The sequence below is a fragment of the Sinorhizobium sp. 22678 genome (assembly GCF_052044265.1).
GTDB classification, from domain to species: domain Bacteria; phylum Pseudomonadota; class Alphaproteobacteria; order Rhizobiales; family Rhizobiaceae; genus Sinorhizobium; species Sinorhizobium meliloti_A.
The window spans coordinates 1-56775 of sequence record NZ_JBQEMS010000028.1 but is presented as its reverse complement, the minus strand read 5'-3'; the positions used below and the strand labels follow the sequence as shown (position 1 = coordinate 56775).

General features: G+C 61.6%; 51 protein-coding genes (1 of these 51 only partly in view). 19 read left to right on the top strand and 32 right to left on the bottom strand.

Annotation, left to right across the window (positions count from 1 at the left end):
• Together ACTJKL_RS27900 and ACTJKL_RS27895 are read left to right on the top strand one after the other, a co-directional pair.
• Nucleotides 1-5: the end of an NADH-quinone oxidoreductase subunit I gene (locus ACTJKL_RS27900; RefSeq protein WP_440854344.1), read on the top strand. The gene continues 562 nt to the left of window position 1, outside the view; only the last 5 of its 567 coding nucleotides appear in the window; its start codon lies off the left edge, out of view; its stop codon occupies nt 3-5.
• Between the two features lie 42 nt (nt 6-47).
• Nucleotides 48-488: a CBS domain-containing protein gene (locus ACTJKL_RS27895; RefSeq protein WP_440854343.1), complete on the top strand. Its 441-nt coding sequence runs from the start codon at nt 48-50 to the stop codon at nt 486-488.
• 91 nt (nt 489-579) lie between these two features.
• Here ACTJKL_RS27895 and nuoG read toward each other — a convergent pair whose 3' ends face one another.
• The 14 genes from nuoG to ACTJKL_RS27825 form a co-directional block, all read right to left on the bottom strand.
• Nucleotides 580-3141: an NADH-quinone oxidoreductase subunit NuoG gene (gene nuoG, locus ACTJKL_RS27890; RefSeq protein WP_440854342.1), complete on the bottom strand. Its 2562-nt coding sequence runs from the start codon at nt 3139-3141 to the stop codon at nt 580-582.
• Nucleotides 3142-3171: 30 nt separating this feature from the next.
• Nucleotides 3172-4437 carry an NADH-quinone oxidoreductase subunit NuoF gene (gene nuoF, locus ACTJKL_RS27885; protein WP_440854341.1) on the bottom strand — a complete coding sequence of 422 codons (1266 nt, stop codon included), beginning with the start codon at nt 4435-4437 and terminating at the stop codon, nt 3172-3174.
• Between the two features lie 3 nt (nt 4438-4440).
• Nucleotides 4441-4950, bottom strand: coding sequence for an NADH-quinone oxidoreductase subunit NuoE (nuoE, locus tag ACTJKL_RS27880; protein WP_440854340.1), 510 nt, complete (start codon nt 4948-4950; stop codon nt 4441-4443).
• Nucleotides 4951-4968: 18 nt separating this feature from the next.
• A complete protein-coding gene (gene nuoD, locus ACTJKL_RS27875) occupies nt 4969-6183 on the bottom strand; it encodes an NADH dehydrogenase (quinone) subunit D (protein WP_440854339.1) in 1215 nt (404 codons plus the stop codon).
• 1 nt (nt 6184) lies between these two features.
• The gene (locus ACTJKL_RS27870; protein WP_440854338.1) at nt 6185-6748 is read right to left on the bottom strand and encodes an NADH-quinone oxidoreductase subunit C; all 564 of its coding nucleotides are present in this window, start codon (nt 6746-6748) and stop codon (nt 6185-6187) included.
• The gene (locus tag ACTJKL_RS27865; protein WP_102763235.1) at nt 6745-7248 is read right to left on the bottom strand and encodes a NuoB/complex I 20 kDa subunit family protein; all 504 of its coding nucleotides are present in this window, start codon (nt 7246-7248) and stop codon (nt 6745-6747) included. Before ACTJKL_RS27865 ends, ACTJKL_RS27870 begins: the two co-directional genes overlap by 4 nt.
• Complete coding sequence (locus ACTJKL_RS27860) at nt 7236-7601, bottom strand: NADH-quinone oxidoreductase subunit A (protein WP_026168746.1); 366 nt, start codon at nt 7599-7601, stop codon at nt 7236-7238. The genes ACTJKL_RS27865 and ACTJKL_RS27860 overlap by 13 nt, the downstream gene beginning before the upstream one ends.
• Before the next feature lie 196 nt (nt 7602-7797).
• Entirely contained in the window at nt 7798-9237 is a 1440-nt protein-coding gene (locus tag ACTJKL_RS27855) for an NADH-quinone oxidoreductase subunit N (protein WP_440854337.1), read from the bottom strand.
• Nucleotides 9234-10709: an NADH-quinone oxidoreductase subunit M gene (locus tag ACTJKL_RS27850; RefSeq protein WP_440854336.1), complete on the bottom strand. Its 1476-nt coding sequence runs from the start codon at nt 10707-10709 to the stop codon at nt 9234-9236. The genes ACTJKL_RS27855 and ACTJKL_RS27850 overlap by 4 nt, the downstream gene beginning before the upstream one ends.
• A 5-nt stretch (nt 10710-10714) precedes the next feature.
• The gene (locus ACTJKL_RS27845) at nt 10715-12475 is read right to left on the bottom strand and encodes a Na(+)/H(+) antiporter subunit D (protein WP_440854335.1); all 1761 of its coding nucleotides are present in this window, start codon (nt 12473-12475) and stop codon (nt 10715-10717) included.
• Nucleotides 12468-12722, bottom strand: a complete 255-nt coding sequence (locus ACTJKL_RS27840; RefSeq protein ID WP_440854334.1) for a hypothetical protein — start codon at nt 12720-12722, stop codon at nt 12468-12470. The genes ACTJKL_RS27845 and ACTJKL_RS27840 overlap by 8 nt, the downstream gene beginning before the upstream one ends.
• Complete coding sequence (locus ACTJKL_RS27835) at nt 12719-14182, bottom strand: monovalent cation/H+ antiporter subunit D family protein (RefSeq protein ID WP_440854333.1); 1464 nt, start codon at nt 14180-14182, stop codon at nt 12719-12721. Before ACTJKL_RS27835 ends, ACTJKL_RS27840 begins: the two co-directional genes overlap by 4 nt.
• A gap of 4 nt (nt 14183-14186) precedes the next feature.
• Nucleotides 14187-14489: an NADH-quinone oxidoreductase subunit NuoK gene (nuoK, locus tag ACTJKL_RS27830; RefSeq protein ID WP_100673253.1), complete on the bottom strand. Its 303-nt coding sequence runs from the start codon at nt 14487-14489 to the stop codon at nt 14187-14189.
• Nucleotides 14489-14989 carry an NADH-quinone oxidoreductase subunit J family protein gene (locus tag ACTJKL_RS27825; RefSeq protein WP_411927015.1) on the bottom strand — a complete coding sequence of 167 codons (501 nt, stop codon included), beginning with the start codon at nt 14987-14989 and terminating at the stop codon, nt 14489-14491. Before ACTJKL_RS27825 ends, nuoK begins: the two co-directional genes overlap by 1 nt.
• A gap of 295 nt (nt 14990-15284) precedes the next feature.
• Here ACTJKL_RS27825 and ACTJKL_RS27820 point away from each other — a divergent pair, with 295 nt between their 5' ends.
• From ACTJKL_RS27820 to ACTJKL_RS27785, 8 genes are all read left to right on the top strand, one after another.
• Entirely contained in the window at nt 15285-15956 is a 672-nt protein-coding gene (locus tag ACTJKL_RS27820; RefSeq protein ID WP_100673251.1) for a protein-L-isoaspartate(D-aspartate) O-methyltransferase, read from the top strand.
• A 145-nt stretch (nt 15957-16101) separates the two neighbouring features.
• Entirely contained in the window at nt 16102-19317 is a 3216-nt protein-coding gene (locus ACTJKL_RS27815; RefSeq protein WP_440854332.1) for a sensor domain-containing protein, read from the top strand.
• Between the two features lie 188 nt (nt 19318-19505).
• Entirely contained in the window at nt 19506-20189 is a 684-nt protein-coding gene (locus ACTJKL_RS27810; protein WP_018096365.1) for a LuxR C-terminal-related transcriptional regulator, read from the top strand.
• Nucleotides 20190-20366: 177 nt separating this feature from the next.
• The gene (locus ACTJKL_RS27805; protein ID WP_338279739.1) at nt 20367-21728 is read left to right on the top strand and encodes a CheR family methyltransferase; all 1362 of its coding nucleotides are present in this window, start codon (nt 20367-20369) and stop codon (nt 21726-21728) included.
• Complete coding sequence (locus tag ACTJKL_RS27800; RefSeq protein ID WP_411927012.1) at nt 21725-22393, top strand: chemotaxis protein CheW; 669 nt, start codon at nt 21725-21727, stop codon at nt 22391-22393. Before ACTJKL_RS27805 ends, ACTJKL_RS27800 begins: the two co-directional genes overlap by 4 nt.
• Nucleotides 22371-24011 (top strand): methyl-accepting chemotaxis protein, encoded by a 1641-nt coding sequence (locus tag ACTJKL_RS27795; RefSeq protein ID WP_411927011.1) that lies wholly within the window; start codon nt 22371-22373, stop codon nt 24009-24011. Before ACTJKL_RS27800 ends, ACTJKL_RS27795 begins: the two co-directional genes overlap by 23 nt.
• Nucleotides 23998-26124 carry a hybrid sensor histidine kinase/response regulator gene (locus tag ACTJKL_RS27790; protein ID WP_440854331.1) on the top strand — a complete coding sequence of 709 codons (2127 nt, stop codon included), beginning with the start codon at nt 23998-24000 and terminating at the stop codon, nt 26122-26124. Before ACTJKL_RS27795 ends, ACTJKL_RS27790 begins: the two co-directional genes overlap by 14 nt.
• A gap of 9 nt (nt 26125-26133) precedes the next feature.
• Nucleotides 26134-27174, top strand: a complete 1041-nt coding sequence (locus ACTJKL_RS27785; RefSeq protein WP_411927009.1) for a chemotaxis protein CheB — start codon at nt 26134-26136, stop codon at nt 27172-27174.
• A 79-nt stretch (nt 27175-27253) separates the two neighbouring features.
• On the opposite strand, the gene ACTJKL_RS27780 is transcribed toward ACTJKL_RS27785, so the two are convergent.
• From ACTJKL_RS27780 to ACTJKL_RS27745, 8 genes are all read right to left on the bottom strand, one after another.
• The gene (locus tag ACTJKL_RS27780) at nt 27254-28219 is read right to left on the bottom strand and encodes a type II secretion system F family protein (RefSeq protein ID WP_102763988.1); all 966 of its coding nucleotides are present in this window, start codon (nt 28217-28219) and stop codon (nt 27254-27256) included.
• Nucleotides 28220-28228: 9 nt separating this feature from the next.
• Nucleotides 28229-29230: a type II secretion system F family protein gene (locus ACTJKL_RS27775; protein ID WP_411927008.1), complete on the bottom strand. Its 1002-nt coding sequence runs from the start codon at nt 29228-29230 to the stop codon at nt 28229-28231.
• A gap of 28 nt (nt 29231-29258) precedes the next feature.
• A complete protein-coding gene (locus tag ACTJKL_RS27770; RefSeq protein WP_411927007.1) occupies nt 29259-30692 on the bottom strand; it encodes a TadA family conjugal transfer-associated ATPase in 1434 nt (477 codons plus the stop codon).
• Between the two features lie 106 nt (nt 30693-30798).
• Nucleotides 30799-30960, bottom strand: a complete 162-nt coding sequence (locus ACTJKL_RS27765) for a Flp family type IVb pilin (RefSeq protein WP_411921364.1) — start codon at nt 30958-30960, stop codon at nt 30799-30801.
• 253 nt (nt 30961-31213) lie between these two features.
• Entirely contained in the window at nt 31214-31639 is a 426-nt protein-coding gene (locus ACTJKL_RS27760) for a TadE/TadG family type IV pilus assembly protein (RefSeq protein WP_411921363.1), read from the bottom strand.
• A complete protein-coding gene (locus ACTJKL_RS27755) occupies nt 31636-33378 on the bottom strand; it encodes an AAA family ATPase (protein WP_440854330.1) in 1743 nt (580 codons plus the stop codon). The genes ACTJKL_RS27760 and ACTJKL_RS27755 overlap by 4 nt, the downstream gene beginning before the upstream one ends.
• Before the next feature lie 22 nt (nt 33379-33400).
• Entirely contained in the window at nt 33401-34192 is a 792-nt protein-coding gene (cpaB, locus tag ACTJKL_RS27750; RefSeq protein WP_338279762.1) for a Flp pilus assembly protein CpaB, read from the bottom strand.
• Nucleotides 34193-34235: 43 nt separating this feature from the next.
• Nucleotides 34236-34748 (bottom strand): A24 family peptidase, encoded by a 513-nt coding sequence (locus tag ACTJKL_RS27745; protein WP_100673453.1) that lies wholly within the window; start codon nt 34746-34748, stop codon nt 34236-34238.
• Nucleotides 34749-35005: 257 nt separating this feature from the next.
• Between ACTJKL_RS27745 and ACTJKL_RS27740 the strand changes: the two genes are divergently transcribed.
• Both ACTJKL_RS27740 and ACTJKL_RS27735 read left to right on the top strand, forming a co-directional pair.
• Nucleotides 35006-36301: a pilus assembly protein TadG-related protein gene (locus tag ACTJKL_RS27740; protein ID WP_440854329.1), complete on the top strand. Its 1296-nt coding sequence runs from the start codon at nt 35006-35008 to the stop codon at nt 36299-36301.
• Between the two features lie 87 nt (nt 36302-36388).
• Complete coding sequence (locus ACTJKL_RS27735) at nt 36389-36901, top strand: pilus assembly protein N-terminal domain-containing protein (RefSeq protein ID WP_100673455.1); 513 nt, start codon at nt 36389-36391, stop codon at nt 36899-36901.
• A gap of 38 nt (nt 36902-36939) precedes the next feature.
• Here ACTJKL_RS27735 and ACTJKL_RS27730 read toward each other — a convergent pair whose 3' ends face one another.
• From ACTJKL_RS27730 to ACTJKL_RS27715, 4 genes are all read right to left on the bottom strand, one after another.
• Nucleotides 36940-38223: a mechanosensitive ion channel family protein gene (locus tag ACTJKL_RS27730; RefSeq protein WP_379937602.1), complete on the bottom strand. Its 1284-nt coding sequence runs from the start codon at nt 38221-38223 to the stop codon at nt 36940-36942.
• Nucleotides 38224-38322: 99 nt separating this feature from the next.
• Nucleotides 38323-40086, bottom strand: coding sequence for a tetratricopeptide repeat protein (locus tag ACTJKL_RS27725; protein ID WP_440854328.1), 1764 nt, complete (start codon nt 40084-40086; stop codon nt 38323-38325).
• 116 nt (nt 40087-40202) lie between these two features.
• Nucleotides 40203-40505, bottom strand: a complete 303-nt coding sequence (locus ACTJKL_RS27720) for a hypothetical protein (protein WP_018096383.1) — start codon at nt 40503-40505, stop codon at nt 40203-40205.
• Between the two features lie 470 nt (nt 40506-40975).
• Nucleotides 40976-41428, bottom strand: a complete 453-nt coding sequence (locus ACTJKL_RS27715; protein ID WP_100673459.1) for a transposase — start codon at nt 41426-41428, stop codon at nt 40976-40978.
• Between the two features lie 304 nt (nt 41429-41732).
• Here ACTJKL_RS27715 and eglC point away from each other — a divergent pair, with 304 nt between their 5' ends.
• Together eglC and ACTJKL_RS27705 are read left to right on the top strand one after the other, a co-directional pair.
• On the top strand, nt 41733-43130 hold the full coding sequence (gene eglC, locus ACTJKL_RS27710) for an endo-1,3-1,4-beta-glycanase EglC (RefSeq protein ID WP_440854327.1): 1398 nt from the start codon (nt 41733-41735) through the stop codon (nt 43128-43130).
• 288 nt (nt 43131-43418) lie between these two features.
• Nucleotides 43419-43628, top strand: a complete 210-nt coding sequence (locus ACTJKL_RS27705) for a hypothetical protein (RefSeq protein WP_100673572.1) — start codon at nt 43419-43421, stop codon at nt 43626-43628.
• A gap of 344 nt (nt 43629-43972) precedes the next feature.
• Here ACTJKL_RS27705 and ACTJKL_RS27700 read toward each other — a convergent pair whose 3' ends face one another.
• Genes ACTJKL_RS27700 through ACTJKL_RS27680 form a run of 5 tightly spaced genes read right to left on the bottom strand, consistent with a single transcriptional unit; the run spans nt 43973 to nt 48954 of the window.
• Nucleotides 43973-45043 carry a DUF2218 domain-containing protein gene (locus ACTJKL_RS27700; RefSeq protein ID WP_440854326.1) on the bottom strand — a complete coding sequence of 357 codons (1071 nt, stop codon included), beginning with the start codon at nt 45041-45043 and terminating at the stop codon, nt 43973-43975.
• On the bottom strand, nt 45040-45882 hold the full coding sequence (locus ACTJKL_RS27695) for an ABC transporter ATP-binding protein (RefSeq protein ID WP_379937608.1): 843 nt from the start codon (nt 45880-45882) through the stop codon (nt 45040-45042). Before ACTJKL_RS27695 ends, ACTJKL_RS27700 begins: the two co-directional genes overlap by 4 nt.
• Nucleotides 45879-46919: a FecCD family ABC transporter permease gene (locus ACTJKL_RS27690; protein ID WP_440854325.1), complete on the bottom strand. Its 1041-nt coding sequence runs from the start codon at nt 46917-46919 to the stop codon at nt 45879-45881. The genes ACTJKL_RS27695 and ACTJKL_RS27690 overlap by 4 nt, the downstream gene beginning before the upstream one ends.
• A complete protein-coding gene (locus ACTJKL_RS27685; RefSeq protein ID WP_440854324.1) occupies nt 46916-47962 on the bottom strand; it encodes a FecCD family ABC transporter permease in 1047 nt (348 codons plus the stop codon). The genes ACTJKL_RS27690 and ACTJKL_RS27685 overlap by 4 nt, the downstream gene beginning before the upstream one ends.
• Complete coding sequence (locus ACTJKL_RS27680) at nt 47959-48954, bottom strand: iron-siderophore ABC transporter substrate-binding protein (RefSeq protein ID WP_440854323.1); 996 nt, start codon at nt 48952-48954, stop codon at nt 47959-47961. The genes ACTJKL_RS27685 and ACTJKL_RS27680 overlap by 4 nt, the downstream gene beginning before the upstream one ends.
• A gap of 312 nt (nt 48955-49266) precedes the next feature.
• Here ACTJKL_RS27680 and ACTJKL_RS27675 point away from each other — a divergent pair, with 312 nt between their 5' ends.
• Nucleotides 49267-51405, top strand: coding sequence for a TonB-dependent siderophore receptor (locus ACTJKL_RS27675; protein WP_440854322.1), 2139 nt, complete (start codon nt 49267-49269; stop codon nt 51403-51405).
• Nucleotides 51406-51424: 19 nt separating this feature from the next.
• On the opposite strand, the gene ACTJKL_RS27670 is transcribed toward ACTJKL_RS27675, so the two are convergent.
• Nucleotides 51425-52324 carry a helix-turn-helix domain-containing protein gene (locus tag ACTJKL_RS27670; protein ID WP_440854351.1) on the bottom strand — a complete coding sequence of 300 codons (900 nt, stop codon included), beginning with the start codon at nt 52322-52324 and terminating at the stop codon, nt 51425-51427.
• Nucleotides 52325-53528: 1204 nt separating this feature from the next.
• On the opposite strand from ACTJKL_RS27670, the gene napE reads away from it, so the two are divergent.
• The 4 genes from napE to napA all read left to right on the top strand — a co-directional run.
• The gene (gene napE, locus ACTJKL_RS27665; RefSeq protein ID WP_100673466.1) at nt 53529-53714 is read left to right on the top strand and encodes a periplasmic nitrate reductase, NapE protein; all 186 of its coding nucleotides are present in this window, start codon (nt 53529-53531) and stop codon (nt 53712-53714) included.
• 7 nt (nt 53715-53721) lie between these two features.
• A complete protein-coding gene (locus ACTJKL_RS27660) occupies nt 53722-54222 on the top strand; it encodes a ferredoxin-type protein NapF (RefSeq protein WP_440854321.1) in 501 nt (166 codons plus the stop codon).
• Nucleotides 54215-54502, top strand: a complete 288-nt coding sequence (locus tag ACTJKL_RS27655) for a chaperone NapD (protein ID WP_411921346.1) — start codon at nt 54215-54217, stop codon at nt 54500-54502. Before ACTJKL_RS27660 ends, ACTJKL_RS27655 begins: the two co-directional genes overlap by 8 nt.
• The coding region (gene napA, locus ACTJKL_RS27650) for a periplasmic nitrate reductase subunit alpha (protein WP_440854320.1) at nt 54477-56775 on the top strand (2299 nt) is incomplete at its 3' end. The genes ACTJKL_RS27655 and napA, both read left to right, overlap by 26 nt.

Below are 56775 nucleotides of genomic sequence, written 5' to 3'. Positions count from 1 at the left end.
AGTGAAGGCGCGCCGGGGTCGCGCCGAAGCAGGGACTGGAGGCTCAGATGCACATCTGCCAAATCCTGGGAAGCAAGTCTCCCGAAATCGTCTCGGTCACGCCGGACCACACGATGGTCGAAGTATTGCGGCTGTTTCGCGACAGGAATATCGGCTTCGTCGTCGTCGGCCGTTCGCTAGGAGAATGCCTGGGCACGCTCTCGGAGCGGGACTGCTGCCATGCCGTGGCCGAGTACGGCACCGAAGCACCGCTGATGCGGGTGGGAGAAATCATGAACCGCACTGTCGCGACCTGCTCGACGGAGGATTTCCTGCCCTTCGTCATGTCGATCATGACCGAGCGGCGCACGCGCCATGTGTTGGTCATGGACGGCAACGATGCCGTCGGCGTGGTCAGCATCGGCGACGTGGTCAAACACCGGCTCGAAGAGGCATTGCAAGCGGAGCGGGACATGCACGACTACATTTGCGGAGCCAACTATCGCTGACGAAATCGCCTGCCGCAGATTGCCTGAGAGTTCACCGATCAACAGCAAGGCTGCAGCAAATACCCCCTCTGCCCCGCAGATCCGGATGCAATCAGACCCGGTCTTCCTCCAGAGCGGATTCTGCGCGCCTCGCGCAGGCGCAGATCTCCACCGGACATGGATACTCTCCCCGCCGCATCAGACTGTTGAGCCGCAGGGCGCGGTAGTTTTCGGGAACGAACGCGAGCCCGTCCGGAAAGCGCCTGTTGACCTTGAGCTTCGCCGTCAGCTCGCCCCGGGCGGACCGCACGAGCACCTGATCCCGGTCCGAAAGGCCGAGTCGCGTGGCATCCTGAGCGCTCATTTCGATAAACGGGTCGTCGGCGACCGAATTCAGGGTTTCCGAGCGCTCGGAAACATAGCCATTGTGGAACAGGCAGTTGCCGGTGATCAGCTGGAGCACGTCCGTCACCCCAGGAGCAGACGGAGGAGCGAAGAACCCGCTTGCCCATGGCTGCGGGGCTGACGTGGTGAAGGCACCGTCGGCACCAAGCCCTTCCCGCGTCAAGCCTTCATAGGCGGGAACCAACCGGGTCATCTCGTCGAAGATGGCGGTCTCGGTCGATGGCTGCAGCGGCTGCTCCCGAAGCGCCGCGATAAAGTCGAAGATCGCCAGATTGCTCCTGGCATCAAAAGCCGGTTCGCGGAATTTTCGAAGCGCCTGGGTCCGGCCCTCATTGTTGGTGAAGGTGCCGGATTCTTCGCCGTAACCGGCTGCGGGCAGCACCACGTCGGCCAGTCCCGCCGTATCGGTGAGAAACGCGTCCTGCACGATCAGGAGATTGGCGGTACCGAGTGCGCGCTCGACGAACTCCCGGTCGGGATAGGACATCAGCGGGTCGCTTCCGACCACATAGAGCAGGCCCATCCGCCCGTTTACGCAGAGTTCCAGCATCGCGTCGAAATCGGCGCCCGGTTCGCGGGGGATCTCGGCGCCCCAGCTCCGTGCGAACTCCGTGCGCGTCGCCTCATCGGCGACAGGGCCAAGGCCCGGCAAAACTCCGGGCAGAACACCCATGTCCCAGGCGCCCATCTGATTGGCACGATCGAAGAGAAACTGCAGCGAGGGTTCCTTGCCGAGCAGGCGCAGGAGCTGGAGAAGATTGCCCAGCTGCTGCAGCGTCTCCCGTGCCAGCGGTGATCTCAGCAGATCGACGCTCACCAGGAGGGTGACGCTCCGACCTTCCTTGAGCGTTGAAACCAGACGGCCCAACGCGTCATTGGCGTCGGACCCGGTGATCGTCCCGCTGGTCTTCGCAAGGATATCGTCCGGCAAGCCCTCGTCGCTCACGGCCACGAGAGCAGCCACGAGCGCGGCAAGGCTCCGAGCCTCGCCGCCGGGATGGGCGCGCAGGACCGCCGCCGCATCGGCATCAAGCCGCGATGGCCGCGCCGAAAGCATGAGCAAGCGGGTATGCCGCCGGCGCGCGGCATCGCGCAGGAGGTATTCGGTGACCGGGTTCTCCTCGGTCACGTTGCCGCCGATGATGAGCACGCAGTCCTTGCCGATCACCTGTTCAAGAGGGCCGCGGCTGTAAAAGCTTGCCACCAGCGGCGCCAGGATGTCGAGGGGCGTGGACCAACGCGACGAGCAGTCGACGTTATTGGTGCGGAACACCGTCCGCATCAGTTTCTGGAACTGGTAGAGCACCTCGTTCGGCAGACGCGGCGAGATGAGCCCGCCGGCGGCCTTGCCCTCCATTACACCGATGCGCTGGCGGACAAAATCGCCCGCCTCCTCCCATGACACCCCCGTCAGCGCGCCGTCGCGGCGGATCATCGGCCGCTTGATGCGATCCCGGCTTTCGATGAAGTCGAGGCCGAAGCGGCCGCGCACGCAGAGCGTTTCGCGATTGACGCCATGTTCCCAGTCCGAGCGGACCCGCATGAACTCGCCTTTGCGCGCTCCGACGGTGAGCTGGCATCCGGTGCCGCAATGCGGGCAGATCGTGTCGGTCTCGGCGAGATCCCAGGGCCGTGCCCGGTAACGATAGGGGAAACTCATCAGCGCGCCGACCGGGCAGACCTCGACGCAATTGCCGCACTGGTCGCAGCTCGCAAGACTCCCCTCGAAGCCGGTGACGGCGGTATCCATGCCCTTTTCCACCGTGCCTAGCGCCACCGCGCCCACCACCTCCTCGCACATGCGCACGCAGCGCTGGCATTGGATGCACCGGTTGACATTCATGATGATGACCGGGCTCAGACGGATGTCCTTCGAATGGAACACGCGTTTTGGGTCGCGGAACCGGCTTTCGCCGGGCCCATACGCCATGACCATGTCCTGAAGTTCGCACTCGCCGCCCTTGTCGCAGATCGGGCAATCGAGCGGGTGATTGGCGAGCAGCATGTCGAGCATCGACGAGCGCGTTTCCTCGATCAGCGGCGTATTTGTCCGAACCACCATGCCGTCCGAGGCCACGGTGGCGCAGGCCGGCTGCAGCCGCCGCAGTCCCTCGATCTCCACCAGACACATGCGGCACGAGGCGAGTGGCGGCAGGCGCTTCCAATAGCAGAAGGTGGGAATGTCGATGCCCAGACGCTCGGCGGCGGCGAGCACCGTGGAGCCAGCCTCGACCTCCAGCGTTTGTTCGTCGATCGTGACCTTGACCATACTTCCTCCCAGATCGGCCGTGTGCCCGTTTCAGTGGAAAGGGCACCTCCGCTCTTCGATATGGGCGACGAACTCCTCGCGGAAATGCTTGAGTGCGGCCCGCAATCCCATGGCCGCACCGTCGCCCAGGGCACAAAACGTGTTGCCGAAAATACCCTTGCAGAGCATCTCCAACTGCTCCAGGTCGCCCGTTTCACCCTCGCCTGCCTCGATGCGCCGCAGAACTTTCACGACCCAGTCCAAACCTTCCCGGCATGGCGTGCACTTGCCGCAGGATTCATGGTGGAAGAACTCGATGATCCGCGTGGCGAGCTTGACCATGCAGGTCGAGTCGTCGATCACGACCACGCCTGCCGAGCCGAGCATCGAACCGGCGGCAGCCAGCGAGTCGAAATCCATGCCCACCTCGAGCTCGCTCGCCGGGATAATCGGCGCCGATACCCCACCGGGAATCACCGCCTTGACCTTTCGCCCCGGCAGGGGTCCGCCGGCGTGCTCCTCGACGAGTTCCTGCAGCGATATGCCCATCGGCAGCTCGTAGAGGCCGGGTTTGCGAACCTGACCGCTGAGGCAGTAGAGCTTCGGGCCGGGGCTCCTGTCCGGCCCTATGCCGCGAAACCACGCCGGTCCGCGCATCACGATATGCGGCACGCAGGCAAGCGTCTCGACATTGTTGATGACGGTGGGACTGGCGTAGAGCCCGGCCACGGCCGGAAACGGCGGCTTCAGTCGCGGCTGCGCCCGCTTGCCCTCGAGTGACTCGAGCATTGCGGTCTCCTCGCCGCAGATATAGGCGCCGGCACCGCGATGGATGTAGACCATGAAATTGAAGTTCGAGCCGAGAATGCCGGTGCCCAGACAGCCGTTTTCATGGGCCTCGGCGATCGCCTGTTCCATGCGGCGAATAGCCGTCACATATTCTCCACGAATGTAGACGTAAGCCGTCTCGGCCCCGATTGCATAGGCGCTGACCGCCAGACCCTCGATGAGCTGATGCGGGTCGCGCTCCATGATGATGCGGTCCTTGAAGGTGCCGGGTTCCCCCTCATCGGCGTTACAGCAGAGATATTTCGGCTTGCCGGCCGCTTTCGGCACGAAGCTCCACTTCATGCCCGTCGGGAACCCGGCACCCCCGCGGCCGCGCAGGTTGGATTCCTTGACGAGGTCGACGATCTGGTCCGGCGTATATTCGCCGAGCGCCTTCCGGAGCGCCCGGTAGCCGCCGCCGGCCTCATAGGTCGACAGCAGATGACCGTCCGGCACATCGACATTCCTGAGCAGGACCGGCTCGAACATGGCTTATTCTCCTGGCGCCGGCGCAGCAGCGCGCTCGATGTTCGCCGCCCGCTCCGCCGCGCGGAAGCTCTCCAGCAGCGCATCGAGCCGCGCGGGATCAAGGTTGCCGTGGTAATCGTCGCCGACCTGCATCACCGGAGCCATTTCGCAAGCCCCGAGACATTCGACGGTCGAAAGCGTGAACGCACCGTCCTGGGTGGTTTCGCCCTTCCTGATCCCCAGTGTCGTTTCCAGATGCTTCAGCAGCGCCTCGGATCCGCACAGCATGCAGGAGACATTGTCACAGAGTTGCAGGTGGAACCTGCCGATCGGCTCGGTATGGAAGAGCGTGTAGAAGGTCGCCAGTTCATAGACCCAGACGCGTTCGACGCCGAGAATCTCGGCGACGTCTTCGAGCACCGGCCCGGGCAGATGACCATGCTCCTTCTGCGCGATCATGAGCGCGGGCATGATCGCCGACCGCCGTTCGGGGTATCGTGCCGCCGCCGCCTCGATCTCTTCGCGCATGCTCATCGCGTCCGATCCTCCCTGCTACTTGTCCACCTCCGCCATCACCGGGTCGAGACTGCCGAGCACGGCGATCATGTCGGCGAGGTAGCGTGCATTGGTCACGCCGAAGAGTGCCTGAAGATTGACGAAGGAAGGCGCCCTCACCTTCATGCGGAACGGCTTCGGCGATCCGTCGCTGATGATGTAGAAGCCGAGTTCTCCCTTGGGCGCCTCGATCACCGAATAGACCTCGCCTTTCGGCACGTCGAAGCCATAGGCGGAGAGATCAAAATGCTGGATCAGGGCCTCCATCGAGCAATGCACGCGCTCTTTGTCGACGGGGAAGGCGATCGTCGGGATATCAACCTGAAACGGCCCCTCCGGCATCTGCTCCATGCATTGTTCGATGAGGCGGATGCTCTCGCGCATCTCGTCGACGCGGCAAAGCCAGCGCGCATAGCAATCGCCCTCCTCGCGCGTGATGACGTTGAAATCGAGCCGATCATAGATTTCATAGGGTTCGTCGCGCCGGATATCCCAGTCGACGCCGGAGGCACGCAGGTTCGGCCCGCTCAAGCCGAGGTCGATCGCGTCCTTTGCGGAGATCACGCCTATCCCCTGCGTGCGGCTGAGAAACACCCGATTGTTCTCTATCAGGCGCTCGTAGTCGCGGATCCTGTTCGGGAAGATCTCGCAGAACTCCCTGATCTTCGGAAGGAACCCGTCGGGCACGTCCTCGCGTACTCCGCCGACGCGGCAGTAGGAGGTGTGCATGCGCGCACCGGTGATCATCTCCAATAGGTCCATGATCATTTCGCGCTCGCGCATGGCATAAAGCAGCGCCGTCATGGCGCCCAGGTCCATCGGCAGCGCGCCGGTGATCAGGAGATGGCCGGAAATCCGTGCGAGTTCGGCCATCATCACGCGGATATATTGCGCCCGGATCGGGGCCTCTATGCCGAGCAGCTTCTCCACGGCGAGCGCGAAGGCCAGGTTGTTCGAAGGCGGACAGAGATAGTCGAGCCGGTCGGTCAGCGGGAAGATCTGGGTATAGGTGAAGCTCTCCGCCAGTTTTTCGGTGCCGCGGTGCAGATAGCCGATATGCGGGTCGACGCGTTCGACATATTCGCCGTCGAGTTGGAGCACGAGCCGCAGAACCCCGTGGGTGCTCGGGTGTTGCGGACCGAGATTGAGAAGCACCTCCTTGGTATTGAGCGCTTCGCCTTCCGGCCTCATGAGCTCGGTGACTTCGGTCATCTCAACTCTCCGGCGTCTGACGGCCTCCTTGCGGTATATCTCTGGTGGCGAGGTCCGGATGGGTCGGCGGCGGCCCCTCGGCACCGAAGGGGTTCAGTTTGTCCTTGTAACCCCTCAAGGGGAAATCCTTGCGCTGCGGAAAGCCCTCGAAGCCTTCCCACATATAGATGCGACGCAGATCGGGATGCCCCTCGAAACGGATGCCGTACATGTCCCAGGCCTCGCGTTCATGCCAGTTGGCGGTTCGCCAGACTCCCGCAACAGAGGGAACACGCGGTGGATCGCCGAGCCGGCATTTGATGCGCACGCGCCATTTGTTCTTCAGCGAATAGAGGTGGTAAACCGTCTCGAAGCGCGGCGTTTCGGGGTAGTGATCGACGCCGCATATGTCGGAGAGAAAATCGAACTCAAGCGCCGGGTGTTCTTTCAGGAATCGACAGAAGTCGACGATCTGCTCCGGTTGGACGGCAAAGGCGCAGATACCATGCGCGGCGCCGAGATTCTCGACTGCTCCAGCGAAGCTCCCGATGATCGCCGCGAGATCGACACGCCGCTCCCCGGTCATGATGCTACAACCCGTCCCAGGGGGGACCCGGTGAGTGCGCGGGACCTCCTGATCTTCTCCTGAAGCAGGAGAAAGCCGTGCATCAGCGCCTCCGGCCTCGGCGGACAGCCCGGAACATGCACGTCGACGGGGACGAAGGTTTCCGATCCCTGCACCACGGCATAGGTGTTGTAGACTCCGCCCGAAATCGCGCAGGTCCCCATCGCAATCACCCAGCGCGGTTCCGGCATCTGGTCGTAAAGCCGCCGCACGACGGGCGCGAATTTCCGCGTGACCGTGCCGGCGATGATCATCACGTCGGATTGCCGCGGAGAAGGCCGGAACACCACGCCGAACCGGTCGAGGTCGTAGCGCGCGCAGCCGGCCGAGATCATTTCGATGGCGCAGCAGGCAATGCCGAAGGTTTCGGGCCACAAGGCCGACCTCCGGCTCCAACCGATGATGCTGTCGGCCGTGGTGAACAGTACGCTGTCGCGGATCGCGTCGTTTATTCCTGCCATTCCAGCGCCCCCTTCAGCCAGGCATAGGCGAAGCCCACAAGCAGCAGCAGCATGAAGACGAACATCTCGATATAGCCGACGATGCCGATCTCCTTCAGGACGACCGCCCAGGGAAAGAGGAACATCGCTTCGACATCGAAGACCACGAGGAGGATGGCGAGGATAAAGAAAGGAACCCGGAAGCGGCCGCCCGCGGCCTCGCCCGCCGCCTCCATACCGCATTCATAAGGGGCGTTCTTTTCGGGATAGGGATTGGACGGACGCAGCAGCGAGGAGACGAAAAGCGTCGCCGTCGCCACCAGGACTATCCCGGTAACCATGAACAGAACCGGCAGGAACTCCATTGCCGTCATAGCGTTTGGCCTTGGCCAATCAGCGGCTTTTCTCAGCCGCGATCGGTCCCTTCGGAACCGGGGATGCCGGCGCCCCGAGAGGCGGTCTGGGCAATCCTCTTCCTCCAGGGCGAGTCTATGCCGTCGGGCGGATCAATGCAAATCCAATTGATTAGTAATGTATGATCCGAATTGGCCCTCCTGCAGAAGACCCGCCTTACCCTCCGAAAGCCGACTGTTGAGCAAGCCTCAGGAACCACGCCGGAAACAGGCCGATGCCGATCGTGCCGGCTGCGGTGAAGGCGAGCGTCGCACGGACGAGCGGCGTCAGCGCAGGTTCGAACGTCCTTTCCGGCTCGCGCATGTAGATCACCATCACGATGCGGATATAGAAATAGGCGGCGACGACGCTGAGCAGGACTGCGATCACCGCCAGCACGACGAAACCTCGCTCCACCAGCGCGACCAGCACGTAGAACTTGGCGAAGAAACCGGCCGTCGGCGGGATGCCGGCGAGCGAGAAGAGATAAAGGAGCATCAGAAGCGCGAGCCCGGGATGGAACTTGGCGAAACCTGCGTAGTCTTCGATGACCTCGCCGGATAAATCGCCGTTCCGCATCATGATCACGGCGCCGAAAATGCCGAGATTCATGAAAGTGTAGATGAGCAGATAGAGCATCACGCTGGCGATCCCGTCCTGGCCGCCGGCCACCACACCGAAAATAGCAAAACCCGCATGGGCGATGCTGGAATAGGCGAGCAGACGCTTGAAATTGTCCTGCACCAGCGCCACGAAACTGCCGAGCGCCATCGTTGCCACCGCAATGGCCGCGACGATGATCCAGGCGTTCGAGACCTCGACGAGAGGATTGAGGAACACCCGGAGAATCACCGCGAACCCGGCCGCCTTGGGCGCGACCGACATGAAGGCAGTGATCGTCGTGGGAGCGCCTTCGTAGACGTCCGGCACCCACATATGGAACGGCACGGCGCCGATCTTGAAGACGAGCCCCGCAACGATGAAAACGACCGCCAGCAGCAGGGCGGGATCGAGTGGACCGCCGCTCACCGCCTCAGCCATCCGGTCCAGTTGGGTCGTACCGGTGAGCCCGTAGATGAGCGAAACGCCATAAAGGAAAATCGCCGTCGATACTGCGCCGAGGATCACATATTTCAACGCCGCCTCGTTCGACCGCCGCTCTTTGCGCAGGAAGCCTGTCAGCACATAGGTGCAGAGCACCATCAGCTCGAGACCCACATAGATCGACAGGAGGTCGATCGCCGAGGCCATAATCATCATCCCCGCAAGGGCGAAGAGCAGCAGGACATAATATTCGCTCCTGCCGATCCCCTCGATCTCGGCGTATTTCCGCGACAGGAAAAAGGTCAGGATGGTCGCTAGATAAAACAACAACTTGAAAAAGACGGCGAAGCGGTCGGAAATGAACATGCCCGCATAGGCTGGCCGTATCTCGCCTGCCAGCATGAGCGTGGCCACCGCGGCGAGGAGCACGATCGCTACCGAAGCCCACAGAAGCAGTTCGTCCCGCCCCTTGCGCACAAGCTCTCCGACAATCAGCAGGATGCAGGCACCGGTGACCACGATGATTTCGGGGACGCTCGCCAGGACCCATTGGAGAAGCGCGGCAGCAGTCATTGACCGCTCCCTTCACCGTGTACCTGCACCAGCAGATTTCGCACCGACGCATCGATGATCCCGAGGAAGGGTCGCGGATAGAGCCCGACCCAGAGCACAAAGACGGCGAGCGGCAGAATGGCAGCCAGCTCGCGGCCATTCACGTCGTTTATCTTGTACCTGGCAGTCACATTCGCCGGACCAAGCGCCACTTTCCCGTACATGCCGAGCAGGTAGGCGGCACTCAGCAACGCACCCACTACGGCCGCGGCGCCCGCGGCGAGGTTTGCCGCAAACCCGCCTGACAGCACCAGCAGTTCGCCGACGAAAGCGTTCGTCCCCGGCAGCGCCATCGAAGACAGGGTGAAGAGCGCAAGAAAGGCGGTATAGACCGGCGCCGCCTTCATCAGCCCGCCGTAATTCGCGATGCTGCGGGTATGGGTGCGCTCGTAGATCAGGCCCACGAACAGGAACAATGCGCCAGTCGTTATCCCGTGGTTAAACATCTGCAGGATGCTGCCCTCGAGCCCGCGCAGATTCAGCGCGAAAATCCCGAGCGTCACAAATCCCATATGGCTGATGCTGGAATAGGCCACCAGCTTTTTGAGGTCGTCCTGAGCCAGCGCCAGCAAGCCGCCATAAACAATCGCAAGAGCCGAAAGCACGAGCATAAGCGTCGAATAATAGAGCGATGCTTCCGGCAGCATCGGCAGCGAGAAGCGCAGGAACCCGTAGGCGCCCATCTTCAGGAGCACGCCGGCGAGAATGATGCTGCCCGCCGTCGGCGCCTGGACATGTGCGTCCGGCAGCCAGGTGTGCACCGGCACCATCGGCACCTTGACGGCGAAGGCCACCAGGAAGGCGAAGAACAGCCAGGACTGAACGCCGAAGGGCAGATCCTGCGCCGTCAGGGCGAGTATGTCGAAGGTCTCGCCCCCCTGGAAATAGAGCACGATGACGCCGATCAGGAAAAGGATGCTGCCGGCCAGCGTGTAGAGGAAGAACTTGAACGCCGCATAGACCCGGCCTTCGCCGCCCCAGACGCCGATGATCAGATACATCGGAATCAGCATCGCCTCCCAGAAGACGTAGAACAGGAACAGATCGAGCGCGCAGAAGACACCGAGCATCAGCGCCTGCATGATCAGCAGGCTGATCATGAACTCCTTCACCTTGCGGTCGACCGCCACCCAGGAAGCGAGCACGGAGATCAAGCTCAACAGCGCCGTCAGGAACAGGAAGAGCGCGCTGATGCCGTCGACGCCGAGCGCATAAGTGATCCCGAGCGCGGGCACCCAGGGACGGCTCTCGGTGAACTGCATTTCGTGCGTCGTCGTGTCGAAACCGGCCAGCATCACGATGCAGAGAGCGAGATCGACAATGCCGAAACCGAGCGCCGTCCACCGCACCGCATCGTCGCTGCGCATGAACACCACCACCGCCGCCCCGACGACGGGCAGGAAGACGATGAGGCTCAGCAGCGGGATCGACATCGTGCCTACCTCCACATCACCGCAAAGACGAGGATGGCTGCGATCAGACCGGCGATCATCGCCAGCACGTAATGGGTGACGACGCCGCTCTGCCAACGTCGCAATACGCTGCCGCCGTCAAGGATCGATCGGGCGAAACCATTCACGACGCCGTCCACGCCATTGAGATCGAGCCGCACCCCCGTGCGCGCCGAGCCGTGCAGGAAGGGCAGCACCGCAGTCTCCGACACGTCGCTGACCGCCTTCTCATACTGCGCCAACGGTCTTTCTGCGAACCACATGAAGGCGCGGGCGCCCTTGCGGTAGAACCAGTCGGTATCGAGGCTGATCGTGTTCTCGGGATCGAGCGCCCGAAGGAAGATCACGAAGCCCAAAGCCGTGAACATCAGGATCCCGAGGCTCTCGGTCACGTGGACGCCGGTATAGGGCTCGAAATCGACAGGATAGGGCAGAAGCGCATAGAGCGGGCCGGGGAATACGCCGATGGCGATGCAGAGCGCTGCCGCCATGCCCATCGCGACCAGCATGTTGCCGGGCGGCTCCCGTGCCTGCAGCCCCCGGTCGGTACCGAAAAACATGTAATAGGGGAGCTTGAGCCCGGTGTGCAGGAACGTCCCGGACGACGCCATCGTCAGCGCCAGCATCACCAGCGCGCGATGATCCTGCCCTGCCGCGGCTATCACCATCGATTTGCTGACAAAACCCGAGAAGAACGGAAATGCCGAGATCGCAAAGGCGCCGATCATATAGAGCGCTACCGTCAGCGGCATTGCCTTGTAGAGCCCGCCAAGCTCGGTGAGCTTGCGCCGGCCGGTGACGTAGATCACCGCCCCGGCCCCCATGAACAAAAGCCCCTTGTAAAGGATGTGCGCGAAGGCGTGACTGGTGGCCCCGTTCACCGCCAGCTCGGTGCCGATGCCGATGCCCGCGACCATGTAGCCCACCTGACTGACGATATGATAGGCAAGAAGGCGGCGGCAGTCGTTTTCCAGCACCGCATAAATGACGCCGTAGAGCGCCATCACCGTGCCGAGCCAGACCAGCAGTTCGATACCCGGAAACGCCCGCGCCAGCACGTAGACGGCGGTCTTGGTCGTGAAGGCGCTCATGAACACCGCGCCGGTGACGGTCGCCTCCGGGTAGGCATCGGTCAGCCAGGCATTGAGCGGCGGCACCGCCGCGTTGAGCAGGAAGCCGGCAAGAATGAGGTAGGTACCCGCGTCCAAAGCGCCCTCGACCGGACCGAAGAGCAGCGAGCCTGCGGCTGCCCCATGGAGCAGAATTCCACCGAGCAGGATGACGCCGCCGGTGACGTGGACCATGAGATACCGAAAGGCAGCGCGGATCGCCTGTCCCCCTCCTTGAGCGAAGACCAGATAAGCCGACGCGAATGCCATGCCCTCCCAGAACAGATAGAGGGTCAGATAGTCGCCTGCGAACACCACGCCCAGCGCGCTGCCGACATAGACGAAGGCGGCTACATGCTGGCCGGCGCCGGAAAGGTGCAATGCATAGACCGTCCCGATCAGCGCCATGATGGTGAAGACGGTAGCGAAGACGGTGCTGAGCTGGTCGACCTTCGCAATCAGAATTTCCTGGCCGAGGAACTGCGTCTCGCCATAACTGCCGGGCTCTATCGCCAGGACGACGACGACCGCCAGTACCGGGATCAGCACGAGATAGGCTTTACGCACCGGTCCCGTGAAGAACGGGATCGGCAGAGCGCCCAGAATGAAGATGAGGGCCGGATGGACGAAATCAGTCATAATAGTCCTCGCGCCGCATCAGCCCGGCGCGGTGGCCGAGAAGCTTGGAAACGAAGATGAGCAGCACGCAGGAGCCGAAACCGTACGCCGCCGACCAGCCCGGCAGGCGCTCCCACAGGTATTCGGCGTGGTCGCGGCGAACCAGGAAGTCGGCGACGACGACCAAAACGAGCACCAGATAGAACAGCCGCCGGCGCGACCTCGCATATTGCGCATCACCAAAGAAATCGACGACAGGCTTGATCATCGGATCACTCCGTCCGCGAGGGTGAGGAAATAGTAGGGGAAGATGCCCATCAGCACCGACAGGATCGCGGTCGCGACCAGCGGGATCGTGACCAGCGGGATCTCGCGAACCGGCGCCCGGCTCTCCTTGGTCTCCGACTCGAAAAAGGCGGTGTAGCTGACCGGCAGAAAATAGGCGGCGTTGAGGACCGAACTTGCGAGCAGCACGGCGAGGAAAGCCATCTGCCCGGCCTCTACCGAGCCCTCCGCCAAATACCACTTGCTGACGAACCCTGCCGTCGGCGGGATCCCGATCATGCTCAGCGACGCGACGAAGAATGCCCCCATCGTCCAGGGAAGCCTGCGGCCGATGCCGGCCATGTCGCTGATATTGCGTTTTCCGGACGCACAATAGATCGATCCCGCGCAGAAAAAGAGCGTGATCTTGGAGAATGCATGCGCCGCGATGTGGATGATGCCGCCGACCATCGCCAGCGGCGATAGCAGTACCGCGCCCAAGACGATGTAGGAGAGCTGGCTGACGGTCGAATAGGCGAGCCTCGCCTTCAGGTCGTCCCGCGTCAGCGCGTAGACCGACGCCATCAGGATGGTGAACGAGACCAGATAGGCCGTGGCGATGCCGAGGCCCAGTTCCCCGACCATGCTGACACCAAAGACATGAAAGATCACCCGCAGCACGCAGAAGACGCCCATCTTGACGACCGCCACGGCATGCAGGAGCGCGCTGACTGGCGTCGGCGCCACCATTGCGGCGGGCAGCCAGGCATGCATCGGCATTACGGCCGCCTTGGCGAAGCCGAAAAGATAGCAGAAATAGACGACCGCGAGCAGCGTCGCCGAGGCATTGGCGCCGGCCAGCAGCCCGCCCGCCACGAAGTCGAGCGACCCGGCGATGTGGTAGGTCAGCGCCAAGGCAGCGAGAAGCACGCTCTTCGAAGCGCCCATCAGATAGACGAGATACTTGCGGCTGCCCCGCCATCCGTCTTCGTCTTCGTGGTGGTAGACGAGCGGATAGGTGACGAGGCTCAGCACCTCGTAGAAGATAACCAACGTGAACAGATTCGCGGCGAAGGCGCCGCCCACCGCGGCCGCGAGGCTGGTGGCGAAGCATGCGAAAAAGCGGGTCTGCGCATGCTCGTGCAAGTGGCGCATGTAACCGATGGAATAGACCGCGGCCACGATCCATAGAAGCGACGAGACCGTGGCGAACACCATGCCGAGCGCATCGGCGCGGAAAGCGAAGTCGATCCCCGGCAGGATCTCGAACAGGCGCAGTTCGACAGTGCCGCCGGCCAGTACCGTGGGCGCCATGGAGACGACGATCGCAAACATGGCGACCGCTGCGACCGGCGATACCGCGTCGCGGAGTTTCTCGCGCTTGTGGAGAAAGAGGATGGCGAGGGCCGCCAGTCCGGCGATGGCGACGGCGAGCAGCGGCCGGGTCGATATCACCGGGTCCAAGCCGCTATCCTTTCATAATGGTGACGTCGTCTACCTTGAGGGTGGACTTGTTCCTCACCAGCGCGACCAATATGCCGAGGGCCACGGCAACCTCCGCCGCGGTGATCGCGATGACGAAGATCGCGAAGATCTGTCCGCGGAAATCGTCGTAGTACTGGGCGAAGGCGATGAAATTGATGTTGACCGAATTGAGCAAGAGCTCCAGCGACATCAGCACGATCAGGATATTGCGCCTCAGCAGGACGCCCCCCGCCCCAATCACGAACAGGGCCACTCCGAGCAGGATCGACCACCAGAGCGGGACCATCAGCCAGGTTCCTTCCGCGCCAGCACGATGGCGCCGACGAGGGCCGCGAGCAGGATGACCGAGGCGACTTCGAACGGCAGGAGATAGTCGGAGAAGAGCGTCTTGCTGAGATCCCTGATCGCATCGCCGCCGCGCTCGGAAACGGGCGGCGTTGCGGTTAAGCGATCGCTCCAGAGCACCAGCACGACCATCTCGGCACCGAGCAGGACGAGCAGCGCGAGCGCCGGCAGGTTGCCGCCCGGCATGAAGCGCTGCAGCACCGCTTCGCGCACGTCGACCATCATGATCACGAACAGGAACAGGACCATGATCGCGCCGACATAGACGAAGATCTGGATGACCGCGAGCAGCGGCGCACCGAGCATGACGAAGATTGCCGAAATCTGCAGGAAGCACGCCATCAGCGCCAATGCGCTGTGAACCGGATTGCGCGCCAGAACCAGTGTCAGGGCTGTGACCACGGACACCGTAGCGAACAGAAGAAAGAACCCCTGATGCATCGACGCCGACCTTTCGCCACGAACTCTCGGCGCAAGACGGCCGGAGTCGAGATAGCGCCGCACTCACAAATTGTGCCCTAGTATCGGGTCTTTCACAAGATTATTGTCGCTTTGACAAATCCCCGATGCTCTGTCCGCGCTTGCGCGACCGTCGGCTTACACCTTCTGAGATTGCCTACGACGCGCCGGATCGCTCAGCCCATTGTTGCCATTTAATCTTGCTATTGCATGTCGGTCACCCTTTAATGTCTAGAGGCCCATTTGCCGGCCGACTGGCTGAGGAGAGCCCGCCCTCATGAAGCCAATGAACGAAGAGCATCTCGCGGTTCTGCGCAGGCACATGGTCGAGGTTGTCGCAATCTATGCCGACCTTGCAAGCGAAGAACTCGGCAAGGCGGCGCTCGACGAACGGGTGATGGCAGCGATGCTGCGGGTGCCCCGGCATCTTTTCGTGCCGGTCCCGGCTGCGCCCTTTGCCTACCAGGACATGCCGCTTCCGATCGGCTTCGATAAGACCGTGTCGCAGCCCTTCATGGTCGCTCTCATGACCGATCTCCTTGCTCCCCAGCCGCATGAGGCCGTGCTCGAGATCGGCACCGGCCTGGGCTACCAAACCGCAATCCTCGCGCAACTCGCCGGCCAAGTTTGGAGCGTCGAGATCATCGAGGAATTCGCAGGTCAGGCCGAAGCTCTCCTGCACGGCCTCGGCATGTCGAATGTCGGCATTCGTATCGGCGATGGTTCTCGCGGCTGGCCCGAGCACGCTCCGTTCGACAAGATCCTCGTCACGGCGGCCGCTGAGCAGCCGCCCCCGGCTTTGCTCGAGCAGCTCAAGCCAATGGGCCGCCTTGTTCTTCCTGTCGGCTCGGAAGAACAGGTGCTGACCGTCATCGACAAGGATTCGGCCGGGAAATTCGCGGCGCGGCAACTTATCCCGGTTCGGTTCAGCCGGCTCGAAGCGGCCTAAGCGCGCGCCTATCCTTGAAACACAAGAGGCTCGTGTCTTTCTGCGGGAACAATTTGCGGTCGCGAGCAGTTGACCCAGGTTGCACAACCTAGCGGGGGCTTTCTTCCAATGCGATACAGCGCCTCACCAATCTGAGTGTCGTGTCATGAACGCACCGACGCCCGAACCGCCCTCCCATAGGCCCCATGATCTCCTTCACCGGCTTATGGATGGCATTGCCGAAGCGGTGATCGTCAAGGACGATGCGTCACGGTTCGTCTTCATCAACGACGCGGCTTGCGAGCTTCTGGGCAAAGACCGGAACCAGCTCATCGGACGGACCGACCACGACATATTACCGGGGGAGCAGGCAGACAGGATCGTCTCGCTCGACAGGGTCGTGCTTTCGACAGGCGAAGGCCACGAGCTCGAAGAGCAAATCACGACGCCAGATGGGACACAGCGCACGCTCCTGACGAAAAAGCGGTGCGTGAGCATTCCCGCCGGTCCGACCGGGGAAAAGTTCGTGGTCGTGACGATCGTGGATATCACCGACCTGCGCAGGACCGAAGAGACTCTCCGGGCGAGCGAGGAGCACTATCGCTCTCTGGTTGACCTTCACCCGCAAGTTCCCTGGACCGCAAACACGGCGGGAGAGGTCCTGGAGGTTGGCCCGCGATGGAGCGAACTGACTGGTCTGGGCGAAAAAGAAACGCTCGGCAGTGGATGGGCCAAAGCCGTTCATCCGCAGGACGCGCAATCTTTGGAAGAGAAATGGCACCGCTCCCTGGCAAGCGGCGCACCATTCGACTGCGAATACAGGCTTTTGACCCGGACCGGCCATTATCGCTGGTTCCGCGCTCGCGCAGCCGCAAAGCGAGACGCGGATGGAAAAATCGTGCGCTGGTACGGCCTCCTGGAAGATATCGACGAAAGGCGACGCGCCGCCGACGCCTTGCGCGAAAGCGAGGCCCGCTTTCGAGCCATCGCTGACAACGCGCCCGTGATGATCTGGGTTGCCGACCCCACAGGCGACACGAGCTTCTTCAATCGCTTGTGGTTGGAAACGACGGGGCAAACAGAGGCCGAGGCGCTCGGTTTCGGTTGGGTCGACGTCATCCATCCCGATGATCGGCAGGCAGTCGAGGAAATATTCTTCAGGGCGACTGCGGGCAAGGAACCGGTGCACAGCGAGTACCGGTTGCGACGGGCCGATGGAAGCTGGGCATGGGTCATCGACGTCGGGCAACCGCGCTTCTCCGCCGACGGAACGTTCCTCGGTTATGTCGGGTCCGTTCTCGACATCACGGAACGGCGAGCCGCGGAGGTAGCTCAGCAGGAAGCTCAGGCGTTTATCAGAAGCATTTTTGACAGCAGTCCCGACTGTGTGCGCGTGCTCGACATGGAGGGACGGCCGCTGCTTATGAACGAGGCCGGGCGGCGTATCTTCGGACTGGATGAGGGTGCTCCGGTGACGGGGCAGACATGGGACTCCATCGGGCGAGCTTCCGACGCCGACAAGGTCGAGGCCGCATGGGAAAGCGTCAGACGCGGGGAGACAGCGCGTTTCGAGATTTCCGTTCGGGATGCCGGCGGTGAAGAAAGATGCATGGACGTGATTTCGGCCCCGATCACGGACCATCGAGGAAAACCGTTCAGAATCCTGTCGCTCTGGCGCGACATTACCGATGCGAAGCGAGCAAGCGACGAAATCAGTCGTGCGCAAAGGCATGCCGAAGCCGCTGCCGACCAACTTTCTTCGGTACTCGAGAGCACTATGGACAGCGTCATGCTGCTCGACGCCGACTGGCGCGTGCGCTATCTCAACGAGAACGCTCGGAAGCTCCTGCAGGTCGGAGACGAGGCGCTGGGAAGAGTGTTCTGGAAGCTTTTCCCCGAAGAGGAAAAGGGGAGCTTCGCCAAGCATTGCCGCGAAGTGATGGACCGCCGGGTCCGCTCCTTTTTCGAGGACCATTTGTCGTCGCTCGGCCGGTGGGTCGAAGCGAATGCCTCCCCCACGCAAGACGGCATTTCCATTTTCTGCCGAGACATAACCGAGCGGCGTCGCGCAGAAGAGGACACGCTGCTGGCCCAAAAGCAGATCGCGCATATGGCCAGGCACGACATGCTTACGGGCCTCGCGAACCGGATGTTCTTCCGCGAATGCTTCGAGCAGGCGCTGAACGAGAGCAGCCATGCCCGTATGGCAGTGCTGTGCCTGGACCTTGACGGCTTCAAAGCCGTCAACGACACGCTCGGCCATCCCGCCGGCGACGCTTTACTGCGTCAGGTCTCTCAAAGGCTGATCCAATCCGTCAGAACCACGGAGACTGTCGCGCGCCTTGGGGGCGACGAATTCGCCATAATACAACCTTTGACGAAGTCACGTGACGAAGCGTTCCGCCTCGCACAGCGGATGATCGATACCCTTTCCGAACCCTTCAGCATCGAGGGCGTCGCCGCAACTGTGGGGACGAGCATAGGGATTGCCTTTGCGCCGGAAGACGGGACCTCTGCAGATGAGCTGATCAAGGCGGCCGACATCGCGCTCTACAGTGCGAAATCCAGCGGCCGCGGCACCTACAAGCTCTTCGACGTGGCGATGCATGCGCAGCTGCAAGCACACCAGCAGATGAAGATCGCAATGCGGGATGCGCTGGCGAGGGGAGAGTTCGAGCTGCATTATCAGCCGCTGGTGAGCCTGGAGTCGCGCTGCGTGAGCTGCTGCGAGGCGTTGCTGCGGTGGCGACACCCTCAACGGGGAATGATCGCGCCGGCCGAATTCATTCCGATTGCCGAAGAGACCGGCTTGATCGTTCCGATCGGCGAATGGATTTTGAGTGAGGCATGTGGACAAGCCGCGCGCTGGCCGGAACATGTGAGCGTCGCCGTAAACCTCTCCCCTGTCCAGTTCAAGCATCGCAACCTGGTGCGGGCCGTCGCCAACGCCCTTTCCGCCACCAGCCTTAATCCCGCTCGTCTGCAATTGGAGATCACCGAGACGGTTCTGCTGGATGAGAGCGAGCATAATCTCGAGTTGCTACAGGACCTGCGAAGGCTCGGCGTCAAGATCGCGATGGACGATTTCGGAACGGGTTATTCGTCACTCGGGTACCTGCGCAGCTTTCCCTTCGACAAGATCAAGGTCGATCAGGCCTTCGTCCGGGACCTGCCGCACGGCAAGGAGTCGCTTGCGATCGTCAAGGCCGTCGCCGGCCTTGGGCAGAGCCTTGGCATGACGACAACGGTCGAGGGTGTCGAAACGGAGGATCAGCTGGCGGTGGTGAATTCGGAAGGCTTCAATGAGGTGCAGGGTTACCTCTTTTCGCGCCCCCTGCCCGCCGCGGAAATCTCCAAGCTGATCGCAGCCGGTTCCCTCTAACTCGAATGGCGTAGTTTCCGAGCAGGGCAGGAATTAGCCCTACACGTCGCGCGGCGTGTGTGGCACAATCCAATTACTACTGCTCATTGATCGAAATGACGGGAACTCATTCGCCGAGACGATCGTTAGTTGCAAGTCGAGCCGGGTTCGGAAACCCGTGGCGTGAGCCAGCGAGCGGGGATAGCGTAATGAATGCCTCAGGCGTCGCACTTATTGCCGATGACGATGAATTCTTCAGGATTGCGCTTGGCTTCATTTTGAAGAGCAAATTGCGCTTTACCGAGATTATCGAGACCGGGTCACTCGACGAGGCGATCGAGAGGCTTTCCGAGCGCGAAGACGTCTCGCTGGCATTGTTCGATCTGGCGATGCCGGGCATGCAAAGCGTCGCCAGCCTTGCTGCCGTGCGCGACGTCCACCCGGATTTGAAAGTCGCGGTCGTTTCGGCATCGTCGCGCCGATCGGATATCCTCTCCGCCCTGACTGCAGGCATAAACGGTTATGTCCCCAAGGGCCTTGGCGCCACCGACCTCGCCGAAGCAGTTCGCGCCATTCTCAACGGAGCGGTCTATGTCCCTCCCTCCATTGCAGGCCGCGCCTCCCCTTCCGAAGCAGAGACGCCAGCGCCTGGCGCGGGAGACCAGAACGAACGCCGCCGTACAATCGAATTCCTTACGCCGAGGCAGCGCGAAGTCTTGCAGCTCCTTGTACAGGGGTTCTCGAACAAGGAAATCGCCCGCAAGCTGAAACTCGGCGAAGGCACCGTGAAGATCCACATGGCAGCATTATTCCGAAGCCTGCGGGTCAGGAACCGCCAGGAGGCGGCCGCGGCCGGGGCGCGCCTTTTGCCGATGACCGAAAACCGACAATAGTCCGCTTGGATAGGCCGCCCTCTAGGTCATCCGGACGAATAGCGCAAATACACGCCAGGACGTAGTGACGACAGCAGTCAATGTATGTGGAACGATAATGCGCCAGCCGGTTTTGACAGAGAGTTTCATCCCGACGCCGCTTCGCGCCTGTCCGGCACACGGGCAACGAGGTGTCCAGTGAACAGGCGCCGCCCCTCGTTGGAGCTCGCTGAACAGGTTGCAGGCAAGATCGGCCTGAGCTTCTCGGCATCCCGGAAAGAAGCCGTCGCCACGGCGATAGAGCGGGTGATGGTGCGGCGCCGCATTGGCGAGGGCCGCTCGCTTCTCGACCGGCTGGGATTGGACGAGTATTTGACAGATGACGTGATCTCTGCGGTTACGGTCGCCGAGACGCATTTCTTCCGGGGACCCGAGCAATTCGAACTGATACGGCAGACAATTCTCCCGGAACTGCTGCGACGGCGGTCCGGGGGGCCTCCTCTGCGGTTCTGGAGCCTCGGCTGCGCGACGGGTGAGGAACCCTATTCCCTTGCCGTTCTCTGCGAAGAGGAGGGCCTCCTGAACGATGTCCGGATCGATGCAGCCGACATTTCGAGGAGGGTACTCGCCGCGGCCAAGGCTGCCGAATACGGCGAGTGGGCCTTGAGGAATACGGACCCGAGGCTGAGGCAACGTTACTTCACTTCGTGCGAGGGGCGTTTTCGACTGAACGAGCGATTGCGCCGGCAGGTTGACTTCGCTCATCTGAACCTCGGCACCGACGCGCTTCCGGCTCCGGAAAAGCGATTGGCTGACTTCGACTTGATCCTTTGCCGCAACGTGCTCGTCTATCTCGAGGCGAGCGCGGTGCGCCGCATCGCCCGTCAGCTTCTGGCCTGCCTTTCCGATGGCGGCTGGCTGCTGACGGCCCCGACCGACCCGCCCCTGTGGAAATACGCCCCCTTCGAGACGTCGATCACGCCCGCGGGCATTGTCTACCGCCGCATCATGGCTCCGGACGCACGTAAGAGCCCGACCGCGTGCCTCGCTCCCGTTCGGCGCCAGACCGGCAACCCGGCCGCGTGCGTTCCGCCCGCCCGGGCTCGCGCCGCGGCCTCGCGAAAAACGACCGGCGACGATACGGCCAAGGCCATCGCGCGGCAAATCCGATCGCGTTTCGACCTGGGTGAGCCCCTTGAGGCAGCGCGCCTTGCCGCGCGAGCGATCGAGAGGCATCCGCTATCCGCGGAACTGCACTTCCTCGAAGGTGTCTCCCGGATGGCCAGCGGCGAGACCGACGCGGCGACGGCGGCACTCCGGCGGGTGGCCTATCTCGACGGCAAACTGGCGGCTGCACAGTTCTTCCTCGGTGTCTGCCTCAAGGACAGCGATCCGCAGGCGGCCCTGCGCGCCCTCGAAAATGCGCTCTCGTCCTGCCTCTCTCGTTCGCCGCGCGAACACGTTGCGTTGATGCCCGAGGCGACGGCCGGACATCTGGCGCAGCGCGCACGGCGAGAGATCGCCACGATACGCCAACATCTCGGGAGCGAAGCCGGATGAAGACACCTTCCCGCCCCCCCGCCCGTCCGCTCGACTGGACCGCCGTCAGAAGCCGTATGGCAGCCGCGATAGAACAGACGGAGGCGCTTCTGGAAGCGGTACAACAGGATTCGGAAGCGCAATACGTGCAACGATCACCCCGCGTGGCCGTTGACGTATCCGCCGGGCAAAGCGAAGAACAGGCCGTCGATCTCGTGATCTTCGTGCTGGGGGATCGGCAGTTTGCCCTGGAGATCCGCTTCGTTTGCGAAATCGTTTCGAGGGCACGCGTCACCCCGCTCCCCGGAATGCCCCCGCATGCCTGTGGCGTTTACGACCTGCGCGGTCAGCTGCTTCCCGTATTCGATCTGCGCGGACCGCTGGATCTCCCGCAACTGGCCGGCATCGCCAATGACTGGGCGATCGTGTGCGGGCGGGAACGGCCCGAATTCCTGATCCTTTCCGAAGCCGCCCCAGAAATATCGACGCTCCCGCTGGAGGAAATTCGCGCAGCGGAGCCGGCTGCGGGCATAGCTTGGCATTGGGCGACGACGAAAGCCGGGGCGGTCATTCTCGACGGCCGACTGCTTTTGGAGGATCGCCGCTTCTTTCTTGATGATGGGCAGATCACCGCCAGCGACGAGACGGAAAGGACCGAGTTTCATGAGTCCCCGACCAGCAAATAGCCTCTATGGCGCATTGGGGTTGGCAATGCTCCTATTCTTAGCAGCATCGGCGCTGCTCGTCGGGTCCAGTTTCATTGCTCTGGAACGCGTCCAGGCGGATCTTGCGGCGACGTCCTCGCTCGGCAAGGAACGGCTGGCCTACCAGATGATCTACACGGCCAGTCACCTGGAACGAGCCGAGGGTCCGGCTCGGGCCGCTGTTGCCGACGAACTGCGCCGCTTGATGGATCGCAATGAGCGGCTTCTTGCAAGTCTGGCGAATAGCGAAGAAGGGATCGGACTGGCGGCAGCGAACGAACCTGCTGCCCTCACGCAGCTCGAACAAGCCCGCCAACTGTGGCGGGATGAAATCAGGCCCGCTCTGGAAAGCGCCATGGCCAGCGCACCGCTCAGCCGCGGCGCGCTGGACGAGCTGGATCCGGAGATCAGAGCGTTTGCGGCGCGTCTGGACGGATTGATCAGCCGCATCGAACAGGCCGGAGCCACCCGGCTTCAGCGCTCCCAATTGCTGCAGTTCGGTTTTTCGGCTCTCGCCCTGCTGGTGCTCCTTCAGGTGCTGAGGGTCGGGCGCCGTCTGGCCCGCCGCACGCGCGCGCTCGCGGTGCTGGCGGAAAAGGTCAGCGCCGGTGACCTGGCGCAGAAGGCGTCGGTCGACGGCAGCGACGAGCTCGCAGTTCTCGGCGCCTCCTTCAATGCGATGACAGAGAGGCTTGCCGGTATGATCGACAACGAGCGGGGCAGCAGGGAGAGGCTCGAGAAGTTGCTCGCCACGATTTCGGAAACGGCGCAACACCTCTCATCGTCAGCTGCCGAGATTCTCGCCGGCACCACGCAACAGGTCGAAGGCATGCGCGAGCAGTCCTCGGCCGTTGCCCAGACGGTCACGAGCGTCGATGAGGTATTGCAGACTTCAGAACAGGCGGCGCAGCGCGCGCAGCAGGTTGCCGCCTCCTACGACAACGCCGTCAAGATCAGCAATGAGGGCCGCAGAGCGCTGGACGACACGGTGCAGGTGATGAATGCCGTCAGCGCGCGGACGGAAACGATCGCTGCAGATATTCTCTCGCTTGCGGAAAACAGCCTCGAGATCGGCGAAATCGTGTCGGTCGTTGCCGAGATCGCGGACCAGACGAACCTCCTGGCATTGAATGCTGCGATCGAGGCATCGCGCGCCGGTGAACACGGCAGGGGCTTCAATGTCGTCGCCAGCGAGATCCGGACGCTTGCCGACCAGTCGAAGGCTGCGACCACCAGGGTCCGCCGCATTCTCATGGAAATCCAGAAATCGACAAACTCCGCGGTCATCGGCGCCGAGGATGGATCCAAGAGCGTCAGCCGTGCGCTCGAGACGGTCAGCGAAGCGGGCGAGACCATCCGGCAATTGGAGGCGATCGTAGACGATTCCGCGCGATCGGTCGCTCAGATCGCCGCGTCGGCGGGTCAGCAGCGCGCCGGCATGAAGCAGATTCACGAAGCGATGCATTACATCGAACAGACCAGCAGCCAGAACCTCTCGGCGATACGGCAGGCCGAGGAGGCCGCGAAGGACTTGAACGAACTCGGCTCAAGGCTGAAGGAAATGCTCACCGACCACGGCAGCGAACATGATAACACCTGAAGAACTCGACCCCGGCTTATTGACCATGTTCACTCAGGAGGTGCGGGAACGTGCGTCGGAGATGGAGAACGCCGTGCTGGCAATTGAGGCGTCCGGCGATGCGGATCGGAAACGGCATCTGCAGGAACAGCTTCTAAGGGTGGCGCATAGCCTCAAGGGTGCCGCCGGCCTGCTTCAGGTGCGCGGCGTGGAAACGATTTGTCACTGGATGGAGGAAATTCTCTCGATCGCTGCGAATGAACGGCTTGTGCTCGAAAGATCGAGGCTGGACCTGCTGCTGTCGGCTGCGGACGCGATCAGGGACGCGGCCAATCTGCTTGAGGGCGGCGAGATCCCCTCTCCCGTGCATGGCGAGGACGTGGTCGAAAAGCTGAAGTCCATCGCAAGCGCGGGTTCCGATGACGGCATGAAAGAAGCGCACCACCATCCGCCCTTGCCTGAGCCGGAGATCGCCATTCGCACCACCGACACCGACGGTTCCATGCGCGTCTCCGCCGCGCGCCTCGATGCACTCCTTTACAGGAGCGGTGAGATGCTCACCTTCAATGGCGTCATGCGGCGTCATGCCGAGCAGGCCTCTTCGCTGCGCGAGGAAGCAAGGAAAATGCGCGCACCGGGCTCTGAACCCGCCGGACAGGTGGCGCGTGTCGAAAGCGGCCTGCGTCAGCTCGCGGCATTCCTTCGCCAGGATGTTCGCCTGATGCAAAGTGCGGTGACCGCGCTCGACGAAGAGATCAGGCTAGCGCGCACACAGCCTTTTGCGGAGGCATGCAAGGGCCTTGGCCGAATCGTCCGGGACGTGGCGGCGGCATCGGGGAAACGGGCAGAACTGGAGATCAGGGGCGGAGAGATCGAAGTCGATCGCTCCGTCATTTCAGCGCTGCAGGATTCGCTGCGCCACCTCGTCCGCAACGCGGTTGCGCATGGAATCCAGACGCCGGAGGAGCGTCGGGCGGCAGGGCGGCCGGAAACGGGCAGCATCCTGGTTTCGGCCGCCATGCGCGGAAACAGGATGGAGGTTCGTGTCGAAGATGACGGCCGCGGCCTGAATTTGGCTTTGCTGAGTACGGCGACAGGCGAAAGCCCTCGAAGCAATCAACCCGAAGCGGATCTCCTGCGGCGTGTCTTCGAGCCGGGCGTCTCCACCTCGGCGACCGTCACCAGCCTCTCAGGGCGCGGCATAGGTCTCGACATCGTGAAAAGCAATGTGGAAAAGCTACGCGGCGCGGTCGACGTTTCGCAGGTACCGACCGGCGGTGCTGCCTTTACCCTCACCCTGCCTCTGACCCTTGCAACGGTTCGTGTTCTGGAAGTCCTTGCAGGAGGACATGTGTTCACGATCGACACCACGTCCGTCCAGCGCGTCATCCGGATCGCCCGGGGGGACTTCACGCTGGTAGAGGACAGGGATTTCGTCCGTACCCCCGCCGGTCCGATGCCCTTCGTCGATCTTTCGCTTTGGCTCCGCCTCCAGCCGAACCGGAGCGACGCGACCGAAACCATCCCGGCAGTGGTTGTCGACTCGCCGGGCGGGCCCATGGCAGTGCTCGTCGACGAAATCACCGGGGAACAGGAACTGCTCACACGATCGCTCGGTCCGCGCCTGGCAAATGTCCGGCGTTACAGCGGTGGAATGGTGCTCCCCGACGGGCGCATCGCCCTCCTCCTGAACGTCGCAGCCCTCGCCGAAGCTGCAGCCGAGGTGCGGCCTCGCAAGAGCGTCGTCGGGCGCCGGCCCGTTGCGGCCGCTCGTCGGAAGGTCCTTGTCGTCGACGATTCGAAATATGTTCGAACGTTGGTGAAGCTCATACTGGAGGGCGCAGGATACGATGTGACGATGGCGACCGACGGCACGGAAGCGTTGAAGCAGCTTCGCGACCATGGAGCCGACGTGGTCGTAGCCGACGTCGATATGCCGTCCATGAATGGCTTCGAGCTGACCCGGGCCATTCGCCAGTCTGACCGTCTTACCGGCACGCCCGTCGTACTCGTCACCGGGCGGGAGTCCCTTGAAGACAAGTTGAAGGGACTGCGCGCCGGCGCAAACGCTTACCTGAGGAAGGATCAGTTCGATGCGCACGACTTCCTGGAAACAATGCGGCAGGTCGTTTGAGGGAAGAGGATGGTACGCATTCTTCTCGCGACATCCACGCACGAGGTTGAAGATCTCGTAAAGAGGGCGATCGAGAGGGACGCCTCCGCGGAGCTCGTCCTGATCGCAAGAAACGGGAGAGACGCCGTTAGAATGACCGGCGAACTCCTGCCGGACATTGTCGCCCTGGAACTTAGCCCTTCGGGGGATGACAGCGCAGAAACCGTCAGGGAGATAATGATCGCGGCACCGACGCCGGTCGTTTTGCTCTCACATAAGGACGGCACGCAGCTCGGGACCATTTCGGCGCGGGCGCTCGAAGCGGGCGCTCTCGCGGTCATCCCGGCGCCGGCCGCCCACGGCATGCCGCTCGAACAGCCGGCGATCGAAAAGTTTCTCTCTACGATCAAGGCCATGTCGCAGGTAAAGGTCGTCCGGCAATGGCGCCAGAAAGCCCGCGGAGATCGCGCGGCCAAAGACCAACCGCCAGCGGCAGGGACACCGATCGGAATCGTGGCCATCGCGGCCTCGACCGGTGGGCCGGCGGCGATCCGTTCGATACTCAGAGACCTCTCAGCCGATTTCCCGGTGCCGATCCTCATCGTCCAGCACATGTCGACCGGCTTCATCGACGGCGTTGCCGCCTCTCTCGACGCGACCGTGCCGCTCCAGGTGAAGATCGCCAGGAATGGAGAGCTTCTCAAACCCGGCACCGTCTACCTCGCACCGGACAATTATCAGCTCGGGGTCTCGGGCAGATCGCGCCTACGCGTCTCGGACGATGCTCCGGTCAACGGCTTCAAGCCGTCCGGATCCTACCTCTTCGGTTCGATCGCGCGCGCCTTCAAGGGGGAGTCGCTCGCGGTGATCCTCACCGGAATGGGCGATGACGGGACGGAGGGCCTTCGGGCGCTGCGCATGGCGGGCGGCAAGGCGATCGCGCAGGACGAGAAGAGTTCGGTGGTCTTCGGCATGCCGAAGTCGGCGATCGGTGCCGGCCTCGTGGACCTGGTGCTGCCGCTGGAAAGCATAGCCGAGAACATCGCTGCCATCGCCCGGGGACGGAGCTAACCGGGAGGAGTAAACAAGGACATGAACGTTGTGGGGCCCACGCGTCGGACTTGACGCGCAGGCGCCACACCGCCCCCCTCTAGGTGTTCATTATCTGAATAACCGCCGGTGTAATGATCACCGCAAAGAGCACGGGCAGGAAGAACAGGATCATCGGCACGGTGAGCTTGGGCGGGAGAGCGGCCGCTCTTTTCTCGGCCTCGCTCATGCGCATGTCCCGGTTCTCCTGTGCCATCACGCGTAACGCCTGACCAAGCGGCGTGCCGTATTTTTCCGCCTGGATGAGGCTGGTGACGACGGCGCGCACGCCCTCCACTCCGGTTCTCTGCCCAAGGTTCTCGAACGCCTGCCGCCGGTCCTGCAGGTAGGAAAGCTCCGCCGTCGTCAGCAGGATCTCCTCCGCAGTTTCCGGCGATTGCGTGCCGACCTCCTCGCCAACCTTGCGGAAGGCGCTTTCGATTCCCATGCCGGCTTCGACGGTGATCAACAGCAGGTCCAGCGCCTCCGGCCAAGAACGCCGGATCGACTGCTGCCGCTTGGTGATCCTGTTCCTGATGAAGATCGCGGGAGCGAAATATCCGAACGCGCCCATGGCGGCGGCCATCGCCACCACCAGAAGCAGCGGCGCTTCCGGACGGACGACCAACAGGATGTAAAGCAGGCAGGCCGTGAAGATGGCAACCGGCGCGATCAGCCGGAAGGCAAGAAAGGCCGTCACCGCGGCATGGCCGCGATAGCCTGCCATGCTCAACTTGCGGACGATCTCGCCGTCCTCCGCCTGCTTGGCAAGGCGGAAGCGGTCGACGATCGCCTGAAAGAGCCGCTTCGGCTCCACACGCAAGGATACCTTGCTCTTCTCTTCCAGCCGGGCGCGTTCGCGCTGGCGGATACGTTCGCGTTCGCCCTCCACCTTCCGCATACGCTCCGACAGCGTGTCCCGGAAGACGTAAGGCCAGGAAACGACGACGACCGCTGAAAAGGCGGAGAAGCCGGCCATCATGGCCGCCAACTGTTCCGGGTCTGGGATATGGACGCCAAGGTTCATCTCAAGTTCTCAGAAGTCGAAGTTGATCATCTTGCGCATGACGAGGATGCCGATGCCCATCCACAGGCCGCAGCCAACGAGGACGACCTTGCCGACCGTCGTCGTGAACAGGAGCGTCATGTAGTCAGGGCTCGTGAAATATACGGCGCCGGCGACGAGGAACGGCAGAGCACCGATGATGCCGGCCGAGGACTTCGCCTCCGCACTCATCGCCTTGATCTTGCCCTTCATCTTCTTGCGCTCCCGCAGCACCTTGGAAAGATTTCCGAGCGCTTCCGAGAGGCTGCCGCCCGTGCGGCTCTGGATGGCGACGACGATGGCAAAAAAGTTGGCTTCGGCAAGCGGCATGCGTTCGCTCATGCGCTTCACGGCCTCGTCCACCGGTATGCCCAACGTCTGGTCCTGAACGATCGCGAGGAACTCGCCCTTGACCGGCTCCTGCGCTTCCGTGGCAATCACCCTCAGGCAATCCGGCATCGGCAGACCTGCCTTCAGTCCTCTGACGATGACGTCGACGGCGTTCGGAAACTCGGCGGCGAACCGGGCAAAGCGCGCATTGCGCTTGATGTTCACATAGAGGTGCGGAAGGAGCAGACCGCCGGCGATCGCGAAACCGACCGACACAAGCGCGCCGAGGCCCACAACCATCAGCATCGCGACCCAGGTGACCAGCGCGGCGCCGGCACAGACGAGAAAATAGGCCTTGCGGGACCAATGAAGGCCGGACTGACGGAGTCTGGCCGAGAGCGTCACTTTGCCTTTGCGCGCATTCGCCTGGCGCTTCTCCTCTATCTCGCGCAGCGTCTTTTCCACCGACCGGCGGCGGTCGCGGCCATCCGTCTCGGCTGGTTCGCTTCGCTTGTCTTCCGCCCGCGCCGAAATGCGCTCGAACCTCTGGCGATAGGCGCTTGCCTTGGAGACACGCGGATAGAACGCCGCCATCATCACACCGCCGATGCTGGTGGATGCCAGGAGGAAGACGAAGGCGGGAAACAGCAAAGAGGTTGCCATCTGTTTTGGCCCTTTGTCAGCGTTTAATTCAAGCGGCGGCCTTCATTTCCGCCGCGTCGAGGGCCGCGGCGAGCCGGGTCTCTTCGCCGTAGTAGCGAGCGCGATCCCAGAATGCCGGCCGCCCTATGCCGGTCGAACGGTGCCTGCCGATGATGTTTCCCTTCTCGTCTTCGCCGAGGATGTCGTAGACGAAGAGGTCCTGCGTCGTGATCACGTCGCCTTCCATGCCGAGCACTTCGGTGATGTGAGTGATCCGGCGCGAACCATCGCGAAGGCGCGCCGCCTGTACGATCACGTCGACCGACGAGACGAGCATCTCCCGGATCGTCTTGGCCGGCAGGGAGCTCCCGCCCATGGTGATCATCGCCTCGACGCGCGCCATCGCCTCGCGCGGGGAGTTGGCGTGGAGCGTTCCCATCGAACCGTCGTGGCCGGTGTTCATCGCCTGCAGCAGGTCGAAGGCCTCGGGCCCGCGCACCTCGCCGACAATGATCCGCTCGGGCCTCATGCGCAGGCAATTCTTCACGAGGTTGCGCATGGTGATCTCGCCCTGCCCCTCGATGTTCGGCGGCCGCGTTTCGAGGCGCACGACATGCGGTTGCTGCAGTTGAAGCTCTGCCGCATCCTCGCAGGTGATGACGCGCTCGCCGTGCTCTATATAACCGGTCAGGCAGTTCAGAAGCGTTGTCTTGCCGGAGCCGGTACCGCCGGAAATGAGGACGTTGCAGCGCACGCGTCCGATGATCTTGAGAACCTCGGCGCCCTCCGGCGAGATCGAGCCGAACCGGACCAGCTGGTCAAGGGTCAGCTTTTCCTTCTTGAACTTGCGGATCGTCAGCGTGGGGCCGTCGATTGCCAGGGGAGGTGCGATCACGTTGACACGCGAACCGTCGCCTAGACGCGCGTCGCAGATCGGGCTCGATTCGTCGACGCGCCGGCCAACCTGGCTGACGATGCGCTGGCAGATATTGAGTAGCTGCTCGTTGTCGCGAAAACGGATCCCCGTCTCCTGCACGCGGCCATTCACCTCGATGAAAACCTGGTTTGCGCCATTGACCATGATGTCGGCGATGTCGTCGCGTGCGAGCAGGGGCTCGAGCGGCCCGTAACCCAGGATGTCGTTGCAGATGTCGCTGAGAAGGTTGTTCTGCTCCGCCATCGAAATGCCGGCCTTCTTGGCCGCGACGATGTCGTTGACGATCGCTCCGATTTCCTTGCGCGCCTGCTCCCCATCCATGCCGGAGAGTGCTGCGACGTCGATTGTCGCGATGAGGGCGCTGAAGATTTCCTTTTTCAGTGCGTAATACTGCTCGGCTTTTTCGGGTTTCGCGGCTGCCGTAACCTGAGCCGGCTTCAGAATCGGGACGGGGGCAGGCGCGGCAGCCTGCGGGACGGTGTCGACCACGGGTTGGACCGCTGCTTCTGCTATCCGCTCTTCCGAGATGGATTTCCTGCCGAACATCGTTGTCGCTCCGCTCCCGAGATTGACATGTGTGAGATCTTTGAATGCGAAAGCGGAAGGCTATGCCTCCCGCTCGCTTGACGACCGGCGTGTGATGCCTGGACCGTTAAAGCGCCGTAGCGATGGCGCCGAACTTGGTCACCAGGTCGGTGCCGATGGTCTGCACCGTGCCGATAATGACGACGGCGATCAGGCCGGCGATCAGGCCGTATTCGATTGCGGTGGCGCCGGATTCGTTGCGGGCAAAACGGGCAAGAAGATTTTTCATGGTTCGGTCCTTCATGGGTTGGAGAAAGTGCCGAAACCAGGTTCGGCGTCACAGGCCGGGCCGGGTTCTGCCTCGTGTCCCGCTTGCTGTGTGGCTCCTATATAGACTTTGTTAACCCTCCCGATCCATTCAGCCTGATGGCCGATCCGGCCGTACAGGTGGCTCGTCCGGTTGGTCTAGTCCGCTCGTCCGAAAACGGAAGATTGCTACAGTTCGAGGCTCCGATAGACCGAACCGCGGCCGGAAAAAGCGATCACCCGATCGGGATGCGCCGCGACAGGCTGAGGCTGACAGGGCTTTGGGCGAGACCGGGGATAACGAAGGTAAACGGATAGCGGATCGACAGCACGCGGAAGGCTATACCATCCACCGTCTCCTTGTTGACGGCGATAGTGAGCAGCGCCGGGTCGCCGCTGTGGAAACTCTCACGCACGGCACTGTCCAGCTTGGTCCTCGCTTCGCTGTCAGTCGCGTCGCGTGCGATCTGCCCGATCAGCACCCGCCGGGCTGCAATATCGACTGCATGCGACAGCTCGTTGCGCATGTAAAAGGCGCGGCCGAACTCTAAGATGCCGAAGACGAGCAGCAGCAAAGGCAGGCAGACGAGCGCGAATTCCACCGCCGTAGCGCCTGACTGACTGCGCAACAGGCGGCGAAGGATGGCGGGCGGAGCCCTCATTGGACTTGCACCTGCATGGAGGACCCGAGCTCGAATACGGGAAGTACCGCCGGCAGGGACATCGGCCGATAGGACTTTGCAGCCGCGAGCCGATAATACACGAATTGCGGTTTCGCGTTCGCGCAGGTCACCGTTCCGCATTGCGGCGCGGCCTCAGGGGCGACATCGGCATTTTCTGGGCAGGCGCAGTAGCGCTTCACCGCCGGCACCGCGGCGCTCGCCAGAGCCGGGCTTTGCGCCAGGGTCGAAACGAGCACCTTCTCCACCTGTTCCGCGCCGGGATCGGCCATGGCGGCCTGCGCACCGGCGCGCAGGACATGGTCGATCGTCATCCGCTCGTTGATCGCAAGACCGAGATCGGCCGTCGCTACGAGACCGAGAGCGAGGACCGGCGCAATCAGCGCGAATTCGACTGCCGAAGCACCGGCCTCGGAGGTCTTCAATTCGCCGGCCTTCTTGCTCAGCAAGGATGATGCCTTCGGTTTGCCGCGCTTGAACACTTTCTGCAGCAACGCCTTTAGCCCTTTTTTGCGGATTCGTCGCTCACGCGTCCCGCCGACCCGCCAGGCAAGCGCAACGATGGCCTTCCCGGCCTTGGAATCGGGCGCCGACTCGATGATCAGCCGGCCATTATTGGCCGCAGCGCCGAAGAGAGACGGGTCGAATGACAGCGAGACGCTTTCGTCAAGGCCTACGGCCGCCAGAAAATCTTTCTGTTTGATTTCCTGCAGCTTCGGGGTGCCGACCTTGTTGAGCACCAGACGGGGCGGCGGATCGTTGGGTCGCGCCTTCTTCAGAAAATCGATCAGGTTCTTGGCATTGCGCATGCAGGCAAGATCGGGCGTCGCGGTCACGACGATTTCGTCGGCCTCGAGCAGAACCTTCCTCGTCCACTGCGTGAGGATATGCGGCAGGTCGACGACGACATGCCAGGAGCTCGAGCGAGCGACGTCGAGGAGATGGTCGACATCCTCCTCCCGCAGATGGATGAACTTGTCGAGATCCGTGGTCGCCGGAAGCAGGTGAAGGCGATCCGTATAGCTCACCGCCAGCCGCCGCAGCAGCACGTCGTCCAGCCGATCGGGGCTCTGGAGCACATCCACCATGCCCTGCTTTGCTTCGATATCGAAGTTCAGGCCGAGCGTCCCGGACTGAAGATCGAAATCTGCCAGAAGAACATCGGCATCCACCCGCTTGGACATTGCGTAGGCTACATTGTGTGCGAGTGTCGAGGAGCCGGTTCCGCCCTTCACGCCGACGAATGCAACGATGCGGCCCAGCTTCTCCTCGGTGGAATCGCGAAAGCAGCGGTGTACCGCCGCAACGAAATCCATCGGCTCGAGCGGCATGACGAGGTAGTCGCTGACGCCCGCGTCCAGAAGCTTCTTGTAGAGTCCCACATCGTTGGAGCGGCCGATGACGATGACCTTGGTGCCGGTGACGCACTCCATTGCCAGCGTTTCCAGGGCCTGCATCAGGCAGGCTTCGCTTTCCTCGCTCTCCACCACGACCAGATTCGGCGATGTGACGCCGCCATAGAGCGCCGCCGCCTCTTTGATCCCGCCGGCCTTCACGGTCACGCTGGCACGCGCCATTCGCCGATCGATCGCCGCCGTTGCGACGGCATCTCTTACCGATTCCGACTGGCAGAAGATTGCGATGTCCACCTTCGGAATGGGCAGCAGCGGGGGAGCCGTGGCTGGCAGCGGCGATTCTTTGATTTCGTCAGGCTGTTTCATCGTCAAGGGTTCCGTAAATGGATCAGCTGCCGTCGGAACGGGAGGGAACCTCCACCATCGACATGCGTCCGCCGTTGAAGAAGCGCACCACGCCGCGTCTGGTTCCCTCGGACTCGACGACAGAGGCCTCGTGGTTGTCGGTGATCGCACGAAGTGCGAGCGAGACGGTGCCGGAAGCCTCGGCGGCCGCGACGGCTGCGATCTGTTCCGGATCCACTTCCAGCGTCGCGGTCTTGCCGATGACCGAGGTTCCATCGGCTGCCTGCGAGACGGTCTGATCGACTGCAAGGACGCGAATATTGGACAGGATCGCGCGGCTGACGACCTTGCCGGCGTCGCCGGAGGCGTCCGGGCGGGCGGCGGTGTGAACCACGTCGACGTGATCGTTCGGCAGGATAAATCCGCCGGCCGTGCTTTCGGCCGTGACGCGAACCGCGATCGCCCGCTTTCCCGAAGGCAGCAGACTCGACAGGTAACCCGTGCCACGCTGCGCCAGCTTGTCTTCGCGAATGGGCTCACCGGCAACGAAGTCGCTCAGGGCCAGAGAACCTTTTAGCGCTGTCGTCGCGTCCGGGCGGGAGCTGCGGCTTATGAAGACAGGAGGGATTTCGCCCTCCCACGGCTGCCAGCGCAGGTGACTCTCGTCGATCGCCGCACCGCGCTTGAACTCTGCGGCGGCCACGAGCACCTCCTGCGAAGGCGCTTCCCGAACCTCAGCAACCTTGACCGCGGGCTCTTCGCCGACGCCGAGCGCCAGCCAGGAGGCGGCTCCACCGGATGCCAGTGCGAGCAGGAGAATGACGATACGGATCATGGATTAAACCTCGTCTTGCGCAAGCGGACCGTGGCGCGATCGATCAAAGAAGGGCGGAGCACCAGTGGCTTTCCGGCAGCAGCAAAAGGGCAGCCGGCGCCATTGCCGCGCCATAGGGAATGCCCGTCTCGCGGTCGAGAAGACGCTTCGCCCAGGCATTTTTCTTCAGGACGAGCGGCAGAGGCACCCGTCGAAGCTGAAGAAGCCCAACCGTCAGGGCCGCGCCGATCACCGACGTGTAGAGGATGAAGGGGAGCGCAAGGTCGGCGCCGAGCCAGAGCACGGCGACAGGCAGGAGTTTCGCGTCACCGCCGCCGATCCAGCCGGCAGCAAAGAGGACGAAAGTGCAAGCGAGCACGGCGGAGGCAACGAGAACGCTTGACGTAACCGTCGCGAGGTCCAGGCCTGCAGCGGGCGCAAGAAGGGCGAAGGCGATCACCAGGGAGACCACCAGGCGGTTGGATATGGTCATCGTCACCACATCCCTGATGCCGGCGTAAGTCATCGCTCCGGCAAAGACAAAAAAAGCGAGCCAGGCTGCGGATGTCGAGATCATCTTCGATGCCTCATGCACAAGGGCCGACGGGCCGGTTGGAATGTCCGGAATGTGCCTATTAAGCCAAGGAATATCCATTCGACCTGATGGACTAGGAACGCCAGGCAAGGGCTGCGATCCGGACTAGGCCGACTGGCCGAATCGCCGGCAGGCGGCGGGCGGGATATATCGTCCCACCGGAAAGCCCTGATGCATTTCTTCAAGGATATGCGGTTTCGAGTAGCGGCACGCAAAGGCTTCGGCTTCGGGAAACGTGGATGAGCAAGAAAATTGACGCGATCGATGAAGCGAGCCGTTCGCCTCGACGGCCAGGGGTCGCGCGGCGATTTCTGAAGGCGGAGGGCGGCGCCGTTGCGGTCATCGCTGCGGTGGCTTTTCCGGTCCTCGTCGGGGCGATGGGATTGGGGGCCGAAACGGGCTATTGGTATCTGGAAAAGCGCAAGCTGCAGCACGCTGCGGACGTATCGGCCTATGCCGCAGCCGTGCGCCATCGCGCAGGTGATCAACAATCCGCACTCGAGGCCGCCGCGCGAAGGGTCGCAGGCGGCTCGGGTTTTTCGCCGGGCGGCCTCACCGTGTCCACGGCCGCGGGCTCTGCCGGTGGATCGAACAACGTGACGGTCGAGTTGACCGAGACGCATCCCCGCTTGTTTTCTTCCGTGTTCGGTGCGGGAACCATTACGATGAAGGCACGTGCAGTCGCTCAGGTTACGGGCGGCTCGAAAGCCTGCGTGCTTGCCCTGTCGAACTCCGCATCGGGCGCGGTAACCGTAACCGGCTCGACGGATGTTCGATTGTCCGGCTGCAGCGTGGTCTCTAATTCAACTGCGGCCGACGCCTTTCTGATGAAGAACGGCAGCGCGCTCATGTCGACCGATTGCGTGTATACGGTCGGCGAAGCCGTAACCACGACAGGCCTCACGCTCACCGGCTGCAGCAAACCCGTCCAGCAGGTTCCACCGACGCCGGATCCCTTTGCATCCGTCGTCGAGCCGGACAAACTGCACATTCAGCAGCTTCCCTGCCGAGATCTGACCTATGTCTCGAACTCCACCTATGTCTTCGACCGGCTTGCAAGCGGGGTCGAGGCAATCCGTTTCTGCGGGGGAGTCGACATCAAGGGAACGATCACGCTGAAGCCTGGCCTCTATATCATAGACGGCGGCGAACTGACGATAACGGCCGGGGCAATACTCACCGGCGACGGCGTCACCTTTTTCTTCGTCAATTCGGCGGCCGCCAATCTGCTCGGCAACGGTGACATCGATCTGTCCGCTCCGACCACCGGACCTTTTGCCGGCCTGCTGTTTTTCTCAAGCCGCAAAAGTGTCGGCGTAGTCCATCAGATAACAGGCAATTCCGAGTCGACGCTGGTTGGAAACCTCTACGCGCCGACGGGCCAAATCGACTTCACCGGAAACTCGAGCGTTTCGGGAGGATGTACGCAGATCATTGCCGATCAGGTAACCTTCACGGGAAATTCGACGATGGAGACCTGCGCCTCGCCGACGAAGGAGATCCTGGTCGGTCGAACGGTATCGCTCATCGAGTGAACGAGCGGCCACTTCTTTGTAGCCGGCTGGAACGCAAGGGGACGTCCAGCCGTTGACTCCCACTGTCATCAAAGCAGGAGTTTTCCCATGTACAGGCGCTCAACAGGGGCCGTCTTGGTGCTGGCAATGTCAGCTCTGGTCAGGCCCGCCGCAGCGGACGAGTCAAAAACGGCGATCGTTCCCGTTCAGCAGCGAAGCATGGGAGCCGAAGGGGTGGAGCGGCTTGTCGTTGACTTTGCCAAGACCGTTGCGCTTCCTCGGCCTGCAAGCACAGTCATCATCGGCAATACAGGAATAGCGCAGGCAAGCCTCAGCGACGACAGAACCGTGATCCTCACCGGCAAGACACCCGGCTCCACGAACCTGATCGTGATCGACGGCGACGGTGCCGAAGTGGCCAACCTCATTCTGGATGTCGTCGCGGGAAGCGGTCGTCTGGTGACGGTTCACCAGGGCGTGCGCCGGGCAACCTTTACATGCGGAAGGCGCTGCGACCCGGTCTTGCTCGTCGGAGACGACGCCGACCACTTCAACGCCACGGCCTCGCAAATTGCCGCGCGCAACGGCTTTTCCGCCCCTTCCCCGGACAATCAGCAGTGACGGCATCCTGGAGCGCCTGTCCGCCGATCAGGCCTAATCTATGCTCGCGGTGGCCGCTGAATCTCCACCGGCGTCTTGACGATGATTTCCCGATGGGGAAAGGGGATGGATATCCCCGCCTCTTTGAAGGCATCCCATAGTGCCATCAGAACTTGGCCGCGCACATTCGTCAGGCCGTTGGCCGGATCCGAGATCCAGAAGCGGAGGCGGAAATCCAGCGAGGAGGCACCAAAGGCGGTCATCCAGCAGACCGGCGCCTTGTAGGCATTGACGACGCGGGGAACGCTCGATGCCGTGCCGATGGCGATCCGTACCACCTCATGCGGATCGCTGTCGTAGGACGTGCCGAAATCGACATCGATCCGGACGTAGTCGCTGGAAAACGACCAGTTCACCACCTGCTGCGAGATGAAGTCCTCATTGGGGATGAGGTATTCCTTCCCGTCGCGGGTAATCACCGACACGAAACGCGCACGGAGGTCGCGGATGGACCCGAACGTGTCTCCAAGCGTGATGGTGTCGCCGGGCTTGATCGACTTGTCGAGCAGGATGATGATCCCGGAAATGAAATTGGACACGACCTTCTGCAGTCCGAAGCCGACGCCGACACCGACAGCACCCGAAAACACCGTTAACGCCGTGAGATCGATACCCGTCGCGGACAAGGCGACTGCACCGGCGATCATGATCAGAACGATCTTGATGACCTTGCTGATCAGCACTTTAAACGATGGCGAAAGGTCGCCGGAACGCTGAACCCAATGGGCAAGCACATTGCCGACGAGCACTGCGACCCAGATAAGGGCGACTGTCAGAACAACCGCCTTCAGAATGATCAGCAGTGAAAGACGCATCACGCCCAGATTGACGGCGGCAGCATCGAGCGCCGCCAGGACAGGGCCGTCAAGGCCGGTGGCATATACGGCGAGGTATCCCCAGCTTACGATCGCCACCAGGCGCGACAAGGTCGGGTTGCGGATGATCTTGGTCAGGACGGAAATTATGAACCAGGCGGCCGCGAGGGATAGCGCCGTAGAGACCAGCCATCGCTGCGACGGCCAGGTACCCTGTTTGAGAATGACGTTCGCAAGCCACAGCCACAGGGTCAGAAAAAGCCATTTCAGGCGGCGCATGAAGGCGATGATAACGCGCAGCAGGTCCGGATTGCCCTTGATGCGCCGAGCCCTCGTTTCCATCGCCGGCTCGGATCTGGATGCGACGAAGGAGGCGAAAACGTAACCGGCGGCGATAATCCCAAGCTGGTAGAATGTCCATTCGCTGAGGACGAATGTCCTGAACCAGATTTCAAGCGGTCGAACCATCAGCATGAAATCCACGGCGGCGCCCTTTGAACTAGATCTGCAAACCCCCTGTTCCCAAATGTTAGCAGTAAAACCGTTACACACTTTCCCGGAAGTGCTCTAGATGGAAACTCCCGCCTCGCGGAGTCCCTCCACCATCCGGTCCATCAGATGGGGATCTTGGTAGGGTAAAGATCGCCTCAGGTGATCGACGGAAAAGCTCGGATTGACCCCCAATACTTCCCGCCAATAGCCCCGCGCTTCTTCGTGCCGCCCGGTACGACCATAGAGGCAGGCAAGATAGAAGCGCGTCATGTCCGATCTGGGCGCGAGCATCAGCCGACGTTTGAAGGCGACCTCGGCCTCGTCAAAACGCCCGAGATTCAACAAGGCCCTCCCTTGGAAATGCAGTGACAGGTCGAATTGCGGATCCAACCGGTGGGCTCGTGTGTACAGCGTCAGGGCCTCTTCGTGCCGGCCCTGGAAATCCCGTATGGTGCCGAGTGCCGTATAGGCGTTGGCGGAATTGGGATCGAGTTCGATCGCTCGCTCTGCAGCGTGCTCCGCCTCGTCGAGACGCCGCATCCAGGAAAGGGCAAGCGCGAGTGTGTAATGACCTTGCGGCTCGGTATCGTCGGTATCGATGGCCTTTTGGGCCAGTTCGCGCGCCTGTGTGAGATTGTCGGGCGTCGCGCCGTTCCACTGATTGATGAAGTCGGTCAAGGCAATGATCGAAAGCGAAGCATGGGCAGCCGCCATCCCTGGATCGATCTCGAGGACGCGGTGCAGCATGCGGCGGGCCTCCATGGACGACAGGGCGCTGAACTGCGGGATCGCCTGACGGGAGCGGACGAGCAGGTCGTAGGCCTGCGGGTCGACCTTGCCGCGGCTCTCGCGCCGCTCCTCTTCGCCGGCTGTCAGTTTCACGCGTAGCGCGTTGACGATGGTGCGCGTCACCTCGTCCTGTACGGCGAAGATATCTTCAAGCCCGCGATCGTAGCGCTCGGCCCACAAATGGCCGCCGGTCGTCCCGTCGATCATCTGGGCGTTGATGCGGATGCGATCGGCTGCCCTGCGTACGCTGCCTTCCAAGACGTAGCGTACACCGAGTTCCCGGCTCACCTTGCGGATGTCCGGCGTCTTGCCTTTGTAGGCGAAAGAGGAATTCCGGGCGATTACGAAAAGGCCGGAAACCTTCGAGAGATCGGTGATGATGTCTTCGGTGATGCCATCGGCGAAATAACCTTGTTCCGGGTCGCCGGACATATTGTCGAATGGAAGGACGGCAATGGACGGCTTCGCCGGAAGCTGCGGGGGCGGTTCGGCAGCAATTTCATGGGGCTCGCTCGTGCGATCGTTAGGCGACCATGTCCAGATGTGCACCGGCCGCTCGATGTTCTTGACTTCATGATAACCGCTGTCGACGAAGTCGATGTCGGTGCGACCATGCACATATTCATGAATTCCATCAGAAATCGCCACGCCGCCGGGATCGGCAAGCGCTTCGATACGGGCAGCTACATTGACGCCGTCGCCGAAAAGATCGCTGTCCTCAACCATGATGTCGCCGAGGTTGACACCGACGCGCAGTACGATGGCCCGGTCTTCCGGCAGGTCTCTGTTGGCAGCCGCCATCGCCTGTTGAAGTGCTGCAGCGCATTCGACGGCGTTGACCGCACTGCCGAATTCGACGAGCACGCCGTCGCCAGTCCTCTTGAAGACACGGCCCTGGTGAATGCCGACGAGCGGCTCCAGCACCTCTTTCCACCGAGCCATAAGCAATGTGTGCGTGCTTTTTTCGTCCCGCTCCATGAGCCGGCTGTAACCGACCGCGTCAGCGGCCAGAATGGCTGCAAGCCGACGTCTGATGGGTTCCTTGGCCATAGGCAATGGCGCCTTCCTAGTGCCCGCGGATCAAAAATACTGCCGTCGATTCGGCGGTTCGCGCATTGATGCGCTCTCGCGTCAAACATGCAGAACCACTTCGCGAGGAGCAGAACTCAAACTTGCTCCAAAAGTGCCCGTGCGAGCTCTTCCCATTCTTTATCGACCGTCAAGGTCGACGGTGCGGTACCGCATCGGCGATACCAATATTCGGCGTTCGATTGATCACCTTCCTTGCGATGGAGATAGGCATGCACACGCATGCCCGCGCTATCCTCGTGCTCCTGCGCGCGTTCGTGCGCCTTGTCCCAATCGCCCTTTCCATCCCACCACAGCGCTTGCAGCGCATGGCTTAGACCGGCGGGCGGCTGTGGCTTGGCAAGCGAATCTCGGAAAACCTGCAAATCCAAATCGTCCATCCTCGTGAAACCGAACTCCGATAATACGCTCGCCCGGGCCCGAGCGGTAGCGTGCATCGGGCGATAGTCGGATTACGCCTACCTTGCCGGGAAGGATCGAAATCGGGCGGCGCATGCAATCCCGCTATCCCGCATCAAACCGCGCAAGCATCTTCTTGAGGAGCAAGTTCTGTGCATGAAGCTGTTCCGCCAGCAGCCTCCTGAGCCGCTCGTTGTCTGCGTCAAGGGCAGCGAGCTCATCGAGGGAGATCCACGCCGTTCGGCGCAGCGGCATTCCTCACAGCGCACCGATACATTCCTTTCCGCGCGCTTCAACTCCTCCACCTGCGAGGCGGCTCTATGCCTCACGCGCCAACTCGCTTACCTTTCGCGAAGTGACGGCGGGAAACGGCAGCGCAAAATTTTGCCGGCATTGATGCGAAACCGGGAGCGAATTCAGGTTTATGGCGAGCCGCGCGTTCCGGTCGTGATTAATCTAGCCCAAGCCTCTTGCGCAGTTCGGCATTTTCCGCTCGCAACTTTTCCGCCAGAAGCTTGCGGAGCCTCTGGTTTTCTTCTTCGAGCCGAACGAGATCCGCCAGCTCTTCGCCGGCGGGAAGAGGCTTCTCGGCCCTGTGTTCAACCGGCTTAACGGTCCGTTTCCACAGATAGTAGGTTTGCTCCGAAATGCCGGCACTCTTGATAGCGTTTTTGAGTGTACCATTGCCTTCGGCGACTTGCGTCTCTATCAGCTTGAGCTTCTCCTTTCTCTCTTGTTTGCTATACCTCCTCGGTTTAGCGGCCGGCGCCTCTGATACAGCTCGCCCCGATTCGGCAGCCGCCTTCCGGCGCCGTGGCGACCTCTTCTTCTTAGCCGCCGATGTCTTCTCGTCTTCCGCCGCTACGGCCGCAGCAATTGACCCGGTGTTATTCTCCTCAGCCATCAGCAATGCCCTCCTTAGTCACCACTTGTTTTCTGCTGGGTGCGCCACAGAGTCAACACAACCACCAAACACCCGCTTTACAGATAGTTGATGGACCCCCGTACTAGCGAGCCATGGTGCCTGCAGCGCAGTCGTACCCGTCGGCCACTGCACCGCGCACCAGTTGAGAATGTGGGCTGTTGCAATGCTCACCTCACCTCCATCTTGTTCGGTTAAGGCGGGAGGTGTGTGCGACAAGTCACAGTACGGGATGCTAGGGGTGGCCCTGCGGGCGGGGGTCAAGCCACTAACAGGAGACTTCTCGATGAGCAGAACTGTCACGAATGCCCCAGGCGAGCCGCTGTCCTATAGCGGTAGTTCTACGGCATGGTTTTCCGCCAGCGCGTCGGGACCGGTGCTCTACGGAACGGCCGGCAACGATTCGATGTGGGCTGACAGTTCCACCGATGTCACTATGGTCGGGGGCACAGGCGACGATATCTACTATCTTTATTCAGGGGCCAACCGAGCCTCTGAGGCGCCCGGCGCCGGCCTCGATACCATCAAGACCTGGATGAGCTATTCCCTGCCGGAGAATTTCGAAAACCTGACGGTCACAGGCGCCGGAGGTTTTGGCTTCGGCAATAGTGCCGACAACATCATCAGCGGTGGCTCCGGCAGCCAGACGATCGATGGTGGCACCGGCAACGACATCCTCATCGGGGCGGGTGGTGCAGACACTTTCGCTTTCAAAAGGGGCAACGGTAGCGACCTGATCAGCGACTTCGGCGCCGACGATATGGTGAGGCTCGAAGGTTATGGTTTCACGTCATTCGACCACATTCTTGGCAACGTTGCCCAGGAAGGCGGGGATCTCAGACTGAGCCTTGCCGATGGCGAGAGTCTCGTCTTCGCAAATACCACCGCCGATCAGCTGCAAGCGAGCCAGTTCAGCCTGGCGCTGGACCGATCCGTTCTGACGCAGACCTTCTCCGACGACTTCAACACGCTTCAGCTCAACGACGGCACCAGCGGTGCCTGGGACCCGAAGTACTGGTGGGCACCCGAAAAGGGCGCGACCCTCACCGGTAACGACGAGCTGCAATGGTACGTCAATCCGGCCTATCAGCCGACCGCCTCGGCCAATCCATTTTCCGTGACGGACGGCGTTCTGACGATCACCGCCAAGCCGGCCTCGCAGGCGATCCAAGCCGAAACCAACTGGTATGATTATACCTCCGGCATGCTGACGACCTACTCGTCATTTGCTCAGACTTACGGCTACTTCGAGATGCGCGCCGACATGCCCGATGATCAGGGGGCGTGGCCGGCATTCTGGCTGCTGCCGGCCGACGGCACCTGGCCGCCGGAACTGGATGTGGTCGAAATGTACGGCCAGGATCCAAATACGGTCATCGCCACCGTGCATTCCAATGAGACCGGTTCGCAGACCAGCATCGCAAGCGCAGCCAGGGTTACCGATACAAGTGGTTTTCACAAATATGGTGTGCTTTGGACGGAAGAGGAGATCGTCTGGTACTTCGACGATACCGCGATCGCACGCGCCGACACCCCCTCGGACATGCACGATCCAATGTACATGGTTGTCAATCTTGCGGTTGGCGGGATGGCTGGCCCACCGGACGACGGGCTCATGGACGGCGCCGAAATGAAGGTCGACTATGTCAAGGCCTATTCGCTCGACGCCGACTGGCACATCTGAGCAAGGAAAGCAGATCTGAGCCAGGAAAGAAGTTTCCAAGGAGACCGGCAGCGCAAGGATCTGCCGGTCAGAATGGATCGGCAGAACGCGCTATCGCTAAACTGTTCCCTTTGGAACTGCGGGGTTCCCAGTGACGGTCATAAATTAGAGCTTGGAACCCGAAACTTGCAGAAGCGGCTCGTGCACCAAAAGGAAGGCGCACATGGCGTGAATGGGTTCATAGGGCCCATCAATACGGTCATTGCCGCTATCCGCGTGTGCTTAATTTCACCGCGGGAGGGGATTATCATGGAGCCGGTAACGCTTGTACTGACGGTATGCCTTTTGTCGGCACCCGAAAAGTGCCGTGAGGAGCGCCTGGAGCTCGAGATCCAAGACTCGTTGACGCAATGTATGTTCCGTTCCGTCATGTATGTCAGCAACTGGTCTGGACAGCATCCAGGCCTGAGCGTCAGAAAATGGCGTTGCGAGCTACCCGTCGCCAGCCGAGATGCCTGAATGCGTTCCGTCACCCTTGGCGCAGATGGATTGCAGGCCAGGTTGAATCATCCGCTGGACCTGCCTAGCCTTTCGGGCCCGGACCAGCCTCAGAGTGTCCATCGCTTTGAGCGGATGCGAACCGCCCGCCCACCAATAGCTTCCACTGTCGAGAGTGTCCCAGCGCCAGCGATTTTGCGGCTCCTGCATCCATTGAGGACCACGACGCCGACACGTGAGACCTTCGCACTTCTATGCCGGGCATCGGCGAACACGCCGTCGATCAGCAGCTGTAGCGTCGGAGAACACATTACAGATCGGCTGCGGCACTCCAGGCCCCCCGTGGCAAGCTTCCCGTCAATATATTATGCGATTTTCACATCTCTTTCCCAGTACCAAGCGACATACATCTTCCTGCGATCATGTTGCCGCGCTTTGAGGAAGGTCCTGATAGCTCGTATGTCTCTTCTTTCGCACGCAACCCAAACAAATGTTTCGCCATCGACGGCTTCTATCGCTGCTTTCGCCTCGGAGACGAGAATATCGGCGGCATCTTCCGGGTAGCTCCCCCTGTGCAACCAATGCACGTTGAGCACGCCATCGGTCGGAAGCGGTTGCTCTTCCGCTTTGTCCTCAACCTCGATGATGGCACGTATATGCGTTGCAGTGGGAGCCTCGGCCGCGATCCGTGCTATGGCTGGTAGGGCGCTCTCGTCGCCGATCAGTAAAATGGAGCGCTCCGCTGGCAGACCGCCTGCGCCTGGCCCCAGCAGGGCGGCCACGTCTCCGGGCTGCGCGTCGCGCGCAAAGTCTGCACCCGGAGTCGGTACGCCAGGAGCGGGATGCTGCAAGAAATCGATCCACAATTCGCTCCGATCCAAATCGACGGCACGGATGGTATAGGCACGAACCAGAAGCCTGTTCTCGCCTTCCGGCCACGCTATGCGGCCGTCTTCCCGCGAGCCGGGCCATACCGGCGGTTTGCCCTTCGGCGGCACCAGCAGCCGGACATGCATGTCGCCGCCCACAAAAGGCGTCACATCGGCGCAGGAAAATATCACGCGACGCATATGCGGAGTGACATCGTGCGCCGAGACGACGGTCACCTCATGAAGGTTCGGCAGCACCGACAGGGACATCGATTCCGACCAGGTCAATTCGAACGGCTGGTCTTCGGCAAAATAGAAAAGATGCTCCGCCAGGATCGTACGGCTCATGTGCAGCATTTCACGTGTCGGGCAGTCGAGCTCGATCGACAGGCCCGCGTTTGCAATGCCGATGCGAGCGACGCCGAGCTCGCTCCGCAGCACCGCCAGGTCGTCTATCCGTTCGACCTCGGCATGTTCGACAAAATGCTCGCAGATCTCGTCGAGCATGTCGGCAGCGCTGCCGCAGACCGCTACGCCGGACAGTTTGAATGAATGAATTGCGTTCATGCGCGACTCTCCTTTTGTGGTGCATCGCTCGTGTCGTCGATGACGGCCATCCGGTGTCGCCCGATCGGCAGCATGATCGGCCGGCCCGAGGTGGGATCGCTGATGACGCGACTGTCGAGGCCGAAAACATGCCGCACGGTCTCTTCGGTGAGCACCTCTTCCGGAGTGCCCGAAATGTGCACGCGCCCACCGGCAATCGCCACGAGATGGTCGGCATAGCGGGCAGCAAGGTTGAGATCGTGCAGCACCATGACCACCGTCGTTCCACGCGTGCTGTTTAGATCGGTCAGCAGATCGAGCACCTCGATCTGATGGTTGATGTCGAGAAAGGTCGTCGGCTCGTCGAGCAGCAGGATCTCGGTCTGCTGCGCGAGTGCCATGGCGATCCAGACCCGCTGCCGTTGGCCGCCGGAGAGCTCGTCGATCGGCCGTTCGGCAAGGTCGAACGTCTTTGTCGCCTCAAGCGCGCGGTCGACCGCCTCGTCGTCTTGTCGCGTCCAGCGGGAAAACAGGCTTTGATGCGGATGCCGTCCCCTGCTGACGAGGTCGGCCACGGTAATGCCTTCCGGCGCGATCGGCGATTGCGGCAGCAGACCCAGCGTCCGGGCGAGGTCTCGCGACGGTGTCCGGTGGATGGACTTGCCGTCGAGGAGAACTTGTCCCTTGCTGGGCGCGATCAGCCGCGAGAGCGTGCGAAGAAACGTGGACTTGCCACAGGCATTTGCGCCGACGATCACCGTGATTTTGCCCGGGGGAATGGTGAGGTCGAGCGCATGCAGGATTTCTGTATTGTCGTAGCCGGCCGTCAATCCGCTGGCGACGAGCAGATGATCGGTCATAAAGACCCCCCGGTCCGATTGATGCGAACGATGAGATAGATCAGGTAGGGTGCGCCAAGCGCCCCGGTTACGACGCCCACAGGGTAGCGGCTCGGCAGAAGGTGCTGCCCGACATAATCGGCGACAAGCACGAGAAGGGCGCCAGTCAGTGCAGACGGGATGAACACCGAGCCGGCGTTTCGTACGATCCGGCCGGCGATCGGGCCCGACAGGAAAGCGACGAAGGCGATCGGCCCCGTTGCCGCGGTCGCCGACGCGATCAGTCCGACCGCGGCGACAATCACCAGCATCCTTGTATGCGAGACCCTCGTTCCAAGAGCGGCCGCCGTATCGTCGCCCAGCCGCAATGTCTCGAGATCGCGACCGCGAACGAGCAGCAGCGCCCCGAACAACAGGAGGGCAAGCAGAAGCGGCAGCGCCTGGCCGAGCTGAGCGCCGTTGACGCTGCCGGTCAGCCAACGCATCGCTTCCTGCAAATTCCAGGCAGGCGCCGATTGAAGGATATAGGCGATGACACTTTGCAGCATGGCGGAAACGCCAATGCCGACAAGGATCAGCCTGGTGCCGGCGACCCCATTGCGGAAGGAAAGGCCATAGACGAGCAGCGCCACGCCAAGTCCCGCTACGACAGCGATAACCGAAACCATCGGCCCGTCCATGGACAGGACTACAATGGCGAAAACGGCAGCCGCCCCAGCGCCAGAGGTAATCCCGATGATATCGGGACTGGCGAGCGGATTGCGCAACATGACCTGAAACGCCACGCCGCCCAGTCCAAAGCATATTCCTGCAAGGATCGACAGCACGGCGCGCGGCAATCTCAGTTGCCCCACCGTAAAGGATGCGCCCGAAACCGGTTCACCGAGGAGCACGCGCAGAACATCGCTCGGCGGCGTGACGGATTGCCCAACCGACAAGGTGACGGCGAAGACCACTGCGACCAGGGTCAGCAACACCGCGAGAATGACAGCGTGCCTGCGCGCGCTTTTTCTACGGTGTGCGATCACGACGCCAAGGGTGGATGAGGGAACTGTCACAGGTCCCTCACGCGCTGTCGCCGGACGATCCAGATGAAGAATGGCGCACCGATCAGGGCGGTGACGATGCCGACGTCGATCTCTGCAGGGCGCGCGACGATGCGCCCGACAACGTCCGCGGCGAGCAGGAGGCACGCGCCTGCCAGCGTCGAAAAAGGCAGCAGCCACCGATAGTCCACGCCAATCAACAGGCGGCAGAGATGCGGCACGACCAGCCCGAGAAAGCCGATCGGCCCGCATATGGCTGTCGTCGCGCCACAGAGAAGGATGGCGCCGAAGGAAGCAACGGCCCGCGCGGTTGCGACGCTCTCGCCGAGCCCGGTCGCAAGCTCGTCACCGAGTGCAAGAGAGTTGAGTTTTCTGGCCGACAGCAGGCTGATCACGAACCCGACAAGCAGAAACGGCACCAAGGGAAGGATACGCTCGTAAGTCGCGCCGCCAACACCACCGATCTGCCAGGAATGAATACCGCCTGCGATATCACCACGCGGCAGCACGACGGCAGTGACCATGGACGCAAATGCGACGGACGTTGCCGCGCCTGCCAGCGCCAGTTTCAAAGGGGTCGCGCCGCCCCTGCCCAGCGAACCTATGGCATAGACGAAGATCGCGGCGCATCCGGCACCCAGGATGGCCACCCAGATATACGCATACAGCGACGACATCCCGAACCAGGCGACGCCGATGACAACTGCGAGGGATGCCCCCATATTGACGCCGAGAATGCCGGGGTCTGCAAGCGGATTGCGGGTCACACCCTGCATGACCGCTCCGGCCAATCCCAGAGCGCCCCCCGCAAGCAGGGCCAGCAACGTCCGCGGAATGCGCAAGGCGACCGATGCGCGACCGATATTATCCTGCGCGCCGCCGAGCGCCGCGACGACATCGCCCCACTCGACATAGCGCGTGCCGACCGTAACAGAGGCGACAAGCAAGACCACCAGAAGCGCGAAAAGCGCTGCCAGCCAAAGACTTCGCATCCGGCTGGAACGGGACACGGGCGACCAACGCCCGTCCGATGTCTTGATGATCCCGGCGGTCATTTTGACTTCTTGACTGCCTCACTGAGCAGCTTCACGTAATCCTTCAGGACCCATCTGATGGACAGTGGCGTGGGATTGGCGGCATTGCCGACCGCGTTGTTGCCGAGCATGACGATCGATTCCCGTGCAACGGCAGGCATATGCTGCATCAGCGCGTTGGCTTTCAAGGCATCGAAAAGCATCCCGTCGCCGTAAGTAACGAGAATATCGACATCGTCGAAAGCATCGATCTGCTCGGCGCTGACGGAGCCTGAGAACTTTCCGGCTTGTGAAGCCTGCACCACGCTTTTCGGCGATTTGAGCCCGAGATCGGCGAAAAACCTGACGCGCGTATCGTTGGTCGTGTAGAAATTGACGACGCTGAGGTCCCATGAGCTGAGATGAGTAATGAACATTGCCGATTTGCCCTTGAGCTCGGGAAATCCTTCAAGAGTCAGGGCAATCTCAGCTTCGATGCCGGCTATCAGCGCTTCCCCTTCCGCAGCCATCCCGAGCCCCGCACTGTTCATCCGGATCGTCTCGCGCCAGTCGGTGGACCAGGGAGCCTGCGGATAGGCGATGACAGGTGCAATCTCGCTCAACGTGTCGTAGTCCGCCTGACTGAGGCCCGAATAGGCCGCGAGGATCACGTCCGGTCGCGTGGCGGCGACCGCCTCGAAATCGATGCCATCCCCCTCGTCGAAAAGCACCGGCTTTTCAGCCTCGAGTTCACCGAGACGCGCGGCGACCCACGGCAGAATGCCGTCATTGTCGTCATCGCCGAAGTTGGCGCGCGCCATTCCAACCGGAACGATGCCCAGAGCCAGCGGCACCTCATGGTTCGCCCAGGCGACGGTTGCGACACGCTCCGGCTTCTTTGCGATGATGGTGCTGCCGAAGGCATGCTCGATGGTGATGGGATACGCAGCACTCTCGGCAGCGAACGCAGTGTCGTGCCTGCCTGTCCAAAGAAGGGCTATGACTGCCAGTACAGCGAAACGGAACAGCCTCATCGCCACACTCCATCCAAGGTTTTAAGTTGACCCCCGAGTCTCAGCTTAATTAAGCGGCGTCAACGGCAAAGCCGCCGATATCCAGAAAGTGCGCGCAGATTTCCGGAGGATCGTACAAATCCGGGGAAACATACAATACTGGACAATACTGCTCCAGTTAATAGCGGCTCGTGGGAGAACGGCTTCACGCCGGGGCCGGTTGAGCGCAGCTTTCCTGTGTAGCGGACGGCCGGACGCGATGCAGTTCGGAGACCTCAAAGGGCGTTGGTATTGGGGCCCGCTTTCAGCATTTACGTCAATTGGAACATGGACATGGACATCGATCAGACCGGCCGCTGGCCAACGAGGGTACCGTTTCGTTCACGAGACGCATTTCTGTTGGGCTGCTCAGCACTTTTTGCTTTAACGCCTGTCCTCTCGTTCGCACAGGACGCAGGCACTGAAGGCGACGCAACGGTGCTGGAGACTATTGTGGCGCGCGGCACCGGTGGCGGAAGCGTTCTCAATACGGAGGACGATTCAAAGTCGATCGTCGCCACCGAAACGACCGGCGCCGGCAAGATGCCGACCGATATCCTGGTAGCCCCTGCCTCGGTATCCGTCATCACCTCCAAAGAAATCGAGGAACGCGCCGCCGACACCATCGAGCAAGTCGTACAATATACGGCGGGGGTCGTGACCGATTTTTATGGTTCCGACGACCGTTACGACTACTTCGATATTCGCGGCTTCACTCCGTATACGTATCGCGACGGTTTGGCGATCGGCAGGACCTTTGCAGGGGTCAGGGAAGAGCCCTATGCCTTCGAGCGCATCGAGGTGTTGAAGGGCGCCAGCTCCTCAAGCTTTGGAGCGGCGGAACCCGGCGGATCGATAAACTATGTCACGAAAACGCCGAAGAGCGACCGTTTCGGTGAAGTCTATGGCACCGGCGGCTCGTTCTCGCATAAGGAACTCGGCTTTGATTTCGGTGACAATCTTACAGCGAACGACACCCTGTCCTACCGTTTGACCGGCAAATTTCAGCGCTCGGACGCGGAATACGATTATTCTCAGGATGACGAGAACTTCGTCATGGGCGGCCTGACGTGGCGCCCCACCGACGCGACAAATCTGACATTTGTCTTTGATCATCTCGACAGGGACGGAGTTCCCGGGAGCGGTGGCCACCCACTCGGGACCGATTTCGACAGGGATCAGTTTTTTGGGGAGCCGGACTATTACTTTTCCGAGACAAACCGCAATAGCTACAGCGTTCTTTTCGACCACGATTTCGGCAACGGCCTGAGTGTCAGCTCCAACGCCCGCTACAGCAAGCTGAACGACGGGTTCGGCAGTGCCTATATCGGCAGCACGCCAACCGATGGCTCGACGGTGGCGGGTCGCTATTTCTTCGGAAATGAGAAATCGACTGAACAATTCGTCATCGATGCTCACCTGATTTACGAAGCAAGTCTCGACAATGTGGAAAGCCGCACGCTCTTAGGTGCCGACTACAATAAATACGAATCGGACAGTGCTAACTTTTACACGCCTGCGCCTTCGATCGATTGGGAAAACCCGATCTATTCAGGTGGGCCCGGCGCGATGGCGCCTTATGCCAGCACGAACAACGACCAGCAGACCAACGCGATTTATCTGCAGCAGGATCTGACGTTTTTCGACAAGCTCACCGTGAGTGTCGGCTTGCGCAATGACTGGCTCGATCTTACCGAGACGAACCTCCTTGCGGGTACCACAAGGGCTGGCAACCACAGTGAATTTACGACGCGAATCGGCGCGAGCTATAAGATAACCGAGGAACTGGCGCCCTACATCAGCTACGCCGAGTCGGCCGCGCCGCCTGCCGCAGGTAGCGATCCCACGACGGGAAAGCAGTATGAAGTCGGGATCAAATATCGTCCGGATGCCTTTCCGGGCGTGTTCACCGCTTCCGTCTACGACCTGACGAAAGGCAACATTACGGTTTTCGACCAGGTCACCTATCTGCCGCAAACCGTCGAAAGGGTCAGACATCGTGGTTTCGAACTCGAAGCCAAGGCGGAGGTAACGAACAATATCAGCGTGATTGCCGCCTACAGCTACATCGATTCAAAGATCGAAGAACCTGGCGGTGCTAATGATGGCAACCGCCTCATGCGTGTCCCGAAGAATATTGCTTCGTTGTGGGGCACTTACACGCTGGAGGGCGACGGCGCGCGGGGCGACATGATGTTCGGGCTCGGAGCTCGCTACGCGGACGCCTATTACACGGACATCACCAACAGCTCATCGTCGGAAAGTGCAGTCGTCTTCGATGCAGCCTTTACTTACAAGGTTCAGGAAAACACCACGTTCCAGCTGAACGTCAACAATTTATTCGACGAAAAACACGTGGCGAGCAAGGACTCCGGGGCGGTCTACTACAATCCGGGCCGCAGCATTCTCGCGACGCTGCGCCAGACTTGGTAGGGACTTGCCGACGGGATCTTCACGATTGCCGGAATTGCCGCATCCGCCGCCAGGCCGCGGGAGTTTCGCCAACGATCTGGCGGAAGACCTTCGTCAGGTGTGCCTGATCGGAGAAGCCGAGCTGCGCGGCGATGCTGGCGACTGGCAGGTCGCTTTCGCCGAGCAGCTTTTTCGAAAGCTCGACTCGCTTTGCAAGTTGCCATTGCAGCGGTGTCTTACCCATTGTCTGCTTGAAGACGCTTGCAAACCAGCTTTCGGACAGGCCAACGACGGCGGCCATATCGGCGACGGACATACGATAATCACCAAGCGCTTCGACATGCGAGATGAGCTTGTTCATCTGTGCCTGCGTCAGCCTGCCGCCGGCCCTTTCCTCCCTCTCGGCAGGAATATCCAGAAGCCCCGCGACGATGCTGCCTATAAGGCTCTCCGCATAGACTGTATGCTTGGTTGGGCTCTTTATTTCGTCGGCCAGCAGCTTCGCCAACGCATCGATTGCCGCCACGTTTTGAAGCTCGACCGGACGGCGCAACGCCGTCAGCGCTGCGGAGCTCCCAACCGATGGAGCCAGAAACCGTAACACCCGATCCTTGTGAAGGTGCAGATTGAGGTGGCTGAAGCTATGTGTCTTCAGACTGCCCGTCCACAACGGCACACCGGCAGGAACATACACGGCACGCGCCATCGGGCGCGAATTCCTCGCCAGATCAGTGTCCTGGTTCGAAATGCGAACGTTCGACGAGACGTCGTTGAAGAAAAACATGATGCGCGGATCGTCCGCGAGATAATAGCCACTGGCACCGGGTTGACTCTCCGCCTCCCAAAGGACGCTGACGATCCCATCGTATTGGCGCCATTGAACTGGCGCTGTGACCCGAATGCCTTCGGTTTTCCAAGTCATGGAATGCCAGAAGCTCATTTGTAGATCAGTTCGTCCTCTTCTAGGTGCAAAATGTCGGTGCGAGCAGGGAAATTGCACTGTCGTTCGACAATCCACATCGCAGGCAAAATAACCTGAGTCGTATTTTCATCTTTTTTGCAAGCTGGCAAGCTGGACTTCTATTTTGCGCGATTAAGACGCCCGGCAGCCCGTCGGCGGCATGGGAGAGGTCGGTCGGCGATTGCCGATGCCGTCGCACGGGTGACGGGCGGCGTGAGGCTTCGGCATTACCAAATCCACTTTCGTGTTGGGTTTCCTCGCAGCAGACAGTCTGCCGTCGGCTCCGATCAGTACCCTTTGCGGAAGTTGGTTCGGCCCTCGCCCAATCCGCGCGGCTTGACCTGATCCGGTCATTCGAACCTGAGTCCTTACCCCAGTACGAGGTTGGACAATCGGGGCGTGCCCCTAACTGGTTTGAACGTCACATTACCATTCTGTTTGGTCCCATCCTAAAAGGAAGGCGAGAGTGGCTATGCTCGCTATCACTCACGGATGCTGCATTTCCCCGCCCTCGGCAGTCTCACAGGCCTTCCGGGCCTGGTTTCCGGTCTCTCGACGAGTAGGCGCGGACCTCGCCGCCCAAGGCGTAGCCGCGATGCCGACGAAGCCCTGACGATTATGCCGGCGCAAGAATCCCGGTACCGACAAGGAAAGCAACTGGCTGCCGGCACCGGATGGAATTTTCTCACTCTATATCCGCGCCTACTGGGGCAAGGAGGCGATCATCGAAGGCTCGTGGCAGCCGCCAAGGAAGGCCGCCGACACAAATCACGGGGCTCCGTCGTTGCGGCCCCTGTGCATGATCACGACCATTCGGCGCAAGCGAGCAGCGACGGCTATCGGCGTTCAGAGCAGACTTCAGCCGAGGGGCGTCCGAAGTCCGGCTCTCCACCCACTCACGACGCTGATGAAGGCGAATTCCCGCACCATTGAGAGCATTGGAACAGGTGCAGGGAATGGCCGGGTTGTTTCCGGATAGCAGACCTCTCGGACTGCTTTCTTCGCTGCCCGTCACGCACAAAGTGAGGAACACCTTCAAACGGCTAGCAGCGCCAAGCAACTGCCAGAAACGCTTCTTGGGCGCTTGAATTTGAATGGACGAATATCTGGGCTCTCCCTTTATTTTTCTGCTTGAGGCACTAAACTTCTTTCAGGCGCATGCGTTTGGAGAGGAGACGCTGGAATGCCGGATGCCGATCAGTCGGGGGCGAGCCTGCCACGCAGGCGGCGGCGAAACGAACTCATCACCTTCCTCGTCTTGGCATTCGGCATCTGGCCGATCGTCGCCGTGGGGGTGGTCGGTGGCTACGGATTTCTCGTCTGGATGTTCCAGATCGTCTTCGGCCCTCCCGGTCCGCCAGGGCATTGAGGGCGAAATGGGAGAGTCTGTCGACAGATCGAGGCGAAACTTTCTGCGTGGCCGATACGTGGGTCGAAGCCAACGTGTCCTTCCCCCCGGCGTAACCGCCGCGAGTATCGAGGCCTGCACCGGCTGTGGACGATGCGTCGACGCCTGTCCGACGCACATCATCCGGCTGGTGGAAGGTCGTCCCGCGCTCGATTTCTCCGTCGCCGAGTGCAGCTTCTGCGGCCAATGCGAGGGACTCTGTCCGGAGCCGGTCTTCACCGGCCGGCTGAAACACTTTGCCCACGTCGCGATGATCGGCGAGAGCTGTCTTGCCAAGAACCGCACCGATTGCCAGGCCTGTCGCGATGTCTGTCCGACAGAGGCGATCCGCTTCCGTGCGCGTGCCGGCGGACCCTTCTTGCCGGAGCTTAGCGAAGAGGCCTGCACCGGCTGCGGCGCCTGTCTTTCCGTCTGTCCGGTGGCGGCGATAGGCATTCGCGAGGTCGCGACGGAGGATGCGCATGTCTGATCCAAGCGCGACCTATCACATCTCCAGCGCGATCATCGTGACGATGCCGAATATGCAAGAGCGCGTCGTCGACAGTCTCGCCGAGATGCCGAATGTTGAGGTTTACGCCCAGGAGGCGGGAAAGATCGTCGTCGTGATCGAGGGCACGAGCACCGGAATGCTCGGCGAAAGTCTTTCGCGTATCGCGGTTCTCGAGGGTGTGGTGGCAGCCAACATGGTGTTTGAGCATGTCGAAACTCAAGGAGAGATCGGCCATGACCGGCGAACTGACGCGGCGTGAAATGTTGAAGGCGCATGCGGCCGGCATCGCCGCAGCTACGGCGGGGATTGCGCTTCCGGCGGCGGCGCAGCCCGTGCCGGGCGGTGTGGAAGCGTTGCAGATAAAGTGGTCGAAGGCGCCCTGCCGTTTCTGCGGTACCGGCTGCGGCGTCATGGTCGGCGTCAAGGAGGGACAGGTCGTCGCCACCCATGGCGATATGCAGGCGGAGGTCAACCGCGGCCTCAACTGCATCAAGGGCTATTTCCTCTCCAAGATCATGTATGGCATCGACCGTCTAAAGACGCCGCTTCTGCGCAAGCGCGACGGCGCCTTTGCCAAGGACGGCGAGTTCGAGTCGGTGAGCTGGGACGAGGCCTTCGACGTCATGGCCGAGCAGGCGAAGCGGGTGCTGAAGGAGAAGGGACCGACCGCCGTCGGCATGTTTGGCTCGGGACAGTGGACGATCTTCGAGGGCTACGCCGCCACAAAGCTGATGCGCGCCGGTTTCCGCTCCAACAATCTCGACCCGAACGCCCGCCACTGCATGGCCTCGGCGGCCTACGCCTTCATGCGGACCTTCGGCATGGACGAGCCAATGGGGTGCTATGACGATTTCGAGCACGCGGACGCCTTCGTGCTCTGGGGATCGAACATGGCCGAGATGCACCCGATCCTGTGGACGCGCCTCGCCGATCGAAGGCTCGGGCACGAGCATGTCAAAGTCGCGGTGCTCTCGACCTTCACCCATCGCAGCATGGATCTTGCGGATATTCCGATCGTCTTCAAACCGGGGACCGATCTGGCGATCCTCAACTACATCGCCAATCACATCATTCAGACCGGCCGTGTGAACGAGGATTTCGTCAGCAAGCACACGACCTTCATGATCGGTGCGACCGACATTGGCTATGGCCTGAGACCCGACAATCCGCTCGAGGTCAAGGCCGTGAACGCCAAGGATGCGGCGAAGATGACCCCGAGCGACTTCGAGAGCTTCAAGACTTTCGTGTCGGAATACACGCTCGACAAGACCGTGGAACTGACGGGCGTCGAGGCCGGGTTCCTCGAACAATTGGCAGATCTCTACGCCGATCCCAACCGCAAGGTGATGTCGCTCTGGACCATGGGCTTCAACCAGCATGTGCGCGGCGTCTGGGTCAACCACATGGTCTACAACCTCCATCTGTTGACCGGGAAGATCTCCGAACCCGGCAACAGCCCGTTCTCGCTTACTGGCCAGCCGTCGGCCTGCGGGACAGCGCGCGAGGTCGGCACCTTCGCCCATCGGCTGCCAGCCGACATGACCGTTACAAACCCGGAGCACCGCAAGCATGCCGAGGAGATGTGGCGCGTGCCTCACGGCATCATTCCCGAGAAACCGGGCTACCACGCGGTCGAGCAGGACCGGATGCTGAAGGACGGAAAGCTCAATTTCTACTGGGTGCAGGTCAACAACAACGTCCAGGCGGCTCCTAATACGCAGAACGAGACCTATCAGGGGTATCGCAACCCGGAGAACTTCATCGTCGTCTCCGATGTCTATCCGACGATCACCGCTATGAGCGCGGACCTGATCCTTCCGGCTGCCATGTGGGTGGAGAAGGAAGGCGCCTACGGCAATGCGGAGCGCCGAACCCATGTCTGGCACCAACTGGTGAATGCCCCCGGCGAAGCACGTTCCGATCTCTGGCAAATGGTGGAGTTCTCCAAGCGCTTTACCACCGACGAAGTGTGGCCGGCCGAGACCCTCGACGCCAATCCGGGCTATCGGGGCAAGACCCTCTACGATGTGCTCTTCAAGAACGGCAATGTCGACCGTTTCCCCGCAAGCGAAATCAATATGGAATATGCCAACCGGGAAGCGGAGGCCTTCGGCTTCTACATCCAGAAAGGCCTTTTCGAGGAATATGCCTCCTTCGGGCGCGGACACGGGCATGACTTGGCGCCCTATGACCGCTACCATGAGGAACGGGGCCTGCGCTGGCCGGTCGTCGACGGCAAGGAGACGCTCTGGCGCTACCGGGAAGGGTACGATCCCTACGTGAAGCCTGGGGAGGGCGTGAAGTTCTATGGTCGCCCGGACGGCAAGGCGGTGATCCTCGCCGTTCCCTACGAGCCGCCGGCGGAATCTCCCGACGACGAATACAATGTCTGGCTGGTGACGGGTCGCGTCCTCGAGCACTGGCACTCCGGCTCGATGACGATGCGGGTGCCGGAACTCTACAAGGCGTTCCCCGGTGCCGTCTGCTTCATGAATGCCGGTGACGCCCGCGATCGCGGTATCAACCAGGGCG

What these genes read in the sequence shown, in the direction of transcription:
- ACTJKL_RS27765 (WP_411921364.1), bottom strand. Translation starts at nt 30,960, where the DNA reads ATGAAAAATCTTCTTGCCCGTTTTGCCCGCAACGAATCCGGCGCCACC.
- ACTJKL_RS27785 (WP_411927009.1), top strand. Translation starts at nt 26,134, where the DNA reads ATGGTACGCATTCTTCTCGCGACATCCACGCACGAGGTTGAAGATCTC.
- ACTJKL_RS27850 (WP_440854336.1), bottom strand. Translation starts at nt 10,709, where the DNA reads ATGTCGATCCCGCTGCTGAGCCTCATCGTCTTCCTGCCCGTCGTCGGG.
- ACTJKL_RS27715 (WP_100673459.1), bottom strand. Translation starts at nt 41,428, where the DNA reads ATGGCTGAGGAGAATAACACCGGGTCAATTGCTGCGGCCGTAGCGGCG.
- nuoK (WP_100673253.1), bottom strand. Translation starts at nt 14,489, where the DNA reads ATGGTCCCGCTCTGGTGGTCGATCCTGCTCGGAGTGGCCCTGTTCGTG.
- ACTJKL_RS27810 (WP_018096365.1), top strand. Translation starts at nt 19,506, where the DNA reads ATGAATGCCTCAGGCGTCGCACTTATTGCCGATGACGATGAATTCTTC.
- ACTJKL_RS27700 (WP_440854326.1), bottom strand. Translation starts at nt 45,043, where the DNA reads ATGAACGCAATTCATTCATTCAAACTGTCCGGCGTAGCGGTCTGCGGC.
- ACTJKL_RS27825 (WP_411927015.1), bottom strand. Translation starts at nt 14,989, where the DNA reads ATGCATCAGGGGTTCTTTCTTCTGTTCGCTACGGTGTCCGTGGTCACA.
- ACTJKL_RS27845 (WP_440854335.1), bottom strand. Translation starts at nt 12,475, where the DNA reads ATGACTGATTTCGTCCATCCGGCCCTCATCTTCATTCTGGGCGCTCTG.
- ACTJKL_RS27660 (WP_440854321.1), top strand. Translation starts at nt 53,722, where the DNA reads ATGGGAGAGTCTGTCGACAGATCGAGGCGAAACTTTCTGCGTGGCCGA.
- cpaB (WP_338279762.1), bottom strand. Translation starts at nt 34,192, where the DNA reads ATGATCCGTATCGTCATTCTCCTGCTCGCACTGGCATCCGGTGGAGCC.
- ACTJKL_RS27685 (WP_440854324.1), bottom strand. Translation starts at nt 47,962, where the DNA reads ATGACCGCCGGGATCATCAAGACATCGGACGGGCGTTGGTCGCCCGTG.
- ACTJKL_RS27720 (WP_018096383.1), bottom strand. Translation starts at nt 40,505, where the DNA reads ATGGACGATTTGGATTTGCAGGTTTTCCGAGATTCGCTTGCCAAGCCA.
- ACTJKL_RS27670 (WP_440854351.1), bottom strand. Translation starts at nt 52,324, where the DNA reads ATGAGCTTCTGGCATTCCATGACTTGGAAAACCGAAGGCATTCGGGTC.
- eglC (WP_440854327.1), top strand. Translation starts at nt 41,733, where the DNA reads ATGAGCAGAACTGTCACGAATGCCCCAGGCGAGCCGCTGTCCTATAGC.
- napE (WP_100673466.1), top strand. Translation starts at nt 53,529, where the DNA reads ATGCCGGATGCCGATCAGTCGGGGGCGAGCCTGCCACGCAGGCGGCGG.
- ACTJKL_RS27795 (WP_411927011.1), top strand. Translation starts at nt 22,371, where the DNA reads ATGAGTCCCCGACCAGCAAATAGCCTCTATGGCGCATTGGGGTTGGCA.
- ACTJKL_RS27775 (WP_411927008.1), bottom strand. Translation starts at nt 29,230, where the DNA reads ATGGCAACCTCTTTGCTGTTTCCCGCCTTCGTCTTCCTCCTGGCATCC.
- ACTJKL_RS27725 (WP_440854328.1), bottom strand. Translation starts at nt 40,086, where the DNA reads ATGGCCAAGGAACCCATCAGACGTCGGCTTGCAGCCATTCTGGCCGCT.
- ACTJKL_RS27780 (WP_102763988.1), bottom strand. Translation starts at nt 28,219, where the DNA reads ATGAACCTTGGCGTCCATATCCCAGACCCGGAACAGTTGGCGGCCATG.
- nuoF (WP_440854341.1), bottom strand. Translation starts at nt 4,437, where the DNA reads ATGTTCGAGCCGGTCCTGCTCAGGAATGTCGATGTGCCGGACGGTCAT.
- ACTJKL_RS27655 (WP_411921346.1), top strand. Translation starts at nt 54,215, where the DNA reads ATGTCTGATCCAAGCGCGACCTATCACATCTCCAGCGCGATCATCGTG.
- ACTJKL_RS27705 (WP_100673572.1), top strand. Translation starts at nt 43,419, where the DNA reads ATGGAGCCGGTAACGCTTGTACTGACGGTATGCCTTTTGTCGGCACCC.
- nuoG (WP_440854342.1), bottom strand. Translation starts at nt 3,141, where the DNA reads ATGGTCAAGGTCACGATCGACGAACAAACGCTGGAGGTCGAGGCTGGC.
- ACTJKL_RS27740 (WP_440854329.1), top strand. Translation starts at nt 35,006, where the DNA reads ATGAGCAAGAAAATTGACGCGATCGATGAAGCGAGCCGTTCGCCTCGA.
- ACTJKL_RS27675 (WP_440854322.1), top strand. Translation starts at nt 49,267, where the DNA reads ATGGACATCGATCAGACCGGCCGCTGGCCAACGAGGGTACCGTTTCGT.
- ACTJKL_RS27860 (WP_026168746.1), bottom strand. Translation starts at nt 7,601, where the DNA reads ATGACGGCAATGGAGTTCCTGCCGGTTCTGTTCATGGTTACCGGGATA.
- nuoE (WP_440854340.1), bottom strand. Translation starts at nt 4,950, where the DNA reads ATGAGCATGCGCGAAGAGATCGAGGCGGCGGCGGCACGATACCCCGAA.
- ACTJKL_RS27870 (WP_440854338.1), bottom strand. Translation starts at nt 6,748, where the DNA reads ATGACCGGGGAGCGGCGTGTCGATCTCGCGGCGATCATCGGGAGCTTC.
- ACTJKL_RS27755 (WP_440854330.1), bottom strand. Translation starts at nt 33,378, where the DNA reads ATGAAACAGCCTGACGAAATCAAAGAATCGCCGCTGCCAGCCACGGCT.
- ACTJKL_RS27735 (WP_100673455.1), top strand. Translation starts at nt 36,389, where the DNA reads ATGTACAGGCGCTCAACAGGGGCCGTCTTGGTGCTGGCAATGTCAGCT.
- ACTJKL_RS27745 (WP_100673453.1), bottom strand. Translation starts at nt 34,748, where the DNA reads ATGATCTCGACATCCGCAGCCTGGCTCGCTTTTTTTGTCTTTGCCGGA.
- ACTJKL_RS27815 (WP_440854332.1), top strand. Translation starts at nt 16,102, where the DNA reads ATGAACGCACCGACGCCCGAACCGCCCTCCCATAGGCCCCATGATCTC.
- ACTJKL_RS27680 (WP_440854323.1), bottom strand. Translation starts at nt 48,954, where the DNA reads ATGAGGCTGTTCCGTTTCGCTGTACTGGCAGTCATAGCCCTTCTTTGG.
- ACTJKL_RS27770 (WP_411927007.1), bottom strand. Translation starts at nt 30,692, where the DNA reads ATGTTCGGCAGGAAATCCATCTCGGAAGAGCGGATAGCAGAAGCAGCG.
- ACTJKL_RS27790 (WP_440854331.1), top strand. Translation starts at nt 23,998, where the DNA reads ATGATAACACCTGAAGAACTCGACCCCGGCTTATTGACCATGTTCACT.
- ACTJKL_RS27895 (WP_440854343.1), top strand. Translation starts at nt 48, where the DNA reads ATGCACATCTGCCAAATCCTGGGAAGCAAGTCTCCCGAAATCGTCTCG.
- ACTJKL_RS27800 (WP_411927012.1), top strand. Translation starts at nt 21,725, where the DNA reads ATGAAGACACCTTCCCGCCCCCCCGCCCGTCCGCTCGACTGGACCGCC.
- nuoD (WP_440854339.1), bottom strand. Translation starts at nt 6,183, where the DNA reads ATGACCGAAGTCACCGAGCTCATGAGGCCGGAAGGCGAAGCGCTCAAT.
- ACTJKL_RS27760 (WP_411921363.1), bottom strand. Translation starts at nt 31,639, where the DNA reads ATGAGGGCTCCGCCCGCCATCCTTCGCCGCCTGTTGCGCAGTCAGTCA.
- ACTJKL_RS27730 (WP_379937602.1), bottom strand. Translation starts at nt 38,223, where the DNA reads ATGGTTCGACCGCTTGAAATCTGGTTCAGGACATTCGTCCTCAGCGAA.
- ACTJKL_RS27865 (WP_102763235.1), bottom strand. Translation starts at nt 7,248, where the DNA reads ATGGCAGGAATAAACGACGCGATCCGCGACAGCGTACTGTTCACCACG.
- ACTJKL_RS27855 (WP_440854337.1), bottom strand. Translation starts at nt 9,237, where the DNA reads ATGACTGCTGCCGCGCTTCTCCAATGGGTCCTGGCGAGCGTCCCCGAA.
- ACTJKL_RS27820 (WP_100673251.1), top strand. Translation starts at nt 15,285, where the DNA reads ATGAAGCCAATGAACGAAGAGCATCTCGCGGTTCTGCGCAGGCACATG.
- ACTJKL_RS27695 (WP_379937608.1), bottom strand. Translation starts at nt 45,882, where the DNA reads ATGACCGATCATCTGCTCGTCGCCAGCGGATTGACGGCCGGCTACGAC.
- ACTJKL_RS27840 (WP_440854334.1), bottom strand. Translation starts at nt 12,722, where the DNA reads ATGATCAAGCCTGTCGTCGATTTCTTTGGTGATGCGCAATATGCGAGG.